Source organism: Pseudomonas sp. 50_B (genome assembly GCF_017491625.1).
GTDB classification, from domain to species: domain Bacteria; phylum Pseudomonadota; class Gammaproteobacteria; order Pseudomonadales; family Pseudomonadaceae; genus Aquipseudomonas; species Aquipseudomonas danubii.
The window spans coordinates 1-57671 of record NZ_JAFGYX010000017.1 but is presented as its reverse complement, the minus strand read 5'-3'; the positions used below and the strand labels follow the sequence as shown (position 1 = coordinate 57671).

The 57671-nt window shown below is 64.9% G+C and carries 47 protein-coding genes (1 of these 47 running past the window's edge); 23 read left to right on the top strand and 24 right to left on the bottom strand.

What is annotated here, in order from left to right:
• From J5M73_RS22200 to J5M73_RS22155, 10 genes are all read left to right on the top strand, one after another.
• Positions 1–2265 carry the 3' portion of a malto-oligosyltrehalose synthase gene (locus J5M73_RS22200; RefSeq protein ID WP_207816128.1) on the top strand. The gene continues 522 nt to the left of window position 1, outside the view, so only the last 2265 of its 2787 coding nucleotides appear in the window; the start codon falls outside the window, past its left edge; it ends in the stop codon at positions 2263–2265.
• A gap of 21 nt (positions 2266–2286) precedes the next feature.
• Positions 2287–2586: a DUF2934 domain-containing protein gene (locus J5M73_RS22195; RefSeq protein ID WP_102863449.1), complete on the top strand. Its 300-nt coding sequence runs from the start codon at positions 2287–2289 to the stop codon at positions 2584–2586.
• A gap of 115 nt (positions 2587–2701) precedes the next feature.
• On the top strand, positions 2702–4861 hold the full coding sequence (glgX, locus tag J5M73_RS22190; RefSeq protein WP_207816126.1) for a glycogen debranching protein GlgX: 2160 nt from the start codon (positions 2702–2704) through the stop codon (positions 4859–4861).
• A gap of 1 nt (position 4862) precedes the next feature.
• Positions 4863–5876, top strand: coding sequence for an acyl-CoA dehydrogenase family protein (locus J5M73_RS22185; protein WP_207816183.1), 1014 nt, complete (start codon positions 4863–4865; stop codon positions 5874–5876).
• A complete protein-coding gene (locus tag J5M73_RS22180) occupies positions 5873–6631 on the top strand; it encodes a PIG-L family deacetylase (RefSeq protein ID WP_207816124.1) in 759 nt (252 codons plus the stop codon). Before J5M73_RS22185 ends, J5M73_RS22180 begins: the two co-directional genes overlap by 4 nt.
• The gene (locus tag J5M73_RS22175) at positions 6628–7227 is read left to right on the top strand and encodes a class I SAM-dependent methyltransferase (protein WP_115580133.1); all 600 of its coding nucleotides are present in this window, start codon (positions 6628–6630) and stop codon (positions 7225–7227) included. The genes J5M73_RS22180 and J5M73_RS22175 overlap by 4 nt, the downstream gene beginning before the upstream one ends.
• Entirely contained in the window at positions 7224–7877 is a 654-nt protein-coding gene (locus J5M73_RS22170; protein ID WP_207165927.1) for a glycosyltransferase, read from the top strand. The genes J5M73_RS22175 and J5M73_RS22170 overlap by 4 nt, the downstream gene beginning before the upstream one ends.
• A 291-nt stretch (positions 7878–8168) precedes the next feature.
• Positions 8169–8927 carry a PIG-L family deacetylase gene (locus J5M73_RS22165; RefSeq protein WP_102863443.1) on the top strand — a complete coding sequence of 253 codons (759 nt, stop codon included), beginning with the start codon at positions 8169–8171 and terminating at the stop codon, positions 8925–8927.
• Between the two features lie 84 nt (positions 8928–9011).
• Positions 9012–9830 carry an endonuclease/exonuclease/phosphatase family protein gene (locus J5M73_RS22160; protein WP_207816123.1) on the top strand — a complete coding sequence of 273 codons (819 nt, stop codon included), beginning with the start codon at positions 9012–9014 and terminating at the stop codon, positions 9828–9830.
• Between the two features lie 402 nt (positions 9831–10232).
• The gene (locus J5M73_RS22155; RefSeq protein ID WP_207816122.1) at positions 10233–11210 is read left to right on the top strand and encodes an autotransporter outer membrane beta-barrel domain-containing protein; all 978 of its coding nucleotides are present in this window, start codon (positions 10233–10235) and stop codon (positions 11208–11210) included.
• Positions 11211–11267: 57 nt separating this feature from the next.
• Here the strand turns inward: J5M73_RS22155 and glgB are convergent, their stop codons facing one another.
• The 3 genes from glgB to J5M73_RS22140 all read right to left on the bottom strand — a co-directional run bounded on the left by glgB (position 11268) and on the right by J5M73_RS22140 (position 19000).
• Positions 11268–13502, bottom strand: coding sequence for a 1,4-alpha-glucan branching protein GlgB (glgB, locus tag J5M73_RS22150; protein WP_102863440.1), 2235 nt, complete (start codon positions 13500–13502; stop codon positions 11268–11270).
• On the bottom strand, positions 13499–16849 hold the full coding sequence (gene treS, locus J5M73_RS22145; protein WP_207816120.1) for a maltose alpha-D-glucosyltransferase: 3351 nt from the start codon (positions 16847–16849) through the stop codon (positions 13499–13501). Before treS ends, glgB begins: the two co-directional genes overlap by 4 nt.
• A gap of 156 nt (positions 16850–17005) precedes the next feature.
• Entirely contained in the window at positions 17006–19000 is a 1995-nt protein-coding gene (locus J5M73_RS22140) for an alpha-1,4-glucan--maltose-1-phosphate maltosyltransferase (protein WP_102863438.1), read from the bottom strand.
• Between the two features lie 204 nt (positions 19001–19204).
• On the opposite strand from J5M73_RS22140, the gene J5M73_RS22135 reads away from it, so the two are divergent.
• From J5M73_RS22135 to J5M73_RS22105, 7 genes are all read left to right on the top strand, one after another.
• A complete protein-coding gene (locus tag J5M73_RS22135) occupies positions 19205–19384 on the top strand; it encodes a hypothetical protein (RefSeq protein WP_102863437.1) in 180 nt (59 codons plus the stop codon).
• 172 nt (positions 19385–19556) lie between these two features.
• Positions 19557–19790: a DUF3203 family protein gene (locus tag J5M73_RS22130; protein ID WP_102863436.1), complete on the top strand. Its 234-nt coding sequence runs from the start codon at positions 19557–19559 to the stop codon at positions 19788–19790.
• 208 nt (positions 19791–19998) lie between these two features.
• Positions 19999–21414: a cytochrome c oxidase accessory protein CcoG gene (gene ccoG, locus J5M73_RS22125; protein ID WP_102863435.1), complete on the top strand. Its 1416-nt coding sequence runs from the start codon at positions 19999–20001 to the stop codon at positions 21412–21414.
• 155 nt (positions 21415–21569) lie between these two features.
• The gene (gene mapR / locus J5M73_RS22120) at positions 21570–22979 is read left to right on the top strand and encodes a GntR family transcriptional regulator MpaR (RefSeq protein ID WP_053151441.1); all 1410 of its coding nucleotides are present in this window, start codon (positions 21570–21572) and stop codon (positions 22977–22979) included.
• Positions 22980–23522: 543 nt separating this feature from the next.
• Complete coding sequence (locus tag J5M73_RS22115) at positions 23523–24578, top strand: hypothetical protein (protein WP_207816116.1); 1056 nt, start codon at positions 23523–23525, stop codon at positions 24576–24578.
• A gap of 14 nt (positions 24579–24592) precedes the next feature.
• Entirely contained in the window at positions 24593–25387 is a 795-nt protein-coding gene (locus tag J5M73_RS22110) for a PoNe immunity protein domain-containing protein (protein WP_207816114.1), read from the top strand.
• A gap of 46 nt (positions 25388–25433) precedes the next feature.
• The gene (locus J5M73_RS22105; protein WP_207165935.1) at positions 25434–25988 is read left to right on the top strand and encodes a hypothetical protein; all 555 of its coding nucleotides are present in this window, start codon (positions 25434–25436) and stop codon (positions 25986–25988) included.
• A gap of 109 nt (positions 25989–26097) precedes the next feature.
• On the opposite strand, the gene J5M73_RS22100 is transcribed toward J5M73_RS22105, so the two are convergent.
• From J5M73_RS22100 to J5M73_RS22060, 9 genes are all read right to left on the bottom strand, one after another.
• Positions 26098–26844, bottom strand: coding sequence for an SDR family oxidoreductase (locus J5M73_RS22100; protein ID WP_207816112.1), 747 nt, complete (start codon positions 26842–26844; stop codon positions 26098–26100).
• A gap of 126 nt (positions 26845–26970) precedes the next feature.
• The gene (locus tag J5M73_RS22095) at positions 26971–29046 is read right to left on the bottom strand and encodes an EAL domain-containing protein (protein ID WP_102863430.1); all 2076 of its coding nucleotides are present in this window, start codon (positions 29044–29046) and stop codon (positions 26971–26973) included.
• Between the two features lie 221 nt (positions 29047–29267).
• Complete coding sequence (locus J5M73_RS22090; RefSeq protein WP_102863429.1) at positions 29268–30761, bottom strand: efflux transporter outer membrane subunit; 1494 nt, start codon at positions 30759–30761, stop codon at positions 29268–29270.
• Positions 30758–33865, bottom strand: a complete 3108-nt coding sequence (locus J5M73_RS22085) for an efflux RND transporter permease subunit (protein ID WP_102863428.1) — start codon at positions 33863–33865, stop codon at positions 30758–30760. Before J5M73_RS22085 ends, J5M73_RS22090 begins: the two co-directional genes overlap by 4 nt.
• A 37-nt stretch (positions 33866–33902) precedes the next feature.
• Entirely contained in the window at positions 33903–37001 is a 3099-nt protein-coding gene (locus J5M73_RS22080) for an MdtB/MuxB family multidrug efflux RND transporter permease subunit (protein WP_102863427.1), read from the bottom strand.
• Positions 36998–38320: an MdtA/MuxA family multidrug efflux RND transporter periplasmic adaptor subunit gene (locus J5M73_RS22075; RefSeq protein WP_115580141.1), complete on the bottom strand. Its 1323-nt coding sequence runs from the start codon at positions 38318–38320 to the stop codon at positions 36998–37000. Before J5M73_RS22075 ends, J5M73_RS22080 begins: the two co-directional genes overlap by 4 nt.
• A gap of 178 nt (positions 38321–38498) precedes the next feature.
• Positions 38499–38999, bottom strand: a complete 501-nt coding sequence (gene tpx, locus J5M73_RS22070) for a thiol peroxidase (protein WP_102863425.1) — start codon at positions 38997–38999, stop codon at positions 38499–38501.
• A 221-nt stretch (positions 39000–39220) separates the two neighbouring features.
• Positions 39221–39904, bottom strand: coding sequence for a type 1 glutamine amidotransferase domain-containing protein (locus tag J5M73_RS22065; RefSeq protein ID WP_102863424.1), 684 nt, complete (start codon positions 39902–39904; stop codon positions 39221–39223).
• Positions 39905–39965: 61 nt separating this feature from the next.
• The gene (locus J5M73_RS22060) at positions 39966–40409 is read right to left on the bottom strand and encodes an SRPBCC family protein (RefSeq protein WP_207165936.1); all 444 of its coding nucleotides are present in this window, start codon (positions 40407–40409) and stop codon (positions 39966–39968) included.
• Positions 40410–40799: 390 nt separating this feature from the next.
• Here J5M73_RS22060 and J5M73_RS22055 point away from each other — a divergent pair, with 390 nt between their 5' ends.
• Complete coding sequence (locus J5M73_RS22055) at positions 40800–42422, top strand: J domain-containing protein (protein ID WP_207165937.1); 1623 nt, start codon at positions 40800–40802, stop codon at positions 42420–42422.
• Complete coding sequence (locus J5M73_RS22050) at positions 42419–43399, top strand: DUF3829 domain-containing protein (protein WP_207165938.1); 981 nt, start codon at positions 42419–42421, stop codon at positions 43397–43399. Before J5M73_RS22055 ends, J5M73_RS22050 begins: the two co-directional genes overlap by 4 nt.
• 41 nt (positions 43400–43440) lie before the next feature.
• Here the strand turns inward: J5M73_RS22050 and J5M73_RS22045 are convergent, their stop codons facing one another.
• The 3 genes from J5M73_RS22045 to J5M73_RS22035 form a co-directional block, all read right to left on the bottom strand.
• Positions 43441–44112, bottom strand: coding sequence for a DUF3313 domain-containing protein (locus J5M73_RS22045; protein ID WP_207165939.1), 672 nt, complete (start codon positions 44110–44112; stop codon positions 43441–43443).
• A gap of 155 nt (positions 44113–44267) precedes the next feature.
• Positions 44268–44762 (bottom strand): DUF934 domain-containing protein, encoded by a 495-nt coding sequence (locus J5M73_RS22040; RefSeq protein WP_102863419.1) that lies wholly within the window; start codon positions 44760–44762, stop codon positions 44268–44270.
• Positions 44759–46432: a nitrite/sulfite reductase gene (locus J5M73_RS22035; RefSeq protein ID WP_207165940.1), complete on the bottom strand. Its 1674-nt coding sequence runs from the start codon at positions 46430–46432 to the stop codon at positions 44759–44761. Before J5M73_RS22035 ends, J5M73_RS22040 begins: the two co-directional genes overlap by 4 nt.
• 273 nt (positions 46433–46705) lie before the next feature.
• Here J5M73_RS22035 and ccoN point away from each other — a divergent pair, with 273 nt between their 5' ends.
• Positions 46706–48133 (top strand): cytochrome-c oxidase, cbb3-type subunit I, encoded by a 1428-nt coding sequence (gene ccoN / locus J5M73_RS22030; RefSeq protein WP_102863417.1) that lies wholly within the window; start codon positions 46706–46708, stop codon positions 48131–48133.
• A gap of 59 nt (positions 48134–48192) precedes the next feature.
• A complete protein-coding gene (locus J5M73_RS22025; protein WP_102863416.1) occupies positions 48193–48411 on the top strand; it encodes a CcoQ/FixQ family Cbb3-type cytochrome c oxidase assembly chaperone in 219 nt (72 codons plus the stop codon).
• Positions 48412–48609: 198 nt separating this feature from the next.
• On the opposite strand, the gene J5M73_RS22020 is transcribed toward J5M73_RS22025, so the two are convergent.
• A complete protein-coding gene (locus tag J5M73_RS22020) occupies positions 48610–49101 on the bottom strand; it encodes a hypothetical protein (RefSeq protein ID WP_102863415.1) in 492 nt (163 codons plus the stop codon).
• Between the two features lie 156 nt (positions 49102–49257).
• On the bottom strand, positions 49258–50064 hold the full coding sequence (locus tag J5M73_RS22015) for an AraC family transcriptional regulator (RefSeq protein ID WP_207816110.1): 807 nt from the start codon (positions 50062–50064) through the stop codon (positions 49258–49260).
• A gap of 78 nt (positions 50065–50142) precedes the next feature.
• Between J5M73_RS22015 and J5M73_RS22010 the strand changes: the two genes are divergently transcribed.
• Positions 50143–50835: an aspartate/glutamate racemase family protein gene (locus J5M73_RS22010; RefSeq protein ID WP_207816108.1), complete on the top strand. Its 693-nt coding sequence runs from the start codon at positions 50143–50145 to the stop codon at positions 50833–50835.
• A gap of 304 nt (positions 50836–51139) precedes the next feature.
• Here J5M73_RS22010 and J5M73_RS22005 read toward each other — a convergent pair whose 3' ends face one another.
• Entirely contained in the window at positions 51140–51652 is a 513-nt protein-coding gene (locus J5M73_RS22005; RefSeq protein WP_102863412.1) for a GNAT family N-acetyltransferase, read from the bottom strand.
• Positions 51653–51814: 162 nt separating this feature from the next.
• Between J5M73_RS22005 and J5M73_RS22000 the strand changes: the two genes are divergently transcribed.
• On the top strand, positions 51815–52153 hold the full coding sequence (locus tag J5M73_RS22000) for a hypothetical protein (RefSeq protein WP_102863411.1): 339 nt from the start codon (positions 51815–51817) through the stop codon (positions 52151–52153).
• A 66-nt stretch (positions 52154–52219) separates the two neighbouring features.
• Here J5M73_RS22000 and J5M73_RS21995 read toward each other — a convergent pair whose 3' ends face one another.
• The 6 genes from J5M73_RS21995 to J5M73_RS21970 all read right to left on the bottom strand — a co-directional run.
• Positions 52220–53197: a LysR family transcriptional regulator gene (locus J5M73_RS21995; protein ID WP_207165945.1), complete on the bottom strand. Its 978-nt coding sequence runs from the start codon at positions 53195–53197 to the stop codon at positions 52220–52222.
• A gap of 171 nt (positions 53198–53368) precedes the next feature.
• Entirely contained in the window at positions 53369–54322 is a 954-nt protein-coding gene (locus tag J5M73_RS21990; RefSeq protein WP_207165946.1) for a peptidylprolyl isomerase, read from the bottom strand.
• The gene (locus tag J5M73_RS21985) at positions 54319–54804 is read right to left on the bottom strand and encodes a YbjN domain-containing protein (protein WP_102863584.1); all 486 of its coding nucleotides are present in this window, start codon (positions 54802–54804) and stop codon (positions 54319–54321) included. The genes J5M73_RS21990 and J5M73_RS21985 overlap by 4 nt, the downstream gene beginning before the upstream one ends.
• 20 nt (positions 54805–54824) lie before the next feature.
• Positions 54825–55472 (bottom strand): DNA repair protein, encoded by a 648-nt coding sequence (locus tag J5M73_RS21980; protein WP_207165947.1) that lies wholly within the window; start codon positions 55470–55472, stop codon positions 54825–54827.
• 17 nt (positions 55473–55489) lie between these two features.
• Positions 55490–57181 carry a putative porin gene (locus J5M73_RS21975; RefSeq protein WP_102863407.1) on the bottom strand — a complete coding sequence of 564 codons (1692 nt, stop codon included), beginning with the start codon at positions 57179–57181 and terminating at the stop codon, positions 55490–55492.
• 39 nt (positions 57182–57220) lie between these two features.
• A partial coding sequence (locus J5M73_RS21970) for an energy transducer TonB (RefSeq protein ID WP_207816106.1) occupies positions 57221–57671 on the bottom strand: 451 nt, incomplete at its 5' end.

The following is a 57671-nucleotide window of genomic DNA, read 5'->3' as shown; positions in this document are numbered from 1 at the left end:
CATTGCTTTCCCATCTGCCCCTGGGACTACGCACCACTGCTGCGACTTGCGGAGCCGCTGGACGCCGAGTCCAGCGGCGCCCTGAAATCCCTGGCCGACGGTTTTGCGGCGTTGCGCTTCAACGGCGCCGCCCATGCCCAGGCCCGGCCCCTGCAACAGGCACTGGCACAGCAACTGCGCCAGCCGTCAGTGCGCCAGGCCATCGACGCCCACTTGCAAGGCTACGACTCGCGCCAGGCCGACGGCTTCACGCGATTGCATCAGTTGCTGGAACAACAGAGCTACCGTCTGGCCAGCTGGCGCACCGCGGCCGATGACATCAATTGGCGGCGTTTCTTCGACGTCAATGAACTGGGGGCCCTGCGGGTCGAACGCCCGGCCGTGTTCGAAGCCACCCACGCCAAGGTCTTCCAGCTGATCGAAGAAAACCTGGTGGATGGCCTGCGCATCGACCACATCGATGGCCTGGCCGATCCCCGGGGTTACTGCCGCAAGCTGCGGCGCCGGGTCGACCGCCTGCGTCCGGGCCAGCACCTGCCGATCTACGTCGAGAAGATCCTCGGTGCGGGCGAGACCCTGCATCGCGACTGGGGCGTGGACGGCAGCACCGGCTACGAATTCATGAACCAGCTGTCGCTGTTGCAACAGGCCCCCGCCGGCCAGGCGCTGCTGGCAGAGCTGTGGAGCCGGCACAGCCAGCGGTCGCCGCAGTTCGGCGAGGAAGCCCTGCAGGCACGCCAGCAGATCCTCAACGGTTCCCTGGCCGGTGACTTTGAAAACGTGGCCCAGGCGCTGCTGCAAGTGGCGCGGCTGGACCTGATGAGCCGCGACCTGACCCTGGGGGCCATCCGCCGGGCGCTGCAGGAGCTGATCGTGCACTTTCCGGTGTACCGCACCTACATCGGTGCCCAGGGCCGCGGCCCCCAGGACCAGCGGTTTTTCCAACAGGCCATGGCCGGCGCCCGAGGCCGCCTGAGCGAGATCGACTGGCCGGTACTCGATTGCCTGGAGCGCTGGCTCGGCGGCCAGGGCTGGCGCCGGCAACCACCGGGCCGGGCGCGCAAGCTGCTGCGCCACGCCTGCGTGCGCTTCCAGCAACTGACCTCGCCGGCCGCGGCCAAGGCCGTGGAGGACACCGCCTTCTACCGCTCGGCGGTGCTCCTGGCGCGCAATGACGTGGGCTTCAACAGCGAACAGTTCAGCGCGCCGATCTCGGCCTTCCACAGCGCTTGCCAGCAGCGCCTGGACAGCTTCCCCGACAACCTGCTGACCAGCGCCACCCATGACCACAAGCGTGGCGAAGACAGCCGCGCGCGCCTGGCCCTGCTCAGTGAGCGGGCCCCCTGGTATGCCTGCCAAGTGGCCAGCTGGCGGCTGTTGGCTGCCCCCTTGCACCAGCACCCCGACGTCCCTTCGGCAGGCGATGAACTGATCCTCTATCAAACCCTGCTGGGCAGTTGGCCCCTGGATTTGCGGGCCGAGGATCAGCCGGGCCTGGAGCGCTATGCCCGGCGCATCTGGCAATGGCAACTCAAGGCCCTGCGTGAAGCCAAGCTGCACAGCAGTTGGGCAGCCCCCAATCCTGATTACGAAGAGGGCGTTCAGGCGTTTGTCAGCGCCGTGCTGGTCTCGCCGCAAGGCCTGGCCCTGCGCCAGTCGCTTGCGGCGGCAGCCAACAGCATCGCCCCTGGCGGCGCCCTCAACAGCCTGGCGCAAACTTTGCTGCGCATGACCGTACCAGGGGTGCCGGACCTGTATCAGGGCAACGACTTCTGGGACTTCAGCCTGGTGGACCCGGACAACCGCCGACTGCCGGACTACCCGGCCCGGCAACGGGCCCTGGACAGCCCGCGCGATCCTCGGCAGTGGCTGGCCCAGTGGCGTGACGGACGCATCAAGCAGGGCCTGATCGCCCGCGTCCTGGGCCTGCGCGGTCAATACCCGGAGCTGTTCCAGCGCGGCAGCTACCAGCCTCTGACGGTGCTGGGGCAGGAAGCCGGCCGGGTGCTGGCGTTCATGCGTGAATACCAGGAACAACGAGCCGTGGTGATAGTGCCGATCCAGGTCGCCGGCCTGCTGGATGACAGTGCAATCCCCAAGGTGGATGCGCAGCGATGGGGCGATACCCGGGTGCAACTACCGTTCACCGCTTCGGGCCGCAACCTGAATGGACTTTTTTCAACCGGAGCAGTCACACCCCACAAGGAATTGCTGATCAGCGCCGTATTGCAAGACTTTCCACTCAACCTTTTGATTCAACATTGAGTTCAGTCCAGGAGCATTGCGATGAGTACCGACGACAAACGCATACGTGAATTCGCCTATCAGATCTGGGAGTCGGAAGGGAAACCGGAGGGCCACGAAGCCCGACACTGGGAAATGGCCCGCAAGCTCGCCGAGGCCGAGGCCCTGGCCCCGAGCCAGCCGCCCAAGGGCGCCAAGAGCAAATCTGCCGCCGCCAGTGCGCCCAGCAAGAGCGCCAGCAAACCCAAGGCCAAGTCGGCCGCCGCGGTGGTAGTGCCGCCGGGAGAGAAGCCTGCGGCGCCGAAGAAACCCCGGGCACCGCGCAAGCCGCCAGCCCACTGACGACACTCCCGCCTCTCTATCGCCCTGAACCGGTGGCGCGCCCGCACGCCACCCTGGATGGCTTCGCCCTGAAAAACCCACGGCCGGCCCCCTGATCCTTTTTGCAGGAGCAACCATGAGCAGATCCAAGCAGACTCCGCCGACTCCCGAGAACGAACCCTCGCGCATCCGTGAAGGCCTGCCCTTCCCTCTGGGCGCCACCTGGGATGGCCTGGGCGTCAACTTCGCGCTGTTCTCGGCCAATGCCACCAAGGTCGAACTGTGCCTGTTCGACGCCGCCGGCGACGTGGAGCTCGAACGTATCGAACTGCCCGAGTACACCGACGAAATCTTCCACGGCTACCTGCCCGACGCTCACCCCGGGCTGATCTACGGCTACCGGGTGCACGGCCCCTATGAGCCGGCCAACGGTCACCGTTTCAACCCCAACAAACTGTTGATCGACCCCTATGCCAAGCAGCTGGTGGGCCAATTGAAATGGTCCGAGGCGCTGTTCGGCTATACCATCGGCCATCCTGACGCCGACCTCAGCTTTGATGAACGGGACAGCGCGCCCTTCGTGCCCAAGTGCAAAGTCATCGACCCGGCCCACACCTGGGGCCACGACCATCGGGTCAGCGTGCCCTGGGACAAGACCATCCTCTACGAGACCCACGTGCGCGGCTTCACCATGACCCATCCCGCAGTGCCGGAACACCTGCGGGGGACCTTTGCCGGGCTGATGGTGGACGACGTGCTGGAGCACATCCGCAAGCTTGGCGTCTCGTCGGTGGAGCTGCTGCCGATCCATGCCTTCGTCAACGACCAGCACCTGCTGCACAAGGGCATGACCAACTACTGGGGCTACAACAGCATCGCCTTCTTCGCCCCCGACCCGCGCTACCTGGCCAGCGGCAAGATCGCCGAATTCAAGGAAATGGTCGCGCACCTGCACGAGGCCGGACTGGAGGTGCTGCTGGACGTGGTCTACAACCACACCGCCGAAGGCAACGAACAAGGCCCGACCCTGTCCATGCGCGGCATCGACAACGCCTCCTACTACCGCCTGATGCCCGACGACAAGCGCTTCTACATCAACGATTCCGGCACCGGCAACACCCTGGACCTGAGCCATCCCTGCGTACTGCAGATGGTCACCGACTCCCTGCGCTACTGGGCCACGGAAATGCACGTGGACGGTTTCCGCTTCGACCTGGCGACCATCCTCGGCCGCTACCACGATGGTTTCGACGAGCGCCACAGCTTCCTCGTGGCCTGCCGCCAGGACCCGGTGCTGCGCCAGGTGAAGCTGATCGCCGAACCCTGGGACTGCGGCCCCGGCGGCTATCAGGTGGGGCGCTTTCCGCCGGGCTGGGTGGAATGGAACGACCGTTTCCGCGACACCGTGCGGGCCTTCTGGAAAGGCGACGACGGCCAGTTGGCGGACTTCGCCGGGCGCATGACCGCCTCCGGCGAGATGTTCAACCAGCGCGGCCGGCGGCCCTATGCGTCGGTCAATTTCGTCACCGCCCACGACGGCTTCACCCTGCGCGACCTGGTGTCCTACAACGACAAGCACAACCAGGCCAACGACGAGAACAACCAGGACGGCAGCGACAACAACCTGTCCTGGAACCATGGCGTCGAAGGCCCCACCGACGACCCCGAGATCAACGCCCTGCGCCTGCGCCAGATGCGCAACTTCTTCGCCACCCTGCTGCTGGCCCAGGGCACGCCGATGCTGGTGGCCGGCGACGAATTCGCCCGCACCCAGCACGGCAACAACAACGCCTACTGCCAGGACAGCGAGATCGGCTGGATCAACTGGGAGCTGGATGCCGACGGCAAGGCGCTGCTCAAGTTCGTCAAGCGCCTGATCAAGCTGCGCCTGAACTACCCGATCCTGCGCCGCGGGCGTTTCCTGGTGGGCAGCTACAACGAGGACCTCGGGGTCAAGGACGTCACCTGGCTGGCCCCGGACGGCAACGAGATGAGCACCGAACAATGGCAAGACCCCCACGGCCGTTGCCTGGGCATGCTGCTGGACGGCCGCGCCCAGGAAACCGGCATCCGCCGCCCCGGGGCCGACGCCACGGTGCTGCTGGTGGTCAATGCCCATCACGACATCGTCAATTTCCGCCTGCCCGAGGTGCCGGCCGGCGAGTTCTGGAGCTGCATGCTCGACACCAACCAGCCGGCGGTGCGCGGCCAGGAGCGCTTCGCCTTCGGCCACAGCTACTCGGTGACCGGGCGTTCACTGCTGCTGTTCGAGTTGCAGCATGAGGAAGAAGACTGAAATGGACCTGCAAGCCTTCCTGCGCCATTACCCCGACCTGGGGCACGCCGATGCCCCGGCGCTGGGCCTGTGCCTGGAGGCTCTGGTGGCCGCCGGCCTGGATCGCCTGCCGCGGCCGGCGGGCGGTGCCACCCTGCAGCGTTGGCAGGCCCTGGCCCGGGTCGCCGGACATGACCTGGGCCTGTGCAAGCTCTACGAGGGACACACCGATGCCCTGGCGATCATGCAGGAGCTGGACTGCGTCGTCGCCCCCGGCACCACCTGGGGCACCTGGGCCGCCGAACCGCCCCGGGCCCGGGTTCAGGCCGACGCCGACGGCCCGCACTGCCGCTTGCGCGGGACCAAGGCCTGGTGCTCGGGAGCCGCGGTGCTCAGCCATGCCCTGCTCACCGCCTGGGACAGCGCTGGGCGCCAGCGCCTGGTGGCGGTGGCCCTGGACCAGCCCGGGGTGCAGGTCGAGCGCGGCGGCTGGCAGGCGGTGGGCATGGCCAATACCGATAGCCGGCAGGTGCGGTTCGACCAGGCACGGGGCCATTGGGTCGGCGGGCCGGACGACTACCTGCAGCGCCCGGGTTTCTGGCAGGGCGCCATGGGCATCGCCGCCTGCTGGCTGGGCGCGGCGCAGGCCATCGCCCTGCCGCTGCGCGAACACTGCGCCAAGCACGACGAGCCCCACGCCCAAGCGCATCTGGGGGCGGTGGACAGCGCCCTGCATCAGGCCGCCTGCGTCCTGCGCCACAGTGCCCGGCAGCTGGACCAGGCCCCCGACGCCGATTGCCAACTGCTGGCCCGGCGCACCCGGGCCGTGACCGAAGCCAGCGTCGACAGCCTGCTGCGGCATGTCGGTCGGGCCCTGGGCGCGGGCCCCTACTGCCTGGACCGGCACTTCGCCCGGCTGCTGGCCGACCTGCCGGTATTTATCCGCCAGAGCCATGCCGAACGCGACCTGGCCCAACTCGGCCAACAGCTGGCCGGCGAAGCCGCTGCGGCGGACCGGGGAGGATGGTGCCTGTGAAAGCCAATCCGATTGTCGGCCGCGGCACTTCACTGAAGGCCTGGCAGGCCTCCTCGCACCTGCGGGCGATGGCCTGCGTGGATATCCAGACCCTGGTTGCGCCCGGTTCGCGGGCGGTGATCGTGGCCCCGCACCCGGACGACGAAATCCTCGGCTGCGGCGGCCTCCTGCAATTGCTGGCGGCCGCGGGACGGGAACTGTTGCTGATTTCAGTCACCGATGGCAGCGCCAGCCATCCCGGCTCACCGCGCTGGCCCATCGAGCGCCTGAGCCTGGTGCGGCCCCAGGAGTCCGCCGAAGGCCTGCGCCGCCTGGACCTGCCACTGGCGCGGATCACATGGCTGCGCGGCGGCTTCCAGGACAGCCGCGTGGCCCGGGACGAAGCGGCCCTGGCGCGCTACATCCAGGCGCGCCTGCGGCCGGACGATGTGCTGTTCAGCACCTGGTGCGAGGACGGCCACTGCGACCACGAGGCCGTGGGCCGGGCCAGCGCCCTGGCCGCCCGGGCCGCGGGTGCGCGCCTCAGGGAGTTGCCCATCTGGGGCTGGCACTGGGCCGATCCCGAGGGCCGCCAGTTGCCCTGGGAGCGCGCCCGCAAGGTGCTGCTCAGCCCCGCCCAGGTGGTACGCAAGCGTCACGCCATCCAGGCCTTCGCCAGCCAGCTGGAGGGCGACCCGGACATTGGCCTGGCACCGGTGCTGGCGCCACACATCATCGAGCGCCTGCTGCAACCCTTCGAGGTGGTATTCCTATGAGCGTCGACAGTCACTATTTCGAAGGGCTGTTCGCCCGGGACCAGGACCCCTGGGCCTTTCGCCGACGCTGGTACGAACAGCGCAAGCGCGCCATCACCCTGGCCAGCCTGCCGCGGCGCCATTACCGGAGCATTTTCGAACCCGGATGCGCCAACGGCGAACTCAGCGCCGAACTGGCGACCCGCTGCGACAGCCTGCTGTGCTGCGACACCGCACAGACTGCGGTCGGCCTGGCCCGGCAACGCCTGCGCTCGATGCCCCAGGCCCGGGTGGAATGCGCGCGCCTGCCCGAGGACTGGCCCGACGGCCCCTTCGAGCTGATTGTCATCAGCGAGCTTGGCTACTACCTGGACCCCGGCGATCTGGCGCGCCTGGTGACTCGGGCCCTGGGCTCCCTGGCCGCCGACGGTCAGTTGCTGGCCTGTCATTGGCGTCCGCCCATCGCCGGCTGTCCCCTGGAGGGCGGGCAAGTGCATGCAATGCTCCACCGGCAGTTGCAGCTGCCACGCCTGCTGGAACATCAGGACGCGGATTTTCTCCTCGACCTCTGGGGTCGCGACGCGGATTCGGTCGCGACCCTGGAGGGCCTGCGATGATTGGTGTGGTGATTCCCGCCCATAACGAAGAGCAACTGCTGGCCGACTGCCTGCAATGCGCCCTGACAGCCGCCAGCCACCCCGACCTGAAGGAGGACGTGCTGATCCTGGTGGTGCTCGACAGCTGTTCCGACCGCTCCCTGAGCATCGCCCGCCAGTACCCCGTGCAGCACCTGCAATTGCAGGTGCGCAATGTCGGACGGGCGCGCGCCGCCGGCGCGCAATGGCTGCTGCAGGCCGGGGCACGCTGGCTGTCGTGCACCGACGCCGACAGCCGGGTGCCCGCGGACTGGCTGGTGGCCCAGCTGGCCCAGGGCACCGACGCCGTCTGCGGCACGGTCACCGTCGACTGCTGGAGCGAAGGCTTCGCGCCCCAGGCCCAGGCCCGCTACCACGATGCCTACCAGAGCGCCGATGAGCATCGGCATGTTCATGGCGCCAACCTGGGCATCAGCGCCGCGGCCTATGTTCGCGCCGGCGGTTTCGAAGCCCTGGCGTGTCACGAGGACGTGCAACTGGTGCGACAGCTGCAGCGCAGCGGCGCCAGCATCGCCTGGAGCCGGCACCCGCAGGTGATTACCAGCGGGCGCCTGGACAGCCGGGCCCGGGGCGGCTTTGGCGATTACCTGCAAAGCCTGGTCGAACCTTGAAGGGCGAGGAAGTTGCGCACGACTTTCGTCTTGTGGCCTCCCCCGGGGAGCAATTGCCGTCTACCCTGTGACAGGGTTCGTAATGCTCGAACAAAGCTTGGGCCGCCCCTACGTGGACGGTTCCAGGCTGTGTATGATGAGCCCCGCATCGCGGCGCCCCAAAGGGATGGAGCGCCGGTACTTCACGCTGAGGCGGATGCCAGAATCAGCGTACGTGCAAACCCAGGGTCGCCACTGAACGGATGTTCAGGCCTCATTGCCGTGACCCGGAAAACAGGGATGTGACACCTCATGAAAGCCATAACCGCAATAGACAACAGCTGGCCCAGCCAGATCTGGAACGGCGCCCGCCACCTGGCCGACGTTCCCCCCATCAACCTCGGCAATCTGGTTCCCCCCGGCTCTCGGGCCGTGATCATCGCCCCTCACCCCGGCGATGAAGTGGTAGCCAGCGGCGGCCTGCTGCAAGTGCTGGCCCACCATGGCCACCCCCTGCAACTGATCTCCATCAGCGACGGCAGCGCCAGTCACCCAGGCTCCGAACTGTGGCCCAAGCGCCGCCTCAGCGTGTTCCGGCCCCAGGAAAGCGCCGAGGCCCTGCGCCGCCTGGGGCTGCCCCTGCACAGCCTGAAGTGGATTCGTGGTGGCTTTGCCGACAGTGCCCTGAGCGAGCGCGAACAGCAATTGGCGCCATTCATCAGCCGTTACCTGCGCGACAGCGATGTGGTGTTCAGCACCTGGCGCGGCGACGGCAACCTCGATCACGAAGCCGTGGGCCGGGCCGCGGCCAAGGCGGCCGGCCAGGTGGGCGCACGCTTCTACGAGATTCCGATCTGGGCCTGGCACTGGTCCTCGCGCGAGGAGCACCAGATTCCCTGGCAGCGGGCACGCAAGCTGCGCCTGGACACCTGGACCGTGGCCCGCAAGCGCCACGCGGCCCACGCCTACGCCAGCCAGCTGCAGGGCGAACCGGAAATCGGCCTGGAACCGTCGCTGTCGCCGATTCTGCTGGAGCGCCTGCGCCTGCCCTACGAAATCATCCTGATGTAGGCCGGGCCCGGGCGGAAAATAACCTGAACGCGAGTGCCGGCCATCAGTCCCATGAGAAACCGTCACTGATTCACAGGAGTGAGCGTGAGCAGCGAGTCCACCCGCCAGCCCCAGCCGGGAAGCATCCAGCGTCTGCAGATCCTGACCGTCAACACCCACAAGGGTTTCACCGCCCTCAACCGACGCTTCATTCTCCCGGAGCTGCGCGAAGCGGTACGCAGCACCCAGGCCGACCTGGTGTTTCTCCAGGAAGTGCTGGGCGAGCATGAACGCCATGCGTCGCGCCTGGACAACTGGCCGCAGCAATCGCAGTACGAGTTTCTCGCCGACAGCATGTGGAGCGATTACGCCTACGGCCGCAATGCGGTGTACCCCGACGGTCATCACGGCAACGCCCTGTTGTCCAAGTACCCGATCCGCCAGTACCGCAATCTGGATGTCTCCATCACCGGCCCTGAGCGCCGCGGCTTGCTGCACTGCGTCCTGGATGTACCCGGATATGCCGAGGTCCACGCCATCTGCGTGCACCTCAGCCTGTTGGAAAGCCACCGGCAACTGCAGCTGGCACTGCTCTGCCAACTGCTCGAATCCCTGCCCGAGGAGGCACCGGTGATCATTGCCGGCGACTTCAACGACTGGCAGATGCACGGCAATGTCGCCCTGGGCCGGCGCGACGACCTGCACGAAGCCTTCGAACGCCATCACGGCCGCCCGGCCAAGACCTACCCCGCGCGCTGGCCCTTGCTGCGCCTGGACCGGGTCTACCTGCGCAATGCCAGCAGCCACCGGCCACAGATCCTCGGCAACAAGCCCTGGACCCACCTCTCCGATCACCTGCCCCTGGCGGTGGAGGTGCAACTGCCGCCCGTGACCGCACCGCGAGCATCGAGCGATGAACGCTAAAACCGCGATCGTCCCGGCTCACGGATTGCGGGGCGGTGCCGCCCAGTGGCAGCAGGTCTGGTCGACCTGCTGAACCCTGGCGACGAGCAGATCCACGCGCTGGAGTCGCCCCTGATCCCCCCGCCCGCCGCACATCCCTGGCATTCGGACAAAGTGCCATTTTTCAGTGATTTGGCCGCCCAAAAATAACCCTTCCGTTTGTCAGTCATTTTCTTGACGAGCCCCCTGCTCTCTCCTTAGCTACCAATGACCACCCCTGGAAAAAGTAACCGGGAAAAGGCCGAAAACACCTGCTGCAGAGCGGGTCGGCGGACTTTACCCGATTGAATCCGGCTGCCTCTCGAACGGGGGTGGGAGAGGCGCCCCAACGAGATAAAGCATGCATTTGCAAGGTAGACCTCCATGAATACCTCACTCACCTCAAGCCCTCTGCCATTCGCCTTGTGCAGCCTGTACACATCCTTGCTGTTGTGCTCCATGGAGGTCGCGGCGTCCCCGGGGGAGGACACCGACAACACCGGATACCCCCCAACCCTGAGCAGCCTGCCGATCAGCGCCTCCCCCCTGGGCAGCCCGCGCCCGAGCGACTTCGCGGTTCTGGACCGGCCCGGACTGCCGACGCACCTTGAAGTCGGCTACCTGGCGCTGCCCGGCGCTGGCGGCGAACCGCGCAAAGGCCCCCTGCTCTACAGCATCCAGAACAACGGCACCACCCAACAGATCGGCCTGCTGAGTACCCCCAACACCTACACCCTCACCCAAGGCGGCGCCCCGAGCACCGTCAACGACCCACGCAATGCCGGGCTCAGCGTCCAGGGACAAGGCCTGGGCGCCTTCTGGCGCCTGCAGGGTGCCGAGGGCTGGCACCTGGACATGTCCGCCAGCGGCGGCCGGGTCAGCGGTTTCAGTCGCAATGAGCAGGGCCGGGGCATGACCACCGAAGGCAACGCCATGACCTTTTCCGTGCAGGGCGGCGTAGCCATAGGCCTGAGCGACAACTGGGTGATCGAACCCCAGGCCCAGGTGATCAACCAACGCATTCGCCTGGACGGTGGCAATAGCAGTAACGACCTCAACGCCTGGAGCGGCCGGGTCGGCGCGCGCCTGCAAGGGCGCTATGACGTCCATGGCCTGCCCCTGGAACCCTATGTGCGCACCAATCTCTGGCATACGGTCTACAGCGGCGAGACCCTGAGCCTGGACCAGGTGGACAAGATCAGCAGCAGCCGCAAATCCTCCACCGTAGAGGTTGGCCTGGGGCTGGTGGCCAGGGTCACCCCCGCCGTGAGCCTGTACGTCAGTGCCGACTACAGCAGCGATGTGGATGACAACGACCTCAACGGCCTGATCGGCAGCCTGGGCGTGCGCATGCGTTGGTGATGCGCCCCTGAAGGTGCCGGTAATGGCCTGATGTTGACCATTACCGGCCACCCGCGGCTATAGGCTGTCGGGGCGCAGGATCAACACCGCCAGGGGCGGCAGGTTGAGCACCAGGGACAGGGCCTGGCCATGGCTGCCCTGTTCTTCACTGAAGGCTTCGCCGCCATTGCCATAGTTGGAACCGGCATAGAGTTGCGAATCGCTGTTGAGCAGCTCGCTCCAGCGTCCCGCCAGCGGCACGCCGACGCGGTAGGCCTGGCGCGGTACCGGGGTGAAGTTGGCCACCACCAGCAAGGGCTCGCCGGTTTTGCTCCAGCGCAACCAGGCATAGACGCTGTTGATCGCATCGTCGCCGATCAGCCACTGGAAACCCTGGGGCACGTCGTCCTGGTCATGCAACGCCGGGTACTGGCGATACAGCCGGTTGAGGTCGCCCACCAATTGCTGCACGCCCCGGTGCTCCGGGTACTGCAGCAGGTACCAGTCCAGTTGCTGGTCGTGGTTCCACTCACGCCACTGGCCGAACTCGCAGCCCATGAACAGCAGTTTCTTGCCCGGATGGGCCCACATGAAGCTCAGGTACGCCCGCAGGTTGGCGAACTTCTGCCAACGATCGCCCGGCATCTTGTCGATCAGCGAATGCTTGCCGTGCACCACCTCATCATGGGAGATCGGCAGGATGAAACGCTCGGACCAGGCGTACACCAGGCCGAAGCTCAGTTCGTTGTGGTGATGGGCGCGGTACACCGGGTCCTGCTGGATGTAATGCAGGGAGTCGTGCATCCAGCCCATGTTCCATTTGTAGGCAAAGCCCAGGCCGCCCTGGTCGGTGCGCTGGCTGACCCCGGGCCAGGCGGTGGATTCCTCGGCGATCACCAGGGCGCCCGGCGCTTCCAGGGCCACCACATCGTTGAGGTGGCGCAGAAAGTCGATGGCTTCGAGGTTCTCGCGGCCGCCGTGGCGGTTCGGCACCCATTCACCGGCCTTGCGCGAATAGTCGCGATAGAGCATCGAGGCCACCGCATCCACCCGCAGACCGTCGACATGGAAATGCTTGAGCCAGTGCAGCGCCGAGGCCAGCATGAAACCGTGCACTTCCGTGCGCCCGAGGTTGTAGATCAGGGTATCCCAGTCCTGGTGAAAGCCTTCCAGGGGGTTGCCGTACTCATAGAGCGCGGTGCCGTCGAACTGGGCCAAGCCATGGGTATCGGTGGGAAAGTGCGCCGGCACCCAGTCGAGGATCACGCCGATATCCGCCTGGTGGCAGGCGTCGACAAAAGCGGCGAAATCCTGGGGCGAGCCATAGCGGGCACTGGGGGCGAACTGTGACAGCGGTTGATACCCCCAGGAGCCGCCGAAGGGGTGTTCCATGATCGGCATCAGCTCGATATGGGTGAAGCCCAGGTCCTTGACGTAGGGGATCAGGCGTTCGGCCAGCTCGGCCCAGCGGTACTGGCGGGCCACCTCCCCCAGGTCATCCACTTCGCACTGCCAGGAGCCGGCGTGCAACTCGTAGATGGACAAGGGCGCATCGGTTCGCTGATGTTCGCCCCTGGCCTGCATCCATGCCTGGTCCTGCCAGTGGAATTGCAAGGGCTCGGCGACCCTGGACGCGGTGTCCGGCGGCAACTGGGTGGCCAGGGCCATGGGGTCGGCCTTGAGCGGCAGGATGCCCTGGGGCCCGAGAATCTCGTACTTGTAGGCCTCTCCAGGTTGCAGGCGCGGAACGAACAGTTCCCAGACCCCGGAGGGATGCCGCAGGCGCATGGGGTGGCGCCGCCCGTCCCAGATATTGAAGTCCCCCACCACCGAGACCCGCCGGGCGTTGGGCGCCCAGACCGCAAAGCGCACGCCCTGGACGCCGTCCACGGTGGTCGGTTGCGCCCCCAGGCAGGAGCCGAGGTCACGATGATTGCCTTCGGCGAACAGATACAGATCCATCTCCCCCAGCAACGGGCCGAAGCTGTAGGGGTCTTCACTGACCTGCTCGCCACCGGCCCACTGCACCCGCAGCAGATAGGGCCGGCTCTGGCTGAAATGCCCGGCAAACAGCCCGGGCACTTCGGCGGCGTGGAGGCTGCCGAGCACTTGCTGCTGCTCCCGGTCCAGCACCTGCACGCTCAGGGCGCCAGGCAGATAGGCCCGGATGAATTGCCCGCCGGCACCGTCTCCGTGGGGCCCGAGCACAGCGAACGGATCAGGATGCTCGGCCCGCACCAGTGCATCGATGACCTCGGCTGACGGGAGCAATGCCGGTTGGTTCTTTCCCTGTTCCTTGTTCGAGACACTCATGACTGCTCTCCATCACGCTCAAGATCGGAAAAGGGTTCCAGTTCACGCAACAGCCCCACCAGGCCGTGCAAGGGCACAGGCAGCCAGGTGGGCCGGTTTTCCGCTTCATAGGCCAGCTCATAGGCGGCCTTCTCCAGACTGAACAGGGCCAGTGCGGCATCCGCAGCCGCCGGGTCCTGCCACTCATGGGCAAGACTAGCCGTCGCCAGCCGATACGCCTGGACAAAGGCTTGCCGCGCCTCCTGCAGATAACGACGGACCACCCGTTGCCGGGCCTGCTCGGCCATCTGCGGGCCCTCCACCGCTGGCGTCTCCAGGGCCATGGCGGCAGCGTAGTCGAAGGAGCGCAACACCCCGCTGACATCCTTGTATGGGCTGTGCTTGCCCCGACGCTCTGCCAGAGGCCGCGCCGGCTCACCCTCGAAGTCGATCAGGTAGGCATCGCCCTTGACCACCAGCACCTGCCCCAGATGCAGGTCACCATGCACCCGGATCCGCAGCCCACCCACCAACTGCCTGGCCAGTTGCTGGATGTGACCGAGGATTTTCGTCTTGTGCTGCAACAATCGGCTCACCCGTTTCTGGTCGCCGGGGCTCAGCTCGCCCTGACGCTGCTGGAGCAACTGCAACCCCCGTTCCACTTGTGCCGCCACCTGACGATTCCAGGCCTGGGTGTCCTTGAGGGTGCTCACTTGTGGTGCAAAGTCCGGGGGGCTGTCGGGGGCCGCCAGCAACAGGTGCATTTCTCCCAGGCGCTGCCCCAGCAGGCCGGCGAAATCCTCAAGCTCCCCCAGGGCGTTGTAGTGTTGTTCCTGCTCGGACATGGCCTGCGCCCACTCATCGCGGATGGCCCGCTCCAGGTTGTTCTGGGTCCATTCCCAGGCATCCCCCTGATTGCTCAGGTAGCCCTGGGCGATCATCAGCAGATGATCCTCGCCCTGCTCATCGCGGCGCACCACCGAGCCCAGCAAGGGCGAGATATGGCGGAATCCGGCGGCAGTGAGGAAGGCGCCCATTTCCAGTTCCGGGTGAATGCCTGCTTCCACTCTGCGAATCAGCTTGAGCACCAGACTGCCCCCCACCACCACCGAGCTGTTGGACTGTTGCGCCGAGAGGTAGCGCACCTCGGAGTCAGCGCTGAGCCCCGACTCGGCCAGTAACCCGGTGCCGTCGAATCGGATCTGCCCGGCAGCGCTGTCCAGCCGGGTCTGCGCCTGCAGGGCCAGCAGCACGTTGCGCACGAAACTGTCCAGGGCGAAAGCATCGGTGATCAGCCCGACCTGGCGTCCGCGCCGCACCCGGGCCATGGCCAGTTGCTGAGGCAAGGCGCTGCCGAGCGGCTCTTCCCCGAGCAGGCCGAAGGGCAGTTGATAGCGCTGGCGCTGCCCATCGCTGGTGACCTCGATCTCGCTGAGCAGCACGGGATGCTGGGGATCGCCAAAACCTACACCGTAGGCGATCTGTGCCTGCTCGATGGCGCTGTCCTTGCCAGCGAACCAGCGGCGCTTGGGCAGCCAGTGGGGCAAGACGCTGTGCTCCAGCGTGGTGCGCGATGGCGCTTCGAGCAATTCTTCGAGGCGTTTTTTCAGCACCAGGGTGGTGAAGTCCGGCAGGCTCTGGGCCGGTTCCACATGCCAGCTGGGCATCTGGTTTTCTGCCGCCAGAACGAACCAGTAGAAACCGTAAGGCGCCAGGGTCAGGAGGAAATGCATCTGGCCGATAGGGGGAAAGGCATTTCCGCCGAGCATCTCCACCGGCACCATGCCGGCGAAGGCCGACAGGTCCAGTTCCGCCGCCTGGGCACTGCGCGAGACGTTGGCCACGCAGAGGATGATTTCCTGCTTGCCGTCAGGCCCCGTGTATTCCCGGGTATAGGCCAGAATCCGCCGGTTGCTCGGCGACAGCATCTTCAGCGTGCCCCGGCCAAAGGCCTTGGACTGCTTGCGCACCGCCAGCATGCGCCGGGTCCAGTTGAGCAACGAGTGGGGATCGCCGGACTGGGTCTCGACGTTGACCGACTGATAGCCATACAGCGGGTCCATGATCGGCGGCAGCACCAGGCTCGCCGGGTCGGCGCGGGAAAAGCCGCCATTGCGGTCGATGGACCACTGCATCGGCGTGCGCACGCCGTCGCGGTCCCCCAGGTAGATGTTGTCGCCCATGCCGATCTCGTCGCCGTAATACAGGGTCGGGGTGCCGGGCATCGACAGCAGCAGGCTGTTGAGCAGTTCGATGCGCCGCCGATCGCGTTCCATCAGCGGTGCCAGGCGCCGGCGAATCCCCAGGTTGATCCGCGCCCGGCGGTCGGCGGCGTAGTAGTTCCACAGGTAGTCGCGCTCCTTGTCGGTGACCATTTCCAGGGTCAGCTCATCGTGGTTGCGCAGAAAGATCGCCCACTGGCAGTGGGCCGGAATCTCCGGGGTCTGGCGCAGGATATCGGTAATGGGGAAGCGGTCTTCCTGGGCCAGGGCCATGTACATGCGCGGCATGAGTGGAAAGTGGAACGCCATGTGGCATTCGTCGCCGTCGTCGCCATTGGTTGATTGGCCAAAGTACAGCTGGGTGTCCTCCGGCCACTGGTTGGCCTCGGCCAGGAGCATGCGGTCCGGGTAGTGGGCGTCGATCTCGGCGCGGATCTGCTTGAGCACCTCGTGGGTCTCGGGCAGGTTCTCGTTGTGGGTGCCATCGCGCTCGATCAGGTAGGGAATGGCGTCCAGGCGCAGGCCGTCGATGCCCATGTCCAGCCAGTAGCGCATCACCGAGAGCACCGCCTTCATCACCTGGGGATTGTCGAAATTGAGGTCCGGCTGGTGGGAATAGAAGCGGTGCCAGAAGTACTGCCCGGCCACCGGGTCCCAGGTCCAGTTGGACGTTTCGGTATCCAGGAAGATGATCCGCGTGCCGGCGTATTTCTGCTCGTCGTCGGACCACACATAGAAATTGCGCGCCGCCGAGCCCGGTTTGGCCTTGCGCGCCCGCTGGAACCAGGGGTGCTGGTCCGAGGTGTGATTGATCACCAGCTCGGTGATCACCCGCAGCTCGCGCTTGTGGGCCTCGGCGATAAAGCGCCGGACGTCGGCCAGGGTGCCGTAGTCGGGGCTGACCCCGCGGTACTCGGCGATGTCGTAGCCGTCATCACGGCGTGGCGAGGGGTAGAACGGCAATAGCCAGAGGGTGTTGACCCCCAGTTCCTTGATGTAGTCGAGCTTGGCGATCAACCCGGGAAAGTCGCCGATCCCATCGTTATTGGAATCGAAATAGGACTTCACATGCACCTGGTAGATCACCGCGTCCTTGTACCAGAACGGGTCCTTGATAAAGGTCGCTGAGCGGGGTTTCTTGGCCATGTCGGTCTCCTGAAAAAATGAATTCGCAGCCGCCACACAGCACGCCCTTGGTTGGGGTTGGCTGGCCAGCGAAGGCGTCGCCCGGCCTGCACAAGGCTCGCGGGCCGATTCGCCGGCAAGCCGGCGCCTATGAGGAAAAACGCGGCAAGCCGCCGTCTACGTGGGGGTGATGCGCCAGATGCCGAAGGGCTGCGCCGGTTCCAGGCGCATGAATTGGGTCTTGCCGTACCAGGTCCAGCGATGGCCGTTCATCAGGTCCTCCCCCTGGGTGGCGGCATCGTCGGCCAGCCCCAGCTCCCACAGCGGCAGTTCGAAATGGGCCTCCTGGGCATTGAAGGGATCGAGGCTGACCGCCACCAGGACGAAGTTGTCGCCCTCGGCGTTGCGCTTGCCGAAGTACAGGATCTGATCGTTCCAGGCGTTGTACAGCTTGAGCCCCAGGTGACTGTGCAGCGCCGGGTTCTGCCGGCGGATGCGGTTGAGCTGGGCGATCTCGGCAATGATGTTGCCGGCGGCGTTGAAATCCCGGGGCCGGATCTCGTACTTCTCCGAATCCAGGTACTCCTCCTTGCCCGGCACCGGTGCCGATTCACACAGCTCAAACCCGGAGTACATGCCCCACAGTCCCGAGCCCATGCTGGCCAGCACCGCGCGGATCAGAAACCCCGGGCGCCCCGAGTCATGCAGAAACGCCGGATTGATGTCCGGGGTGTTGACGAAGAAGTTCGGCCGGAAGCACTCGCGCCACGGCGACTGATTGAGCTCGCTGAAATAGCTGGCCAGCTCGCTCTTGGTGTTGCGCCAGGTGAAGTAGGTGTAGCTCTGGGTGTAACCGACCTTGCCCAGGCGCGCCATCATCGCCGGGGTGGTAAAAGCCTCGGCGAGGAAGATCACCTCCGGGTACTGGCGGCGCACGTCGCCGATCAGCCATTGCCAGAACGGCAGCGGCTTGGTGTGGGGGTTGTCCACGCGAAAGGTCTTGACCCCCTCCTCGACCCAGCCGATGACGAGGTCCCGCAGCTCCAGCCACAGGCTGGGTATGGCATCAGCGGCATAGAAGTCGAGGTTGACGATGTCCTGATACTTCTTCGGTGGGTTCTCGGCGTACTTGATGGTGCCGTCCGGGCGCCAGTTGAACCAGCCAGGGTGCTGCTTGAGCCAGGGATGGTCCTGGGAACACTGGATGGCGAAATCCAGGGCGATCTCCAGGCCGTGGTCGGCAGCGGCGGCTACCAGACGACGGAAGTCATCCAGGCTGCCCAACTGCGGATGGATCGCCTCGTGGCCGCCCTCCTCGCTACCAATCGCGTAGGGACTGCCGGGGTCGTCCGGGGCCGCCGTCAACGCGTTGTTGCGCCCCTTGCGGTGGCTGCGGCCAATGGGATGGATGGGTGGGAAATACAGCACGTCGAAGCCCATGTCATGGATCATCGACAGTCGCGAGTGGACGTCGTTGAACGTGCCATGGCGAGACGGATGCTCGGTGATCGAGCGGGGAAACAGCTCGTACCAACTGGCGAACTGCGCCTGTACCCGCTCCACATCCAGGGGGTATTCGGGGCTCAGGCTCAGGTAGGGCCGGTGGTCAGCCTCGGCCATCAGCCGGGCACTGGAATCCTTGAGAAACAGGGCGACCTGCTCGGTCTCCAGCAAGCCGGCAAGCTGTTGTTGCAGCGCCAGCAACCGCTCGCGCAACGGCCCTTCGCTACGCTCGGCGGCTTGCTGCACCGAAGCCCGCCCCTCTTGCAACTCCAGGCTCACCGGCACCCCGGCCCGGTGTTTTTTCTCCAGTTCGTAACAGAAGCTGGCGAACTGATCGATCCAGGCTTCGATACAAAAGCGATAGCGGCCCACGGTGGGCACGGGAAAGCGCCCCAGCCAGCCATCGTTGCCCTGGTCCTCAAGGGCCTGGCTGCTCCAGGCGTCCTGCTGCTCCTCGCGCCAGCGCACCCGCACGGCCAGTTTGTCGTGGCCGTCGGCGAACACCTTGCACGTCACCTCGACCTGTTGGCCGGCCACCGCCTTGACCGCGAACTGCCCGCCGTCGAGGACCGGGCGGGTGTTCTCGATGGCAATGCGCGGCAGCAACAAGGCCTGAGACAAGGGCAACTGCGCCTGGTATTGCTGTTCAGTCGGTTTTTCTGCAGTCATTGAGCATCACCCCTTTAACGCGCCATGGACGCTCTGGTCGCAGGGCGCCCAGCGCCCCGATGAATCAATGCACCTTGTTTCCGAGCCACCAGCATCGGCGAAAGTTCACCGCGATCGCTGGCCAAATCGACGGGAATCAATTCCCTGCTCCCAGGGTCCACCCAGAGAGCCCGTGCATCGACAAGCACAAAGGAGGCCACAGCGATGAATATCCCGATCCCGGCAGAAACTCCCGATCCGAACATCGACCAACCGACCCTGCCCCCCAGCGAGCCGCAACCGGTTCCCGAGCAGGAACCACCAGAGACCACCCCACCGCCCAAGGGCGATCCTCCCAATACCATGCCGCCGGTGGTGGTCACGCATGGAGCGTCGACCCGCTGACACCACAGCAGCCAGCTTGCCGGCCAGAACGCCCGCCCTCTTGACGGGCCTGTTCGCCGGCAGCCGGCTCCTGCACCCGCCGGCCTGCAACGACCACCGTTGATCGCCGCGACCGAACCCTGGCCAGGCCCTGCAGCCCAATCTGTACGCCCATTGCCAAGAGGTACGCATCATGAGCCTGCGCATCGAAAACCAGACCTGCTACATCGACACCGACACCCTCCACCAACGCCTTCCCGCCAGCGCCCTGACCGTCATCACCGACGCTGCCAAATCCATGTCGGCGGTGGAGCTGGCGGGAGAACGCCTCTACATCACCGAAGCAGAAGCCGATGCTTTGACCGTAGCAGGCGCCACCGACGGTCGGCGCCATCTGAAGGCCACCGACGGTGATTCGGTGATTTGACTGATCTGGATCAGGGCTCGCCGCGAAGGCCTGTGCCAGAGGCCCCTGCGGCCTTCCCTGGTGGCTCTTGAGGGGGTGCAGCAAGTTGTCGCAGGGGCACCGTAAAGGCTCATCTGATACGGTTTTTTATCAAATACCTGAGTCTGTTATGCAAACAGATCCGTGGTCATAGTTGCGCGGCCTGATGGAGGCTGATGAGCGAACGACCATGAGCGAAAGAATCCCCGTCCGATTAGTAGAGACCTTCGAACCTTCACCCCCTAAACAGATGAAGTCGAAGACCACCGACAAACACGTTTACACCCGCAGCTTCACCGGTTTGTTCCGTACCCTGCGCATGACCGGCGCAGGTTTCCTGTTCCTGCTGTTCTTCGGCACGGTCTGGTTGAACTGGGGCGGCCGCCAGGCGGTGCTCTGGGACCTGGCCGAAAGCAAGTTCCACATCTTCGGCGCGACCTTCTGGCCTCAGGACTTCATCCTCCTCTCGGCGCTGCTGATCATCTGCGCCTTCGGCCTGTTCGCTATCACGGTGTTCGCCGGCCGGGTCTGGTGCGGCTACACCTGCCCGCAAAGTTCGTGGACCTGGCTGTTCATGTGGTGCGAGAAGGTCACTGAAGGTGAACGCAACCAGCGCATCAAGCTGCAAGCTGCGCCCTGGGGCCTGAACAAGCTGGCCCGCCGGGCCATGAAGCACACCTTGTGGCTGGGCATCAGCCTGCTCACCGGCCTGACCTTCGTTGGCTACTTCACCCCGATCCGCCCTCTGGCCCAGGAACTGCTGACCCTGCAGATCGGTGGCCTGAGTCTGTTCTGGGTGCTGTTTTTCGCCGCGGCCACCTACATCAACGCCGGCTGGCTGCGCGAGGCGGTGTGCATGCACATGTGCCCTTATGCGCGCTTCCAGAGCGTGATGTTCGACAAGGACACCCTGACCATTTCCTACAACCCGGTACGTGGTGAAAGCCGCGGCCCGCGCAAGCGTGACGTCAAGCCCGCCGACGTCGGCCTGGGCGACTGCATCGACTGCCAGGTGTGCGTGCAGGTCTGCCCTACCGGCATCGACATTCGCGACGGCCTGCAGATGGAATGCATCGGCTGCGCCGCCTGCATCGACGCCTGCGACTCGATCATGGACAAGATGGGCTACGCCCGGGGCCTGATCGCCTACACCTCGGAACACCAACTGCAAGGGGGCAAGACTCACCTGCTGCGGCCGCGCCTGGTGGGCTACAGCGCGGTGCTGCTGGTGATGATCGGCGCCCTGGCCCTGGCCCTGGTGCAACGGCCGATGGTGTCCCTGGACGTGAGCAAGGACCGTGGCCTGTTCCGCGAAAACGCCCTGGGGCAGATCGAGAACATCTACAGCCTGAAGATCATCAACAAGACCCAGGAGCGCCAGAACTACCGCCTGGCCCTGGTGGATGGCGACGGCTTCGAACTGCAGGGCAAGACCGAACTGAGCCTGGCCCCGGGCGAAATCACCGACCTGCCGGTCTCGGTGGCGATGACCCAGGACCGCCCACAAAGCAGCTCCCAGGCCATCAGCTTCAAGGTCGCCGACAGCGATGAGCCAAGCGTTTACGCCATCGCCAAAAGCCGTTTTGTTGCGCCGATGAACCGCTGAGCCTCTAGAATGCCGTGGCCAGGGAGCCTGCTGCCGTCCCTCGGCCACGGGAACCCTGTACTCGACGCCGCCATGGGCCCCACCCTGGCCGTCGAGCCTTCCCTTGCGAATCTGAACACCTAGACCCGATGACCAGACTGGATCTTGCACCGCAGATGAAACGCTACGAAAAATTCGCCGACGACATCGCCGAACTGATCCGCTCCGGGGTACTGGGCCCTGGCCAGCGCGTGCCTTCGGTGCGCTACGCCAGCCAGACCTACGGGGTCAGCCCGTCAACGGTGTTCCAGGCCTATTACCTGCTGGAGCGTCGCGGCCTGATCCGTGCCCGCCCGCGCTCCGGCTACTTCGTCAATGCTCACGCACCGAGCCCGTTCTCCGAGCCGGTGATCAGCAGCGAAGTCAACGAATCCACCGAAGTCGATGTCAGCGAACTGGTGTTCTCGGTGCTCGACTCGATCAAGGACCCGAGCACCGTGCCCTTCGGCTCGGCCTTCCCCAGCCCGACCCTGTTCCCCTTGCAACGCCTGTCCCGCTCCCTGGCCAGCGCCAGCCGCGAGATGGACCCGCGGGTGGTGGTCACCGACATGTCCCCGGGCAACCCGCAACTGCGCCGCCAGATCGCCCTACGCTACATGGTGGCCGGGCTGATGCTGCCCATGGAGGAACTGCTGATCACCAACGGCGCCCTGGAGGCCCTGAACCTGTGCCTGCAGGCCGTGACCGAGCCCGGCGACCTGGTGGCCATCGAGGCCCCGGCCTTCTATGCCAGCCTGCAAGTGCTGGAACGGCTCAAGCTCAAGGCGGTGGAAATACCCGTGCACCCGCGAGATGGCATCGACCTTGGGGTCCTGGCCCAGACCCTGGAGCGGCACCCGATCAAGGCCTGCTGGTGCATGACCAACTTCCAGAACCCCATGGGCGCGAGCATGCCCGAGGCCAAGAAGCAGGAATTGGTGGAACTGCTGCGCCAGCATCAAGTGCCACTGATCGAAGACGACGTCTACGCCGAGCTGTACTACGGCCAGCAAGCGCCAAAACCGGCCAAGGCCTTCGACACCGAAGGCCTGGTGATGCACTGCGGCTCCTTCGCCAAGAGCCTGGCCCCCGGCTACCGCATCGGCTGGGTGGCCGCCGGGCGTTACGCGCAGAAAATCGAACGGCTGAAACTCATGACCTCGCTGTGCGCCTCGATGCCGGCCCAGGCGGCGATTGCCGACTACCTGCAGCACGGCGGCTACGACCGCCACCTGCGCAAACTGCGCTACGCCCTGGAAGAACAGCAGAGCGCCATGCTGGCGGCAATTGCCCGCTACTTCCCGGCGCAGACCCGGGTCAGCCAGCCGGCGGGCGGCTACTTCCTGTGGCTGGAACTGCCACCGCAGATGGACTCGTTGAAACTGTTCCAGATGGCCCTGGCCCAGGGCATCAGCATCGCCCCCGGGCCGATCTTTTCCCCGACCCAGCGCTTTCGCAACTGCATCCGCCTGAACTACGGCAGCCCCTGGAACGAAGCGGCGGAACAGGCCATGGAAACCCTGGGGCGGATCATCCGCTCCTTTTGAGTGGTGCAGGCGCACGGGGAGTCGGGCGATGGGGTGTATCAGGTGCATCGGGGTGGCAGGTTTAGCGCCTGCTGCGTCGGCCGTTCGCAGCCTGCGGCAGCGGCTACAGAGCCCTATATTGTTCTGTAGCCGCTGCTGAGCCTGCGAAGCTGCGAAAAGGTCCGCAGGACCTTGCCTGACGATCGCCCGCCGATCTTGGGCAGCCTCAAGATCCCTGCGTCTCCTGCGGAGCCGTTCGCAGCCTGCGGCAGCGGCTACAGGGCCCTATGTTGTTCTGTAGCCGCTGCTGAGCCTGCGAAGCTGCGAAAAGGTCCGCAGGACCTTCGGCCCTGTCAAGCGCAACGTCGCCCTGTAAAGGACAAATGAAACCAGGCCGGTAGGCCGCCGTCTTGCTTAGGCTTTTGATCTGCCTGCCCCTTTAGACACGATGGTCGTTTGTCTGGGTCGGCATTCCAGCCCCTGTAAAGAACCAAAACTCCCTTGCCCCACCCCCTCGTTTCCTTCAGCATCCGCACTCCAATTTTCCAGGGAAAGGAACACGTCATGGTCGAAGACCTGTATTACGACGACTACCCAGAGGCCAAGGCCGAACTGCTCAAGGCCATCGAACGCGGCCGCCTGCCCCTGCTGACCCAGGAACTCAACGCCTACGACTGCATCCAGGCGATCTTCGAACTGGACGCCATCAACAACCCCAAGGACGAGGAAGACGCCTTCTTCGACCTGGCCCTGGCCCTGATCGGCTGGATCCCCGGCCCGGGACAAGGCCTGAAGATCCTCCTGCGCCTGATCAACCGCGCGCCCCAGCGCCACGCCGAAAAGCTCTTCGACATGATCCGCTACGCCCTGATGGCCTGCCGCCTGAAAACCAGCCCCGAACAGCTGCTGGAAAAGTGCCTGGACCCAATGCGCCTGGCCGAAGAACTGCCCGAGATCATCCGCGGCGTGAGCGCCTCCAGCACCTTCAACGGCCTGACGCCCCAGCAGCAGCGCCTGGTGCTGCACAACCTCAACGAAGCCTGCGAACACACCGAATTCCTCATGGCCTCGGTGCAAGAGCGCATCGCCCCGTGGATCGCCGAGCAGCGCAACAACTCGGCCGCCGCCCACAGCCGCGGCCCGGCCCTGGTGCCCAAGCCGCAGTCTTCCCTGGAGCCGCGCGCAACCACCCTCACCCCCGCGCCGCAGCCGGCAAGCCAGGACGCCGCGAGCCTTGCCCAGGACATCAACCAGGGCCTGGAACACCTCACCGGCGAAGGTCACTGGCTGGAGCTGAACCTGCACTACCCCAACCTGGAACCGGTGTCCGGCGCCGCTTACCGAGCGGTGTTCAGTGACGGCTCGCAAGCCGAGGGCAGCCTCGACGAAGAGGGTTTTGCCCGCCTGGAAGGCATCCCTGAGGGCCCGGTGAAGATCTACTACGGCGAAGACCCGCGCCCCTACCTGCGCCAGCCGATCAAGGCCCTGACGGCCGATGCGCAGCAACTGGAAGAAGAGCTGGAAGCGCTCGACCTGGAGCCCGCCGAAGTCGACCTGGCGACCCTGCTGCTGGAAACCTCGCAGCGCAAGGCGCCCTTCACCCTGATTCCCGTGTACTGAGACAAGGCACCGACATGAACCGCAGACAAGTGTTTCTCAGCCACAAGCAGTACCACGACTTTCTCGAAAACCTGGCCGGCGAAGAGGCCCATTGGCAGACCCATTCGATGATGGCCGACAGCCCCGAGCAGGAAGCCTCCCTCAAGGCCTCCACGGTGCGAAGCGCGCGCCTGCACCATTTGATCCTGGGCTACACCGGCGGTGCCCCCATGGAGCAACTGGCCCGGGAGCTGGACGGGGTGATCGAAGGCTACGAGGACTACCAGCGCAAGCTGGAGGTTTATGAAGAACGGCCGGATATCGCGCCACTGAACATCGAAGACTACCCCGACGAGTACGAGGAATATGTCCAGGTGATCAGCCTGTGCATCCTCCTGCAACGCAGCGACCTGCTACCGCGTCTGGTGCTGCTGCAGGACCGCGCCGGCTTTGGCGGCCAGGACACCCTGATCGAGGACCTGCTCAAGCCCTACCTGCCGGATCGCGCCGAGCTCGATGAGTGGTACCACAGCCTCTACTCGCCCCTGATCTGGGCGATCTACAGCGAAGACCCGGACGAGCCGCGGCAACTGCTGGTGGAGTACTGCAACCAGTGGTACGAGGCGTTCGAACAGGCTCCCTGGCACGACTCCCACCTGCAAGGCGACGAGGGTTCCTACTTCGGCTACTGGGCCTTTGAAGCCGCTGCCGTGGCCTACCTGTTCGGTCTGGACGACAGCGCGGTCAAGCACATGATCTTCCCCCGGGAGATGCTCGAATACGCCCGACGCTTTACCCCGCCAATTTCCCAAGGGGTGATACCGGACTGATACGCCCCGTTGACCTCCCCTGCTTAAAAAAGGTGATGCACTGCCCATGAAATCCTGGATCAAGACCCTGCTGATCACTCTGCTTGCCGCGGCCTTGTGCCTGCTGTTTGCCCGCGTTGTCCTGCCACTGCTGCTGTCGTTCCTGGTACCGCCAAGCTTGGAAGGCGCCCCCTGGTACTGGATCAATCTGCTGTTGGCCGGTTTCTTCGCCGGGCTGCTGGTGGCGCCCCTGCTGCGCACCCGGCGCTACTACCCGGTGCCTCTGCTGCTGTTGTTGTCGACCCTGGTGGTGGTGGGCAGTTGGGCGCAGAGCCGCTGCAACGACGCCCAGTTGCAGGCCATCGAACAGTTGGAAAGGCGCAGCGCGAGCCATTCGAACCTGGGGTTCTCCGAGGAGCAGCCCGAGCCTTCGGCACCCGTGGACCTGGGCGCCACACCGGACGTCTGGGCCCATGAACAAGGCTACGGATATGGCTACAGCTGCACCCGTCCGGGGGAAACCCTGGGGTACCTGGCGCCGTTGTTGATGGGCTTTGCCATCAACGTGCTGGGGCTGTTGCTGGCGTTGCTGATCGGCCCCGGCCGCCGCCGCGCCAACTGAAGGAACCCGCAGGAACTGGCTTGCCAGCGACGAACCCTGCAAGGTCGGCACAAGGCTCAAGGGCCTCTTCGCCGGCCAGCTGGCTCCTGCAGGGAAGCGCGGTCGGAGCTCAGCGGCCGCCGCCCAGGTCGACGAAGGTGCCGGTGACGTAGGAAGCCTTGTCCGACAGCAGCCAGAGAATGGCTTCGGCCACTTCGTCGGGACGTCCGCCACGCCCCATGGGAATCGCCGTTTCCAGTTTGCTGACCCGGTCGGCATCGCCGCTCAGGGCATGAAAATCGGTGTAGATGTAACCCGGGCGCACCGCATTGACGCGGATACCCTCGCCCGCCACTTCCTTGGACAGGCCGATGGTAAAGGTGTCCAGCGCGCCCTTGGAGGCGGCGTAGTCGACGTACTCGCCCGGAGACCCCAGGCGCGCGGCCACCGACGACACGTTGACGATGCTGCCACCCTGCCCGCCATGGCGCGGCGACATGCGCAGCACCGCGTGCTTGGCGCAGAGGATCGGCCCCATGACATTGGTCTTCATGATCTTCTGGATACGGAATTCGGACATTTCGTCGAGACGGGACTTGTGCCCCACGGTGCCAGCGTTGTTGACCAGTGCAGTGACCCGGCCCAGTTCGTTGTCGACCCGGTGAAACAGGCCAATGACCTCGTCCTCGATGCTGACATCGGCCCGCACCGCAATGGCCTGGGCGCCCAGAGCGCGGACCTGCTCCAGAACCTGCTGAGCCGACTGTTCATCGGCCTGATAGTTGATGCACACCTTGAAACCCTGCTGAGCAGCCAGCAACGCCGTGGCTGCGCCGATTCCCCGCCCGCCACCGGTGATGACGATGACTTTGTCCATGCTGCCGACTCCCTGACTGATCGTTTCAACGCCCGTCATTAAACACTGCACCGGCAGCGATGAAAACCGCAGTGACATCAATCAGCCCTCATCCAAAGGTCGCAGGAACTGCAGCCAGGGATTCGCTCAGGACTTGTGTTCAGCCAGCTGAATGCCCTGCATGAAGCCTTCGGGCGGCAATGGCTGGCCCAGGTAATAGCCCTGCAACGAATCGCAGCCCAGTTGGGTGAGGAAGGTCTGCTGCACCCCGGTTTCAACCCCCTCGGCGACGATGCGCAGGCCCAGGGCCTGCCCCAGGGCGACAATCGCCGAGACGATGGCGGCGTCGTCGCTGTCGTGCTCCAGGTCGCGGACAAAGCCACGGTCGATCTTCAGCTCGTTGGCCGGCAGGCGCTTGAGGTACATCAGGCTCGAATAGCCGGTGCCGAAGTCGTCGATGGACAGGTCCACCCCCATGTCCGCCAACTGCTGCAGGACGATCATGCTGACGTCGGCGTCGTTCATCGCCGTGGTCTCGGTGATCTCCAGGGTCAGGTTATTGGCCGGCAACTGGTAGCGCTGCAAGGCCTCCTGCACGCTCTTGACCAGCCCCACGTGACAGAACTGCAGGGCCGAGAGGTTCACCGCGATCCGCCAGTGGGTATAACCCAGGACATACCACTCGCGCATCTGTCGGCAGGCTTCCTGCAGCACCCAGTCGCCGATGGCGATGATCAGCCCGCTCTTCTCCGCCAGTTCGATGAACTTGTCCGGCAGCAGCAGGCCGTGCTGCGGATGTTCCCAGCGCAACAGGGCCTCGGCCCCCACCGGACGACCATTGCTGGCATCGAACTTGGGTTGGTAATACAGGCGGAACTGCTGATGTTCCAGGGCATTGCGCAGGTCCTGAAGCAACTGCAGTTGACGCCGGGCATTGGTGTTCATCGATGCGTCGAAAAAACTGTAGCCGTTCTTGCCGGTGGCCTTGGCGTGATACATGGCCGCGTCGGCGTTCATCAACAGTTCCTGGGCGGTCAGGCCATTGCCCGGATACACCGCGATGCCGATGCTGGCGGAAATCTGCAAATCGTGGTCGGCCACGCGGAACGAACGGGACACCAGGCCCACCTGGCGTGCCGCCAGCCGCAGGGCATCTTCCGGCTCGCCGAGCTGTACCAGCAGCACGAACTCGTCGCCACCGATCCGCGCCAGGGTGTCCTCAGTGCGCAGGTCCTCGCGCAGGCGCTGGGCCACTTCTCGCAGCAACTGGTCGCCCATGTGGTGACCGAAGGCGTCATTGACCGGCTTGAAGCCGTCCAGATCGATGAACATCAGCGCAAAGCAGCCACCATGGGCGGTGACCCGGTGCATGGCCTGATCGATGCGGTCCGCCAGCAGGATGCGATTGGGCAGCCCGGTCAGGGTGTCGTGCAGGGCCAGCTGGGTCAGCTCTTTGTTGGCCTCGGTCAAGGACTGCGCCAGCACCGCGGTGCGGGCTTCCAGCCGCGCATCCAGCACCGAGGTCAGCAAGGCAATGATCAGCACCGCCAGGGTGGTGATCAGCACCAGATTGTCCAGGCCGTTGCCGCTCAAGCCATTGCCCAGCGCACCGCAGAAGCTGCCATCGGCGAAACGCGCCGCGGCCATGCCGGTGTAGTGCATACCGACAATGGCAAAGCCCATCACAATCGCCGCGCCGGTACGGGCAAGACGCACATGGGGCGTGTTCTGGCGCAGGTGAAAGGCGATCCACAGCGCCGCCAGCGAAGCACCAAAGGCAATCAGCAACGAGGCGCTGAACAGGCTCGGGTCGTAGTCGATACCCGGCTGCATGCGCATGGCCGCCATGCCGGTGTAGTGCATGCCGCTGATGCCGGTGCCCATGATCAAGGCACCGAACAGCAATTGCCCCAGCGGCAGGCGCGGCTGGCTCACCAGCCACAGGGCAAAACCACAGGACAGGATGGAAATCAGCAACGACAAGGCGGTCAGCACGATGTCGTAGCCCAGGTCGATGGGCAGCGAGAACGCGAGCATGCCGATAAAGTGCATCGACCACACACCAACGCCCATGGCCAGGGCTCCGCCGCACATCCATAGATAGGCTGCACGGCCTTTGGTGGTGGCAATGCGACCGGTGAGATCAAGGGCGGTATAGGAAGCGAGGATCGCCACGAAAATGGAAATCACGACCAGTGCGGGGGAGTAACTACCGATGAGCATGGGGCATCTCTTGGTCGTTGTGCCGACAGTTTGCTCGGCGGGAAAAAGCGCAGATTGTACTGATTGCGTAGAAGAACGCATCTACAAAGTGAGCAAAAAGCCAGTAGCCAGACAGAACGTCTGGCACGGGCCCTTAATACCCCTACAGCCCTTGTGGCCAAAGGCTTTGCCCATGTCGCAGGGGGCATGCATCTGCCCCTGCGCAAAGCCCTGGCGGCGGCCTATTTCTGCCCTTCGCCCTGCACCTGACCATCCCAGCCACCCCCCAGCGCGGCGATCAATTGCACGCTGGCAATCAACCGGCTCTGCAGCAAGCTTAGGACGCTGCGCTCGTTGCTCAGGGCAGTGGCCTGGCTGGTGACCACGTCCAGGTAGGCGATCAATCCGGCCTTGTACTGGTTCTCGGTCAGGCGCAGGGCCTCACGCGCCGAATCCAGGGCCTGCTGGCGCACCTGGGCTTCGTCTTCCAGAACCTTGAGCTGGATCATGTAGTTCTCCACCTCGCGGAAACCGTCGAGCACAGTCTGTCGGTACTTGGCCACAGTCTGGTCGTAGGCGGCTTCAGTGCGATCCACTTCCGCCGAGCGCTGGCCACCATCGAACAGGGTCATGGCCAGTTTCGGCCCCACCGACCAGAACCGGTTCGGCACGCTGATCCAGTCGGCGTAGGTACTGCTGCTGTAGCCTCCGGCCAGGCTCAGGGTCAGGTCCGGGTAATAGGCGGCCTTGGCCACGCCGATATTGGCGTTGGCCGCGATCACCGAACGCTCCGCCGAGGCGATGTCCGGACGCCGCTCCAGCAACTGCGAGGGCAGCGCCAGGGGCACCTGGGGCAGCGCCGGAATCTGCGGGGTTTCTGCCAGATTGAACTGCGCCGGCGGCACGCCGATCAACACCGCGATGGCGTTCTCGAACTGCGCCCGCTGCCAGATCAGGTCGATCAGGTCGGCCTGGGTGCTTTTGAGCTGGGTCTGGGCCTGGGCCACCGCATCCTTGCCGGATACCCCGGCCTGATACTGGTTCTGCGTCATGGTCAGGGAGCGCTGGTAAGCCGCCACCGTGGCTTCCAGCAAGCGCTTCTGCTCATCGATCACCCGCAGTTGCAGGTAGTTCTGCACCAGCTCCGACTGCTGGCTCAGGCGCATGGCCGCCAGATCGGCGAAGCTCGCCTCGGCACTGGCCTGGTTGGCCTCCAGGCCGCGGCGCAGCTTGCCCCAGATGTCCGCCTCCCAGCTCACCCCCAATTGGGTGTTGTAGGTGTCTCGAATGCCGCTGCTGGAACTGCTCAGCCCCGAGTTGCTGCTGCCGGTGCCCTGGCTGGCCCGGGTCTTGCCGGCGCTCAAGTCGACACTGGGAAAGAACGCTCCCCGGGAGCTGCGCACCAGGGCCTGGGCCTGACGGTATTGCGCTTCCGATTGGGCGACGCTCTGGTTGGAGTTGTTGAGCTTCTCGATCAGGCCATTGAGCTGCGTGTCACCGTACAGCTCCCACCAGGCGCCACGGGCCAGGGCATCGCTGGGGTTGGCCTGACGCCAGCCCTGGGCCTCCTTGTACTGCACCGGTTCGGCCACCTGGGGGCGCTGATAGTCGGGACCGATGGCGCAGGCACTGAGCAGCGCCACGCACAGGCCCAGGCTCAAGGCCCGCGAACCCCGGGCCATGGCCAGGCGCTGGGCGGACAGCGGAGAAACAGGACGGGACGATTGGTCGGTCATAGCGGCGTTTCCAGAGCAGCATCGGTACGGACCCCACGCCAGTGGTTGAACTTGTGGCGCAGGCGATCGAGGTAGAGGTAGACCACCGGGGTGGTGTAAAGGGTCAGGATCTGACTGAAGACCAGGCCGCCAATGATGGTCAGGCCCAGGGGCTGGCGCATTTCCGAGCCTTCGGCGTTGCCCAGCAACAGGGGCAAGGCACCCAGGATCGCCGCCAGGGTGGTCATCAGGATCGGCCGCAGGCGTTGCAGGCAGGCGCTGCGGATCGATTGCAGCGGGTCCAGGCCCTGGTGGCGCTCCAGTTGCAGCGCCAGGTCGATCATCAGGATCGCGTTCTTCTTCACCACCCCGATCAGCAGGAACAGCCCCAGCAGCGAGATCAGGCTGAACTCGCCGCCCAGCACGTAGATCGAGAGCAAGGCGCCGACCCCGGCCGACGGCAGCGTGGAGAGGATGGTCAGCGGGTGAATGTAGCTTTCATAGAGCACCCCAAGCACCAGGTACACCGCCAGCAATGCCCCGAGAATCATGAACGGCTGGCTCTTCTGGGTGGCGGCGAAGGCGTCGGCGGTGCCGGCCATCTTGACGATCACGTCCTCGGGCATGCCCAGCTTGGCAATCGCCCGCTCGATGGCCGCGGTGCCCTGCTCCACCGTCACGCCTTCGGCCATGTCGAAGGAAATGCTTTCCGAGGCGAACTGCCCTTCGTGGCTGACCCGGTCGTCTTCCAGGCTGTTTTCATAATGGGCGATGGTCGACAAGGGAATCCGCGCGCCCTCGCTGGTGATCACCTGCACCTGATTCAGGGTAATCGGGTCCCGGGCGTATTTCGGGTTGACCTCCATCACCACCTGATACTGGTTGAGGCTGTCGTAGATGGTGGAGATCTGCCGCTGGCTGTAGGCGTTGTTGAGCACGGCGGTGACCATGTCCATGTCCACCCCCAGGCGCTTGGCCTGGTCACGGTCGACGATCAGAGTCACTTGCTGGGCGCCGTGGCCTTCGCGGGCGTCGATGGCGGTCAGCTCAGGCAAGGCGCGCAGCGCGGTCACCACTTTCGGGTACCACTGGCGCAGCTCGCCCAGGTCGCCGCTTTGCAGGATGTAGGAATACTGCGAGGTGGTCTGCTCGCGGCCGCCGCCGAACTGCAGGTCCTGGTCGGCCATCAGCATCAGTTGCGCGCCGGGCACCTTGGGCATTTCCTTGCGCAAACGCTCGATGACCTTCTGCGCCGAGATGTCGCGCTCCTTGATCGGCTTGAGGCGCACCAGCATGAAGGCGTTGTTGGTGCCGTTGCTGCCGCCGATAAAGCCGGCCACGCTTTCCACCGCGGCGTCCTTGAGCACCGCGCGGCGGAAGATCTCCATCTTCGGCTGCATCACGCTGAAGGACAGGCCGTCGTCGCCGCGCACGAAGCCGATCAACTGGCCGGTGTCCTGCTGCGGCATGAAGGTCTTGGGCACCACCACGTACAGGGCCACGTTGACGCCGATGGTGACCAGCAGGCTGAGCAGGGTCAGGCGCTTGTGCCGCAGCACCCAGTCCAGGCTGGTGGCGTACTTGCCCACCATCCACTCGTTGCTGCGCCGGCTCCAGCGTTGCAAGGCGTTTTCCTGGCCCGGGGTGTGGGGCTTGAGCCAGCGCGCGCAGAGCATCGGGGTCAGGGTCAGGGACACCACCAGGGACACCACGATGGCCGCTGCCAGGGTGATGGAGAACTCACGAAACAGGCTCTCGATGATCCCGCCCATGAACAGGATCGACAGGAACACCGCCACCAGCGACACGTTCATCGACAGCAGGGTGAAGCCCACCTCCTTGGCCCCCAGGTATGCCGCCTTCATCGGCGCGATACCTTCGTCGATGTGCCGGGAAATGTTCTCCAGGACCACGATGGCGTCGTCCACCACCAGCCCGGTGGCGAGGATCAGCGCCATCAGCGACAGGTTGTTCAGCGAAAAACCGTACAGGTACATGATGGCGAACGTGCCCACCAGGGACACCGGCACCGCCAGGGTCGGGATCACCGACGCGCGGAAATTGCCAAGGAACAGGAACACCACCAGGATCACCAGGGCCACGGCGATCAACAGGGTCATCTCCGCCTCGTGCAGGGTGGCCTTGATCACCGGCGAGCGGTCCATGGCCAGGTTGAGCTTGACGCTGGCCGGCAGCACCGCCTGCAACGCCGGCAGCTGGGCCTTGATCTCGTTCACCGTCTCGATGATGTTGGCCCCGGCCTGGCGGTTGATCACCAGCAGCACCGCCGCATCGTCGTTGAAGAAACCGCTGTTGTAGCGGTCTTCCACGCCGTCGCTGACCTTGGCCACGTCTTTCAGACGCAGGGCCGCACCGTCCTTGTAGTGGATGATCAGCGGCTCGTAGTCGCGGGCCTTTTCCAGCTGATCGTTGGCCTGGATCTGCCACAGCCGCTGGTCATCCTCCACCGAGCCCTTGGGCCGACGCTGGTTGGCGTTGGCAATGGCGTTGCGCACGTCGTCCAGGGCCACGCCGTACTGGTTGAGCAGTTGCGGCTCCAGCTCGATGCGCACCGCCGGCAAGGAGCTGCCGCCGATCTGCACTTCGCCCACGCCCTGCACCTGGGACAGGCTCTGGGACAGGATGGTCGAGGCCAGGTCGTAGAGCTGGCCCTTCTCCAGCACATCGGAGGTCAGCGACAGCACCATGATCGGCGCCTGGGACGGGTTGACCTTCTTGTAGGTGGGCATGCTGCGCATGCCGCTGGGCAGCAGGTTGCGCGAGGCGTTGATGGCCGCCTGCACTTCCCGGGCCGCACCGTTGATGTCGCGGTCCAGGTCGAACTGCAGGATCACCCGGGTCGAGCCCTGGCTGGAGCGGCTGCTCATGGTGTTGACCCCGGCAATCGCGCCGAACGAGCGCTCAAGCGGCGTGGCCACGGTGGACGCCATGACCTCGGGGCTGGCTCCGGGCAGGCTGGCCTGGACCACGATCACCGGGAAATCCATCTGCGGCAGCGGCGACACCGGCAGCAGGCCGAAGCTGACCCCGCCCAGCAGCATGATCGCCAACGACAGCAGCATGGTCGCCACCGGGCGTTTGATGAAAGGTCCGGACAGGTTCATGGCTGAACGCCCCGGGCTGGAGGCTGGCTGCGGCCCTTCATGCCTCCACCTCTTGGGCGTCTTCACCTTTGCCGAAGCGCCGACCCAGGCGGTCGAAGTACAGGTAGATCACCGGCGTGGTGAACAGGGTCAGCACCTGGCTCACCAGCAGGCCGCCGACCATCACCAGGCCCAGGGGCTGGCGCAGCTCGGCACCTGAACCCGTGGCCAGCATCAGCGGCACGGCGCCGAACAGCGCCGCCAGGGTGGTCATCAGGATCGGCCGGAACCGCAGCAGCGCCGCCTGGTAGATCGCCTGCTCCGGGGCCATGCCCTGGTGGCGTTCGGCGTCGAGGGCGAAGTCGATCATCATGATCGCGTTCTTCTTGACGATGCCGATCAGCAGGATGATGCCGATGATCGCGATCATGCCCAGGTCATTGCCGCTGAGGATCAGCGCCAGCAAGGCCCCCACCGCCGCCGAAGGCAGGGTGGAGAGAATGGTGATCGGGTGGATGTAGCTCTCGTAGAGCACCCCCAGGACGATGTACATGGTCACCACCGCCGCCAGGATCAGCAGCAAGGTGCTCGACAGCGACGCCTGGAAGGCCTCGGCGGCGCCCTGGAAGCGGGTCTGCACCCCCACTGGCATGCCAATGTCCTGCTGCACCTGCTCGATGACGTTAACCGCCTCCCCCAGGGCCACACCGGGCGCCAGGTTGAAGGACATCATCACCGCCGGGAACTGGCCGATATGGGCGATGGCCAGTTGCGCCTGGCGCTCCTCGACATGGGCCAGGCTCGACAGCCGCACCTGCCCGCCGTCGGTGGTCTTGACGTGGATCTGCTCCAGGGCCTGGGGTCCGATACGCTCGCCAGCCTGGGCCTGGAGCACCACCCGGTACTGGCTGGCCTGGGTGTAGATGGTGGAAATCTGCCGCTGGCCGAAGGCGTCATACAGGGCGTCGGTGATGTTGGCCACCGAAACCCCGACCCGGGACGCCGCATCGCGGTCGATCACCAGGTACACCTGCAGGCCCTTGTCCTGCAGGTCGCTGGCCACGTCGGTGAGTTCCGGGCGCTGGGCCAGGGCTTCGCTCAGGCGCCCGCTCCACAGGGCCAGCAGCTCGGCGTCCGGCGAAGACAGGCTGAACTGATACTGGGTACGACTGACCCGGTCCTCGATGGTCAGATCCTGCACCGGCTGCATGAACAGGCGGATGCCCAGCAGTTTGTCCACCTCGGGCTGAATCCGTGCAATCACCTGGGCCGCGCTCAGGTCACGCTGGTTGTGGGGCTTGAGGTTGATCAGCAGACGGCCACTGTTGAGGGTCGCGTTGTCGCCGTCGACGCCGATGTAGGACGACAGGCTTTCCACGGCCGGGTCCTGCAGGATGATCTTCGCCAGGTCTTGCTGGCGTTGGCTCATGGCGGCGAAGGACACCGACTGCGGCGCCTCGGAAATGCCCTGGATGACCCCGGTGTCCTGCACCGGGAAGAAGCCCTTGGGCACCACCAGGTACAGGAACACGGTCAGGCCCAGGGTGCCGACGGCCACCATCAGGGTCAGGAACTGGTGCTTGAGCACCCATTGCAGCTTGCGCCCGTAGCTTTCGATCAACCAGTCGATCCAGGCGCCACTGGCGCGGTAGAAGCGCCCCTGCTCCTCAGGCTTGGGCTCACGCTTGAGCAACCGCGCGCACATCATCGGCGTCAGGGTCAGGGACACCACCAGGGAAATCAGGATCGCCACCGCCAGGGTGATGGCGAACTCGCGGAACAGCCGGCCCACCACGTCCGCCATGAACAGCAGCGGGATCAGCACCGCGATCAGCGACAGGGTCAGGGAGATCAGGGTGAAGCCGATCTGCTTGGCGCCCTTGAGCGCCGCCTGCATCGGGCTGTCGCCCTCCTCGATAAAGCGCGAGATGTTCTCCAGCATGACGATGGCATCGTCCACCACGAAACCGGTGGCGATGGTCAGGGCCATCAGGGTCAGGTTGTTCACCGAAAAACCGGCCAGGTACATCACCCCGAAGGTGCCGATCAGCGACAGCGGCACGGCAATCGAAGGAATGAGGGTGGCGCTGGCCCGACGCAGAAAGAGGAAGGTCACCATCACCACCAGGGCGATGGCGATGAACAGCTCGTGCTGCACATCCTTGACCGAGGCGCGGATGGTCTGGGTGCGGTCGGTGAGCACCGTGACGTCCAGGCCCGCCGGCAGGTTGTCGGTGATGCTCGGCAGCAGCGCCTTGATCCGGTCCACCACCTCGATCACGTTGGCCCCGGGCTGGCGCTGGATATTGAGCAGCACTGCCTGGTTTTCGTTGGCCCAGGCCGCCAGGCGCTCGTTCTCGGCGCCGTCGACGATCTCGGCGACATCCTTCAGGCGCAGCGGTGCACCATTTTTGTAGGCCAGGATCAGCTCGGCGTAATCCTTGGGCGAGGTCAGCTGGTCGTTGGCATCGAGCATCGAGACCCGGGTCGGGCCGTCAAAGTTGCCCTTGGGCTGATTGACATTGGACGCGGCAATCAAGGTGCGCACGTCCGCCAGGTTCAGGCCGTTGGCCGCCAGGGCCTCGGGATTGACCTTGATCCGCACCGCCTGGCGCTGGCCGCCGGCAATGCTGACCATGCCGACGCCGCTGATCTGGGCGATCTTCTGTGCCATGCGGGTGTCCACCAGGTCATTGAGCTTGGGCAGCAGCATGGTCTTGGAGGTGATGGCCAGGGTCAGCACCGGGGTGTCCGCCGGGTTGACCTTGTTGTACACCGGCGGCGCCGGCAGGTCCTTGGGCAGCAGGTTGGTGGCGGCGTTGATGGCCGCCTGCACCTGTTGCTCGGCCACGTCCATATTGATGTCGAGGCTGAAACGCAGGGTCAGCACCGAGGCGCCACCGGAGCTGGTGGAGGCCATCTGGGTCAGGCCGGGCATCTGCCCGAACTGGCGCTCCAGGGGCGCGGTGACCGCGCTGGTCATCACGTCCGGGCTGGCCCCGGGGTACAGGGTCATGACCCGGATGGTCGGGTAGTCCACCTGGGGCAAGGCCGAGACCGGCAACAGGCGATAGGCGATCAGGCCGGCCAGGACAATGGCCAGCATGCTCAGGGTGGTGGCTACCGGACGCAGGATGAACAGTCGCGAGAAATTCATGCGCCGACCTTTTGCGCCTTGCCATCAACCGGCTTGCCATCCGCGGCCGGCGCAGCGGCGGGCTTGCCCTGCAGGTGTTCGGTGGGGCTGGTGGGCACTTCACTGCTGTCGTTGACCACTTCCACCTCGCTGCCGTCCTTGAGGCGGTCGGTGCCTTCCATCACCACCCGGTCGCCGGCCTTGAGGCCGTCCTTGATCACCGTCAGGTCGCCGTTGCTGTCGCTCACCTGCAGTTGGCGGATCTTCACCTTGTTATCACCATCCAGGGCGTAGACGAAGGTGCCGTTGGTGCCGAACTGGATCGCGGCCGAAGGTGCCAGCACCACATTCTTCAGGGTGTCGGCCAGCAGCCGCACATTGACGAACTGATTGGGAAACAGGCCCTGGTCGCGGTTATCGAAGCGCGCCTTGAACTTCAGGGTGCCGGTGGTGGTGTCGATCTGGTTGTCCAGGCTCTGCAGCATGCCGCTGGCCTGCAGCTTCACATCGCCCCGGTCCCAGGCTTCCACCGGCAGTTTGGCGCCGCTGTGGTAGCGCTTGAGCACGGTGTCCAGGCTGTTCTCCGGCAGGGTGAAGGCCACGCTGATGGGCTGGGTCTGGGTGATGATCACCAGTGCCGTGGTGTCATTGGCCGACACCAGGTTGCCTACGTCCAGTTGACGCAGGCCCACGCGCCCGGCAATCGGCGCGCGGATATTGGTGAATTCGAGGTTGAGCTTGGCGTCGTTGACCGCCGCCTGATTGGTCTTGACCGTGCCCTGGTACTGGCCCACCAGCGCCGCGGCGGTGTCCAGGGTCTGTTTGGCGATGCTGTCCTGGGCATACAGGCCGCGATAACGCTCAAGGTCGACCTGGGCGTTCTTCAGCTGGGCCTGGTTCTGCAGCAGGGTGCCCTCGGCCTGGAGCAAGGCATTCTGATAAGGACGCGGATCGATCTGCGCCAGCAAGTCGCCGGCCTTGACCATCTGCCCTTCCTCGAAGTTGACCTTGACCAACTCCCCCGCCACCCGGCTGCGCACATTGATGGTGTTGAGTGCCGTCACCGTGCCCAGGGCCTTGTAGTACAGCGGGAAGTCGCCCTGAGTCACCGGCGCCACCCGCACCGGGATCGGCCCGCTGGCACCGCCGAAGCCGGGGCGCAGGCTGCCGCTGCGTCCGGTATGCCCGGCCGCGGCCTTCGCCTGTGCACCCTCTTTGGGGGCGCTGCCGGCGGGCCAGAATTTCCAGCACAGGCCGATCACCAGCAGCAGGACAAACAGGCCGAACAGCCAGCGACGAGAGTTGCGGGGAGCAGAGGATTGCATGGAGTGATCAACCATTGGGCGCGTGGGAGTCTTCTTTGGGGAAGGCTGAAAGATAAGCACTAGAGCGGTTTTAGCAAAGCGCCTTTACCGGCAATTTACCTTTGACTGACGTTTCAAGGTGCGGCGCTAAGCCACTGAAGCACAAATAAAAACGGCCTGGACAGAGCCAGGCCGTGAATAATTGTAAAACCTGTTACTTGAGCACGGCCAGGGCAGCGTCGTAGTTCGGCTCTTCGGCGATTTCCTTGACCAGTTCGCTGTGCAGCACGGTGTCGTTTTCATCCAGCACCACCACGGCGCGGGCGGTCAGGCCGGCCAGCGGGCCGTCGGCGATGGCCACGCCGTAGTTCTCGATGAACTCGCGACCGCGCAGGGTCGACAGGTTCTGCACGTTTTCCAGGCCTTCGGCGCCACAGAAACGGGCCTGGGCGAACGGCAGGTCAGCGGAGATGCACAGCACCACGGTGTTGGCCAGCTCGTTGGCCTGAGCGTTGAACTTGCGTACCGAGGTGGCGCAGGTTGGGGTGTCGACGCTTGGGAAGATGTTCAGCACCTTGCGCTTGCCGGCGAGGCTGCTCAGGGAGACATCGGCCAGACCGGCGCCTACCAGGGAGAACGCAGGGGCTTTGGAACCCACTTGCGGCAGCTGGCCGTTGACCTGAACCGGGTTGCCTTTGAGAGTGACTTGAGCCATGAACGGAGTCCTTTATTGAACAGTGATGATGGAACAGCAATGAGAAATTCTTGAGAGGCCGAAGTTAAGCATGAAACGGCGCGAGCACCTATTGCCCCAAGGATAAATTGTCCAGCAACCTGGCCGACTGCAGGGGGCGGCGTGCAGGCGAAGGCGGTTTCCAAGCTTAGGTCCGGCTCGCGGGCCTCTTGGCCGGCAAGCCGGTTCCTGCAAGGCGGTGCTCAGGCGTGCAGGTGCGCCAGCAGCAGGTCCGCCACGGGGCCTCCGGAGGCCGGGTTCTGCCCGCTGATCACCCGCTGGTCTTGCACGGCAAACGGCGCCCAGGGCTCGGCGGCCTTCTGGTACAGGGCGCCGCGCTTGAGCAGTTCGGTCTCGGTCAGGTACGGCACGTACGAGTCCAGCTCGGCGAGCCGCTCTTCTTCATTGGAGAAACCGCTGACCTGTTTGCCGGCGATCAGCAACGAGCCATCGCTGAGCCTGATGTTCAGCAGGCCCACCGCGCCATGGCAGACCGAGCTGACGTAGCCGCCCTGCTCGTAGATGTCGCGACTCAGGGCCTGCAACTCGGGGTTGTCGGGAAAATCCCAGAGCACGCCATGACCACCGGCGTAATAGATGGCCACATAGTCCCGGGCCTGGACCTGCGACGGTTGCAAGGTCGCTCCCAGGCGGCTCATGAAGGCGCTGTCCTGGTACCACTGCCAGTCGGTGTCGTCGGCCATGGCCAGACTGTGGGGGTCGATGGGTACGTAGCCGCCCTTGGGACTGACGTAATCCACCTCGAACCCGGCCGCTTGCACCTTCTTCACAAAATGCACCGCCTCCCCCAGCCACAGACCGGTGGCACGGTTCAGGTTGGGGTATTTGGCCACGCTGGTCAGGACCACCAGTATCTTCTTGCTCATGGGCATGCTCCTTGAACTTGAACTTGGAATAGAAATGGGCAAACACGGCATCGCGGCGCCGTCACCCCAGCAAGCGCAACATGTTGCGGTGCCGGGCATCGAAAATCCGCGCCATGTAGGCGTTGACCACCAAGCGTTCCAAAGGTGCGCCACCGATGGCCCGATAAGTCACGCGGTCGGTGTACAGGGTGCCCCCTTCGGCGGCCTCGACCCGATGTTCGTGACGAAAGGCGCGCAGTGGCCCCTTGAGCATCTCGTCGACAAAATGCCGATCGCTGACCTCACGTATAACCACCGTCCATTTCGCCGGTATGACACCGAACATCCAGTGCAGGAAGCTGAACTGGCGTCCGACACTGATGCGCAGGTCATTGATGTCGATGCCCCCCAAGGGGGTCACGCGCTCGGGAAATATCTTGGGAAAGTTGGTCCCTTCGAGGCAGAAATCCAACACCTGGGCCGGGCTGCGGCCCGGCAGAAAAGTCGTGCGTTCCAGTACAGGCATAGCTGACAGCTCCTTGCTCAGCCAACAAAATAATTACAATCAACATCACATAAACATCATAAACAATTGTTTTTATTCATTTTTTCATAATCTAGAAACAACATTAACTAAACCATGCAAAGAGCATGGAAATAATCACAAATCGCTTTAACAGCCCTTTTCCACTGACGGCCATCCGCTCGGACCTGCCCCACGCCCGCCCGGCGCAACAGAGCGCGGCACAGCAGAACCCGCGCGCCCCTGCCACCCGGACTGAATCGCCAGACGCCTGCCGCTGTTGCTTAGACGGATTCGAGTCGAGGGACTTTTACCCGGGAAACCGGTAGGGTGCGCCATTTCCTCCAGTCATGTCTGGATGTTGCCAAGGGTTGCATGGAGTTCTATCGCCCAATGAGTTGCTGGACCCTACTCGGCCTGCCGGTCACCGCTGATACCCGGACCATCAAGCGCCACTACGCCAAGCTGCTGAAACAGACCCGCCCGGATGAAGATCCGCAAGCTTTCCAGCGCTTGCGCGACGCCTATGAAGAGGCGCTGGCCCATAAGGATTGGGAGCAACAGAACGAGCCCCTGGAAACGCCCGAGACCTGGGCCGGCAACGAGCCGGTAACGCTGGCGCTGTCACCGGTGCAGCGGGTGGCCATGTTGCTCAAGGAGCTGCCTGTCGATCAGCTCGACCAGCGCTATCAGCAGGCCCAGGAGCAGGCGTGCGCCTATGAGTTCGAACTGGCCCTGCTGCGCTATTGCGTCGAACACCCGGCGCAAGCCGACACGGTGTTGCACTGGGGGTTCGAGCGTCTGCGCTGGATGAGTGCCTGGCAACGCCTGGATCTGCCGGAGTATCTGGTGCAGGAGTTGCAGCAGCAGCTCTATCAGCGAGTACAAGAGCCACTGGCCGCAGCCCTGGAGGCCAAGGATGAAGCGGCGTTCCTGGAGGCCTACGCCCAGCGTTCAGCCCACGCCTGGCTGCTGCACCTGCAGCACCGACAATGGTTCAACCAATGGCTGGCACAGACACTGGCCAACAGCCCTTATTGGTCGGTGGCGGTGTTCCAGGCGGTCTGCGCCGGCCAAGGCTGGCACACCAATAGTGCAGACAACTGCCCGGAACAGCTCTGGCCGCGGCTGTTGAAACGCCATCAGGCACCGCTGTACCTGGCCCACCAGCAACAACTGGCGAGCGAACCGCCGAGCACCCCGGAACACCGTGCGGCACGCTTGTTGCTCGCGCCCCTGAGCTTCAGTCAGCGCCGCGCCTGGGCCCGACACCTGGGCAACCTGGACTGGCAGGCCTGTCACAAGCTGGCTGCGAGCCTGGCGGCAGACTACCCGCAAGTCGCCGCCGGCATGCCCGCCAGCAATCCCTACTTCTGGCGGGACTGGGAACACGCGATCAACAGCTGGCCGATGCTCCTGGGGGTGGTTCTGGCCTGCCTCACCGGCGTAATGGCCGATTACGCCGGGCAAGACAGCAGCCCCTGGGAGATTATCGGCGTCACGCTGGTCTGGGCTCTGTGCTTCTGCGCCGCGGGCGAAGGGCTGCAGCGACTTTGGCGCCCCCTGAGCCAACGCCTGTTCCAGTGGGACGAGCGCCTCAGCCAACACCTGCCTCGGCACCAGACGCCCTATCACGACGTGCAACTGATCCGCGACCTGCTGCCCGCGGCGCTGCTGGGCGCACTGCTGGGCGTGGTGGTCCACCCAGTGGCCACTATCACTTATCTCGGGGTCCTGCTGCTGGTGGCCCTGGCCCGTCAGCGCCAGATCGACCCGCTGAACGCCTGGCAACGCATCAATCCCTGGCCGCGTCGCCTGCTGCTGAGCACCGCACTGGTGCTGCTGGTGGCCGTAATCGCCACCCTCAAGTGGTTCGACGGGCGCCACACCGCCGGGCGTTATCAGGGCCTGCAGCCCTGGACCGAACGGCTGTGCGCGCGCATGCCGGCCGATACCCCCGAGTGTGCAGCACCGGCCACCCAGGAGCAGTGGTACCCCAAGGAGGAGCGGCCATGAGCCAACGCCCCTTGTTGCTTTTCGGTTGCACGCTGATTTTCGGCCTGTTTGCGCTCCTGGCTGCCGGAGCGCCGATCGCCCGCTTCGAACTGTGGCTGGCCGGCCTGGACAGCCCCGCCAGCGCCCAGGCCGCGGCCAGGGCGCCGCTGATCGACTGCGTCAACCAATACGATGTGCCTTGGCGCCTGGGCTACTACACCTACGGCACTCAAGCGGCCTGGCGCGCGGCGTTCACCGACCTGCTGAACAATGCCAAGGACTTCGCAGACAGCGCGAAGACCGACATGGATACCCTGCCCGCCCGCGACTGCGAACCGCGCATGCTCTATCGGCTACGCCACCTGCAACCCGACGCCCCGCTGATCGACCTGGCCGAGCGCTACATCGACGCACTGCACCAGGCCAACCTGGCCCGTCGCGCTCATTCCAGCGCCGTACCCGGTGCTTACATGCCGGCTGAGGAAGACGCGGCCACTGTTGCCCTGCTCAAGCCCAAGTTCGACCACTACCTGCAAGCCTCCGCCGACCTGCGCGCTGCCCTGGCGAGCGCAGACATCGGCGCCCGACGGGAGCAACAGCGGCTGCTTGAGCAACGCCTGGGGCAGGACATCCACTGGCACCTGCTGGACTACATGATCCAGGCGCGGCTCACAGTGGAGCAGATCAGCCAGGGAATGCGCGAGAAAACCCTGACCCCGGCGCAACTGGCACAGGCCAGCCAGGACCTGCAACGGACCTGGGATGCCGGGCAGCCCTTGCGCAACCGACCACAGAGCAGCCGCACGCAACCGGCCTATTACCTGTGGAGCCAGATCACGCGACCGGCGCAGCGCTATCAGCAAGCCTTGCTCGCCCTGCATCAGGACTGGCAGAAACAGGCTGAGCCACAGCATCTGAGCGAGGACTATCACGCCATCATGCGGGCCTACGACTCGCTGCTCAGCTACTACAACAAGCAGGCCCAAGTGGACTATTGAAGCGGCAGCGGCCCTGTTGGCCGCCGCCGGACAGTCAGGCCCTAACGCCCCTTGAACTTGACGAAAGACTGGTGGAAGTCCGCCGCCCAACCGTCGATGACGTTCTTCACGTCATCGGCCTTCATCACTTGCGTGTCGTTTTCCAGGGGCTTGCCAGTGCCCTTGCGCACCACCTGGGCAATGACCTTGCCGCTGCTGCCATCGAGAAACACGGCCTCGGTGCCCAGCGTGGTTTGCTGGTCGCGAATTCCGCTGGCGGTGCTGACCGCCGCTGCCACCAGGGCCACAGGAATGATTTCATAAGGCTTCAGGCCTTCGGTTTTACTGCTGACCGCCGTGATTGCCGCCCGCACCACCAGAACCCCCGGCCCGGGGCCTTGAGCCAGGGGCAGGCTGCGCGCCGCCTCACGCCTGAGGGCCTGGTCGTAGTACTGATTGATACCATCGAGGGTGCTCTGGGGAATCTTCGCCGTGGCTTGTGGCTGCGGATAGAACTGGGTGGGTTCGATGTAGATCGACCGGTACCGGCCTACATCCAGCTTGGGATCGATCCAGCGCATCACCTCCACCCCGGAGGGCGACTTGGCCTCCTTGAGTCGGCTGTAATCCTGGAGAAACCCGGAGTATTCGTCGGGCTGGGTCACGTTGCTGGAGCAGCCGACCATGGCCAAAGAGGCAAGGCACGCCGTGCCGATCATCAATGCAAGTTTCATGGGTAACTCCTGTAGGTGAAACAGCCAGGAACTGGCCAGGGGAGTTACAGGTATAGCCAAAGGATGGTTGCCGAGCAGGGTGTTTTCAGGATGAAAGGCCACCAGGGACCCCGACAAACATCATCTTCGGGGTCCCGTTGCAGGCACGCCGGCGGTTACCTGCGGCGGAACAGCGGCCGGGGTTCGATCACTGAGCGGCCATAGAGCACGCTCATGCCCACCAGCCCCTTGAGGGCGTCCTGGGCGCATTTGTCTTCGCGCACGGCAAAGCTGTCGAAGCCGCACTGGCGCATATGGCTCAGTTGATCGCGCAGCACGTCGCCAATGGCCCGCAACTCGCCCATCCAGCCCAGGCGGGTACGCAGCAGGTAGGCCTGGCTGTAGCCCCGGCCATCACGAAAGCTCGGGAAGTCCACGGCAATCAGCGGGATCAGCTTGAGCCAGGGCTTGAGGCTTTCCACTTCGTCATCCGGGCCGATCCACACGCCGTCCCGGGCCGGGTGATGCTCGATGCGACGCATCAGCCACAGGGCCAGGGGCAGGATCAGCGGCCCGTCGGGCAGCGTATCGTCAACCCCGCGCACCAGGCTCCAGGCATCGTCCTCGACCAATTGGGCTTCGCCCTCGCACAGCCGCAGCAGATTGTTCATGCCAGCGCCTCCAGGGCCTTGGGATAGACCCGCTCCTTGAACGGCTCCAGGCCGATGCGCTGCAGGGTCTCGACGAAGGGTTCGTCGCTTTCCCGGTAGCGCACGAAGGTGGCGATGATGCGCTCGATCACTTCGGGGATTTCCTCGGCGCTGAAGGACGGCCCGATCACCTTGCCCAGGGCACTGTCACGGCCCTTGGCGCCACCCAGGGTGACCTGGAACCACTCGCTGCCGTTCTTGTCGACCCCGAGAATGCCGATATTGCCGATGTGGTGGTGGCCGCAAGCGTTCATGCAGCCGGAGATGTTCAGGCTGATATCCCCCAGGTCGTGAAGGTAGTCCAGGTCCTCGAAGCGCTGCTGGATGGCCAGGGTAATCGGCAGCGACCGGGCGTTGGCCAGGGCACAGAAGTCGCCGCCCGGGCAGGCGATGATGTCGGTCAGCAAGCCCGCGTTGGCGGTGCCCAGGCCGTGCTCAGAGGCACACTGCCAAAGCTCGAACAGCTGCGACTTGGGCACATCCGGCAGGACGATGTTCTGTTCATGGGCAATACGAATCTCGCCGAAGCCGAAACGCTCGGACCAGTCGGCCACCGCCTCCATCTGCTGACCGGTGACGTCCCCCGGCGGCGAGCTTGGCCCCGGCTTGGTGGACAGCACCACGCAGGTGTAACCCGGCACCTTGTGCGGGTGCACATTGCGCGCCACCCAGCGGGCGAAGGCCGGGGACTCGGCCAGGTGGCTGCCGTAATCCAGATCGGTGTCCGCCAGGCGCTCGTAGACCGGCGGCACAAAGGCACTGGCGACCCGTTGGTACTCCTCGTCGGTGAGTTGCGCCGGACCATCCTTGAGGTGCTGCCACTCCTCCTCCACTTCCTTGGCGAAGGCCTCGATGCCCAGGGCCTTGACCAGGATCTTGATCCGCGCCTTGTACTTGTTGTCACGCCGGCCATAGCGGTTGTAGACCCGCAGCACCGCCTCGACGTAGGACAGCAGGTGCTGCCAGGGCAGCCCGTCACGAATCTGCAGGCCAAGGATCGGCGTGCGCCCCAGGCCCCCGCCGACGATCACGCGCAAAAGCATTTCGCCGCTGCGGGCACGATAAAGATACAGGCCGATGTCATGCATCATGATCGCCGCGCGGTCCTGCCTGGCCGAGCAGATGGCGATCTTGAACTTGCGCGGCAGGAACAGGAATTCCGGGTTGATGGTGGACCACTGGCGCAGGATCTCCGCCAGGGGGCGCGGGTCCAGGTACTCATCGGCGGCGACCCCGGCAAAGGCCTCGGTGGTGATGTTGCGCACGCAGTTGCCGGAGGTCTGGATGGCGTGCATCTCCACCTCGGCCAGGCGCTGCAGGATGTCCGGCACCTGGGCCAGCTCGATCCAGTTGAACTGCAGGTTCTGCCGGGTGGTGAAGTGACCGTAGCCGCGGTCGAAGTCCCGGGCGATGCTGGCCAGGGTGCGCATCTGCCGGGCGCTCAGGGTGCCGTAGGGAATCGCCACCCGCAGCATGTAGGCGTGCTTCTGCATATACAGGCCGTTCTGCAGGCGCAGGGGCAGGAACTCCTCCTCGCTCAGTTGGCCGCCCATGAAGCGCTCGACCTGATCACGAAACTGCGCCACCCGCTCAAAGACCAGGGCCCGGTCATAGTCGTCGTACTGATACATGTGCCTACCTCATCCTCATCGGTGCTGGTCGTGCTCGAAACGGCGCGTATTGTGAGGGGGCGACTATGCGCGTACGGCGCAGAACGTTACAGATTCAGGTAAAAACTAAAAAACCATATCAGCCGCCACCATAGCGCCGTGGACATGAGATAAATCTGATCCGTATTAATGCAGTTTTTCTGAGCCTGTTTTGTTTCCCCGCTGATTCCTACAGTGCACCCCGTGCCAGACCGGGTGGCCTGGCAAGACTTTGCAACCGTGGAAGCATTGACCATGAACTCAGCAACAATCGGACAGGCTTACAACTACAAGGTGGTTCGCCAATTCGTCGTCGCAACCGTGGTATGGGGCGTGATCGGCATGGCCATGGGGGTGTGGATCGCCTCGCAACTGGTATGGCCGGAGATGAACCTCGATCTGCCCTGGAGCACCTTCGGCCGCCTGCGGCCGCTGCACACCAGCCTGGTGATCTTCGGCTTTGCCGGCAGCGCCCAGTTCGCCGCCAGCTATTACGCCGTACAGCGTACCTGCCAGGTGCGGCTGTACTCCGACACCCTGGCCGCCTTCACCTTCTGGGGCTGGCAGTCGGTGATCGTGATCATGCTGATCACCCTGCCCCTGGGCTACACCACCACCAAGGAATACGCCGAGATCGAATTCGCCGGCGCGGTGTGGATGGCGGTGGTCTGGGTGGCCTATGCCATCGTCTTCTTCACCACCGTGGTAAGGCGCAAGAGCCAGCACATCTATGTCGGCAACTGGTTCTTCGGTGCCTTCATCCTGGTGATCGCCATGCTTCATGTGGTCAACCACCTGTCGATCCCGGTGGACTGGTTCAAGTCCTACCCGGTGTATTCCGGGGCCACCGACGCCATGGTCCAGTGGTGGTACGGCCACAACGCCGTGGGCTTCTTCCTGACCACCGGCTTTCTCGGGATGATGTACTACTTCGTGCCCAAGCAAGTGGGACGCCCGGTGTATTCCTATCGCCTGTCCATCGTGCACTTCTGGGCGCTGATCACCCTGTACATCTGGGCCGGCCCGCACCACTTGCACTACACCGCCCTGCCAGACTGGGCGCAGTCCCTGGGCATGGCCATGTCGCTGATCCTCCTGGCCCCCAGCTGGGGCGGCATGATCAACGGCATGATGACCCTCTCGGGCGCCTGGCATAAGCTGCGCACCGACCCGATCCTGCGCTTTCTGGTGCTGTCCCTGGCGTTCTACGGCATGTCGACCTTCGAAGGCCCGATGATGGCGATCAAGACCGTCAACGCCCTGTCCCACTACACCGACTGGACCATCGGCCACGTGCACGCCGGGGCCCTGGGCTGGGTGGCCATGATCACCTTCGGTGCGATCTACCACATGGTGCCCAAGGTCTTCGGCCGCGAGCAGATGTACAGCGTGCCGCTGATCAACCTGCACTTCTGGCTGGCCACCATCGGCACCGTGCTCTACATCGCTTCGATGTGGGTCAACGGCATCACCCAGGGCCTGATGTGGCGCGCGGTCAACGAAGACGGCACCCTCACCTACTCCTTCGTCGAGGCCCTGGTGGCCAGCCATCCGGGGTTCGTGGTGCGTTTTGCCGGTGGTGTGTTCTTCCTCAGTGGCATGCTGCTGATGGCCTACAACACCTGGCGCACGGTACGCGTGGCCGATGAAGAACTGGCCCTGAGCGACGCACAGATCGCCTGAGCCAGGCATTGCCCGCCGGTCCCAGTGACCGGCGGCTTTTTTAGGGAGCCGGATGAGCGATGGATATTCTGTTCAATCTGCTGGGGGTGGCGTTTCTCTACCTCAGCATCGAGTACTGCCTGCGCCACCAGAGCGCCAAGAGCCTGGATGACGCCAGCCTGATTCCCTTTGCCGACGACCCCGACGTAGCGCATCGCGTGGAAGTGGCCACCGGCAAGAAGATCAATGCCGTGGCGCCGGAAGAGCCCAAGCCGGGGTGGATCAACCTGGACATGTAACGCACTCCGTAGGAGCCGGCTTGCCGGCAAAGAGGCCCGCAAGCCTTGTACATGGCCAGAGGCCGCTTTCGCTGGCAAGCCAGCGCCTACAGTCGCCGGTGCTGCGTGTTGCCCCATAAGAGCCGGCCTGCCGGCGAAGGGGCCCGCAAGACCTGCACATGGCCGGCGCTCGCTTTCGCCGGCAAGCCAGCGCCTACATCAGGCGCGCTCGCGGGGGATCAGGCTCTGCAATTGGGCCGCCAGGAAGTTGCCGTCGAAAACGAAGGTGTCGGGGTCCTTGAGGCCGTTGGTCTTGCGCCATTGCCAGGCGCCGCTGGCCTCGCCCACCAGGGAAACACTGCCCAGGCGCGCCGCCGTCAGGCCGATCACCGCCAGGGAAATCTGTCCATTGGGGCCCATCACATCCGGGACGAACTCCACGGGTTTGCCAGCGATGACAATGGTCAGCTTCTCGCTGTTAAAGGTGGAACTCTCCACCGGCAATGCCGGGCTGAAGGCCACATAAGGCTCACGGTGCAGCTCCAGCAGATCCGGCAGCAGCACCGGTGCCAGCCACTGTTCAATCTGCCCGAACAGCTCATGAATACGCCGGGCCCAAACCACCGACTGGCTGTCGAACAGCTGCTTCTTGTGGGCTTCGCTGGCGGCGTAGTGGCGGAGCATCTCGCCCAGTTGCTGGATATCGTCCATTGCGGTGTGTCCCTGGCATCGACCTTTGGGAACTGCAGGTCGCCGGACTTGATCATGGCAGATGCCGGTCCCCGGCGTTGGGGTGTTTACCCCAGGGCCAACCCATTCCTCTAGCCACTGGCTCCGGCCTTGCCCCGCCATGTCGCTGCGGACCGTTTACTGCCCGCGGCTGGGAGACCGGACAGGTACAGGGAGACAGGAGTGAAAACGCAGCCGGTACTGGCGCGGGGTCAGGCCGAGGCTTTTGCGCAAGGCGCTGCCCAGGTGCGATTGGTGGGCAAAGCCGCTGTCGTGGGCAATGGCCGCCAGGGGCAGGTCCGTGCGCTCCAGCAAGCGCCGGGCTGCCTGCAGCCGCACCTCGGTGATCCAGGCATGGGGCGTCATGCCGACGGCGCGGCGAAAGTCCCGCAGCAGTCGCAGTTCGTTGTGACCGTAAGTGAGTGCCAATTGCGCCAGGGACAAGGGCTGGGCGTACTGGTCGGCCACCTGCTCCAGCACCTGCCCCAGCTGTGGTAACGGCGCCGTGGCAATGTGGCGGGACTGGGACAGACCGACAAAGGCCAGGGCACAGTGCTCCAGGGCCAACTCATCGATGACCGGCGCCAACAGCAGGCGCCGGGCTTCACGCCCCAGGGCCAGGGCCTGGGCATGCCCCGAACGCTGCAGGCGGCGCTCGCCGGGGATCAGCGGCGTCTGCTCCTGCCAGCGCGCCAGCAGGTATTCGCCGCCACGGGCAGATTCGGAGAACACCTCAACGCCCTTGGGCGTCAAGGCCAGGGTGCCGGGCCAGGTGTCGAAATCCTCGCGCCGATCGGAATCGATGGCATGCACCCCGCGCTGGCGTTCCAGGGTCACACCCAGGGTCTGCCACTGCGCCGGATCGCGCGCACTGTAGGCGGCTGCGGGCAACAGTTGCAGAAGCAGCCGACCGCCCAGCAGACGGTGTTCGAGGACCTCGGGCATGTGAAATTTCCTGATAGATCGCCAGCTCAGGCGAGACGAAACTGAAGCTCACTCACCCACACCACAGAGGAGTTGCCCATGCGCACCATCGGCCTGATCGGCGGCATGAGCTGGGAGTCCAGCGCCGAATACTACCGCCTGATCAATCAGCAGGTTCGCGATCAATTGGGGCCGCTGCGCTCGGCGCGGTTGCTAATGTACAGCGTCGACTTCGGGCCTGTCGAACAGGCCCAGCACGCCGGGCGCTGGGATGAAGCGGCGCGGATTCTGATAGACGCCGCCCAGCGATTGCAGGCCGGCGGCGCCGAGTGCCTGGTGCTCTGTACCAACACCATGCACAAGGTGGCCGAGCAGATTCAGGCGGCCACGGCCGTGCCCTTCCTGCATATCGCCGCCCCCACGGCCCAGGCCGCTCTCGCGGCCGGCACCCTGAACGTCGGGCTGCTGGGCACCGCCTTCACCATGGAACAGGAGTTCCTCAAGAGCCGCCTGAGCCAACAAGGACTGAATGTGCTGGTGCCCGATGCGCAGGAGCGCCAGGCGGTGCACCGGATCATCTACGAGGAATTGTGCGTCGGGGTCATCAGCGACGCGTCGCGCCGGGTGTACCAGCAGGTGATCGAATCACTCAGGACCCGTGGTGCCCAAGCCATCATCCTCGGCTGCACGGAAATCGGCCTGCTGCTCAAGCCAGAGCACAGCCCCCTGCCCCTGCTCGACACCACCGAATTACATGCCCGGGCGGCGGTGGATTTTGCTTTGCTGGAGTGAACCTCAAGGCCCGCAGGGCCTTGCTTGGCGATCGCCTGTCAATCTTGGGCGATCTCAAGATCCCTGCGTCTCCTGCGTCGGAATGCCGCCCAAGCCGTTCGCAGCCTACGGCAGCGGCTACAAAATGGCTCGGCACTGACCTGTAGCCGCTGCCGAGCCCTGGCGAGGCTGCGCAAAGGCCCGCAGGGCCTTGCTTGGCGATCACCTGTCGAACCTCGAGCGGTCTCAAGATACCTGCGTCTCCTGCATCGGAATGCCGCCCAAGCCGTTCGCAGCCTGCGGCAGCGGCTACACAAGCCCGGCCTCAACGACGCAGCCGGGCCATGCTCAGCACGTCGACGTATTGCCCGCCACGGATGGCGTAGTCCCGCAGCTGGCCTTCGGTTTCAAAGCCGAACTTCTGGTACAGGCCAATGGCCGGCTGGTTATCGGCATACACCGTGAGTTCGACCCGGCGCAGGTTCATCCAGTTATCCGCCACCTCCAGCACCGCCGCCAGCAGACGGCTGCCGACGCCCTGGCGCTGCCAGGAGGGAGCAACCCCCATGCCAACCTCGGCGCAGTGGGCCCGGCGCACACGCCTCACCTGCATCAGGCTGCAATTGCCGATCACCATGCCCTGGTGCAGCGCCACCAAGGCAACCAGCCCCTCGTTGTCCTGCCCCTGCGTTACACGCTTGCGCCACAACTCGCGGGACTGATAAGGCAGTTGCAGGGTCTGGGCCGCCACGCTGGGTTCGCTATACAGCGCGGTCAGGCCGTCGATATGGGATTCGTTGCAACGCTCGATAACGATAGTGGGATTGGCGTTAGGCATGGCCGGTCTTCCTTGAAGTGGAAATGGCCATCGAGTGTAAGGGCATGAATGCGACTCTGGCGAGGCACTCAAGCGCAGAGCGGCACAGGCCTCAGAAACCCTTGCCCTACAGCTCGGGCGACTGACTGTGCTGGCGACGCAGATCCTCGGCAAAGCGACGCCATGGAACAGGCCCTGCTTGTAGCTCGTGGCACTCCCCGGGCTGAAGCGGCGGCGATCGTAGAAGCACGCAAACAACTGCAAGACGCCTACCGGGGCGATCCTGGTGTCAACCCGGCGCCAGGCGTATGGATCAACCCAGAGGGCGAGGACCTTGAGGGTGACGTGCCGGTAAACCGGCAGGAGGCCATCAAAGCCAACGCTATCGCCAAAGACCTGCTCGGCGACGAGTTCAGTCCCGACACCCAGTGGAACATCGCCCACTTCCCCGACAAGAAGACCAGCACCGCCGAAGTACAAGACGACTGGGAGGATCTGATGATCCCTGAAACCAAGGCATGAGCCTGAGTGCCCGGTCCGGACAGCGCCAAGCGTTCGGACCGGGCCACCCCTACGAGGCGGCGCGCCTCAAGCAAACCAATCCTCACGCTCGCTGAAGGTGTTGAGGATCAGCTCCACCAGTTGCTGCACCTGTTCCTCATGCTGCACCTGGGCATTCACCGCCAGCCAGGCCCGGCGCTGCATGGGCTCGCTGAACAACCCCGGCAAGGCAGTCAGGCCGCGGTCGAAATGGCTGATGTACTGAGGCAGCAAGCCGATGCAGGCGCTGCAGCGGATCATCTCCAGCATCAGTTCATAGACATGGACGTGCACCACCCCTGCCAGGCGTTGTTCCACCAGGCTGTTCCAGGGCCGGAACGGCTCTACCTGACAGTCGTGCTGCCACTGCACCAGCATGTAGTCGGCCAGGTCGTCGAGGCTGTCGGGACGGGCCGCCACCCGCGAGTAGCGCTTGGCGATATGTGGCAGGTAGTCGATGCGCGCCAGGGGCAGCGGCTCGCGGGTGGCGAAACTGGGCCCCGGCAGCGGTGAGTCTTCGGCCGCCAGCCACAGCACCAGATCGGCGCTCAGGGCTTGCAGGGACAGGTCGCTGTCGATGGAGATGATCTCCAGGCGGGCGCTGGCATTGCGCCGCAGCAAGGCGATCAGGTCGCGACCGAGAATGTCGTGAAGAAGGGTTTGCGCCACGGCAACCCGAATCAACGGCTGCTCGATCACCGGCAGCCGCCGCTGGTGGGCCAGGGCAATCAGTTGTGCCTGCAGTTGCAGGCCCTCGCGGCTCAGGCTCAAGGCACTCCCCTGATAACAGAACAGTGAACGGCGCAGGTGCTCTTCCAGCAAGGCCAGTTGCTTGCGCAACAGCGTGGCCTTGATGTTCAGGCTGCGGGCTGCCTGCATGAAGCAACCGCAGCGGGCACTGACCAGGAAATACTGGGCGACCTCAGGATCGACCCCGGCGGCCAGGGCCAGCCAGGCTTCCCGGGGTTCCTGGGGCGCAACGTAGGGTGCGACACCCTGGTGTGGAGCGGGTTCGAGAAATGACATTGGTGACTCCCTGTCTTGTTGAGTGTTGCTTCCTTGGCGGGCGGCGGGGACCGTGAGACCGCCTTCGCTGGCAAGCCAGCGCCTACGGTTGCCGGGCCTGCGTGTTGCCCCGTAGGAGACGGCTTGCCGGCGAAGGGGCCGGTGAGATCACCTTCGCTGGCAAGCCGGCGCCTACAACGTGTCCTCCAGGACCTGATTCAGTACGGCGCCGTCAATGCTCAGGGTCGCGGTGTTGAGCATGCCTTCCAAATAGGCCTTGGCGATCTGCTCCTGGCGCTGGGCGCGCAGAGCCTGGGTCAGGCGCTCGCGCAGCTCATCCAGGCTGGCGGTTCGCGCCGGCTGCTGTTCGGTGAGCTTGAGCACATGGAAACCCGCCGCGCTCTGCACCACCTCCGAAACGCCACCGACCTTGAGCCGGGCCACCGCGCTGCGCACTTCCGGCACCAGTTGCTGCAAGGGTTGCAGCCCCGCGTCGCCACCGCGCTGGGCGCTGCCCGAGTCCTGGGAATACTGCGCCGCCAAGGCGGCAAACTCCCCCGGCGCGGCCTGGGCCTTGCGGCTCAGCTCCTGGGCCTGGCGCCGAACCTGCTCGACAGCCTGCGGGTCGGCGACGGCGAGGAAGATCTGGCTGACCCGGTACAGCGGCGGGGTCAGCCACGCCGCCTTGCCGCTGTCATAGGCCTGCTGCAGTTCGGCGGCGCTGGGGTAGTCCGCCGGCACCTGGCTGACCGATTGCAGGTAGTCGCGAAACACGATCTGCTCGGTGGCGGCGCGGGTCTGCTGCTCCACCTCCGGGCGCTGGCGCCAGCCCTGGGCATCGGCCTGTTCCAGCACGGCCTTTTCCGCCAAGCGCGAACGTATCCAGGCTTCCAGGGCCGGGCGGTTGCCGCGCAATTGCCCCCGGGACTCCTCGGGCAGGCTGGCGAACAGCGCCTTGAGTTCCTCGGCCGCCACCTGCTGGTTGCCCAGGCGCGCCACCGCCGGCGTGCTCGCCGATTGCTGCAACACGGCCGGTGCCGGCTGCTGCGCCGCCACCGGGTCGTTGCCCGGGCGCAGGGCCAGCCCCAGCGCCAGGCCAAGCAGGGTCAGTGCCCCGGCACCGACCACCAGGGTCGGCTTTTTCACAGGCTGGCCACCTCTTCCTGGGGTTGGCTTTGTGGCGCCTGGGGCTGCTCGGCCTGGGCCTGCAACTGGGCCGCCTGCTGGCTGTATTCGCGCAGGTAGACGATGAACTCCTGCAGCAACCGGTCCCACAACTCCAGCTGGCTGCGCAGGTGAGTCTCGCCGACCCCGGCCACCACCACGTCCATCTCCATCACCAGGAACTCGCCCTGCAGCGACAGCCGGGCAAAGCGCCGCGAGGCGTTCCACAGCTCCGCCAGCCCCGCCGGCAATTCGCCCTGCACCCGCAGGGCGCAGCTGTAGGTGAAGTCCACATAGTGCCCGGCCTCGCTGCCCGGGTTGCCGAAACGCACGGCGTAGCCGATGCCCTGGCTGGCGCTGAGCAGTTGCACGATGCCGTTCTGTTCGGTCTGGTTGACCCGGTAGCCGGCGCCTTGCAGCAGGTCGGTGAGGCTGTCGGTGGTGACGCTGGTAATCAAAGTCATGGTCATCTCTTCCCTGGTGATCAGTGGGTGCTCGCCGCCTGCGGGGCGTCGAACTGGGTCTGGTAAAGCTCGTCGCCAAAGCCCTGGGCCAGTTCCTCGAACTTGACCCGGGCGCTGCCGGCGAAGGGCTGGCGGATTTTCACCAGCTCAGCCACATCGATCTTTTCGTAGGCCGCCAGGATCTGTTTGGCGATGCCGTACATCTGCTGATTCTTGACCGCGCATTGCTGCACTTGTGTGTCACGTTCGCTCAATTGCGCCTGCAATTTCGCCCGCTCGGCTTCCTTGCCCCGGGCCAGCACCAGCAAGTCCTCGTAGGCTTTCTTGAACTTGCCCAACTGCTCGCTGCTGGCCGCCGCCTGGGCTTGGGCCTGGCTTTGCAGGTTCTGCTGCTGGCCGGCCAGTTGCTCGGCCACGCCGCGGGTCTTGGCCAGCTCGGCGCTCAGTTGCTTGACCTCGGCCTGGGCTTGCTTGGCCGCGTTCTCGGCGGCGATCCGCGCCGCCGCGGCCTGGGCCTGCTCGCTTTGCAGCGCCTGCAACTGCTGGGTGGTGCTGCGCAACTGGGTGCGCAGGCGCTCCTCCATGCCTTCGGCGCTAGCGCTGGCGCTGGCCAGCACGCCCCAGGCCACTAACAGGCTGACCGCCCCTGCCCTCGCTCGGCTGTTCATAACCTTCCTCCTGATGCTTAGAAGCGCGTATTGAGTTCAAGCTGCATGACGTCGACTTCATAGCGCGGTCCGTAGACTTCCGAGGCGCTCATGTAGCGGGCCGTGGCGTAGATGTTCTTGTCGATGCCGTAATTGCCGCCGACGAAATAGCCCTTGGCGTTGGTGCCGCCCAGATGGAACGAGGAATCGTTGAAGCCGTCGGGCAAGGCGTCGGGCTGGATGTACTTGTAGCCAGCCAGCAGGTTCCAATCGCCGGACTTCTTCATCTCCAGGGCGTTGCCCAGGGTGAACTGCACCAGCAGCGCATTGCCGCCACTTTCGAACTGGCCGTTGCGGTTGATGTTGTTGACGATCTCGCCCTCGCTGCGCTTGAGCATCTCGCCCTTGTCGTAGGCCAGGTTGCGGATGAAGTTGGTCTGGCTGCGCAGGCGCAGGTCGTCCGGCAGCTCGGTGTCCCAGGCCAGGTTCAGGTCGAGCACGTCGAACTTGGAGGCCAGGCCGACGAACTGCGGCTGCGGGGTCAGGCCCGGGGTGGCCGGGTTGGGGGTGATGTCGCGCAGCAGGAACACGCTGTTGCCCTTCTGCATGAAGGCCACCCGCGAGCCGTCAGTGTCGCAGCCCGGAGCCCCGGCCCAAGGCGCGCATGGGCTGGAGCGCTGGCCTTCGATGTCGTCGAAGCGGTAGTAGGCCAAGGCGCCCTTGAGGCTGTTGCTGCGGTTGATCTTCCAGTTGGCGCCAATCTGCCCGCCGAACAGCCACTTGGTGTCGCTCTCGTTCTTGTCGAAGCCGTTGCTGGTGGCGGTGTCGTTGGTGTACTCCACCGGGAAGGCGCCGAGGGTGCCGAACAGGCCCCAGTCGCTGCCCAGCTTGTGGTTGAAGATCGCCGCCACGCCGTCGAAGTTCAGGTCGTTGGAATACAGCATGTCGGTGGAATAGAACGGGTTGGCGATCCGCCCGCCGGTCAGGGTCAGGTCCTGGGTGGCCTTCCAGGTCAGGTAGCCCTGGTCGAGCCAGATGTCCTTCTTGCCGAAGCCGCCGCCCAGGGTCTGGGTGGTGGACACCGGGTTGTTGTCCGAGCCGGTGCCGATGCGGATGCCGGCGGTCCATTCCGGCGAGATCACCGCCTTCATGCCCAGGCGCGCCCGCAGGCGGAACAGGTTGTCGCGGTCCTCGCGGCTGTTGAGCAGCGGCGGCAGCTTGCTGTTGGTGTCCTTGTTGACGTCGTAGGGGCCGTTGTCGTTGAGCTTGGCGTAGTCGACGAGCTCGTTGCTGTTGTTGTCGGCAAAGAACCGCGACTCCTGGCGCAGGCGGATGTCACCGTCAAAGCTGATGCGCGAGACCCAGTCCGGGAAGGTGTTGGGCTGGGCCCAGTTTTCCTGCTTGGCGGTGGCCATGACCTCGGCCTTGACCTGATCGCGGATCTGCTCGCGGACGATGGCCGGCACATATTGCACCCGCACATCACCGGGCGCCGCAGCGGGGCCGGTAGCGGCCACAGCGGTGGCGGCGCGGGCCTGCTGGGCCTCTTTCTCGGCCTGGGCGATCAGCCCGTCGGCCTGCTCCTGCTTCAATACCCCCTGCTGCACCAACAGACGGATCAGGTTGATCGTGGCGTTCTCCGAAGGCGCGGCGGCAGCCGCAGCCTGTCCGGCCAGGGTCAGGGCGACCATGCCGAGCGCCAGGGTCAATCGATTCACGGTGGAAATCATCTGCACACAACTCCTGTAGAAACTGCAAATAGGGTTCGCTCATTCCGGACGCCGGCCCTTGAGGGACAGGCGCACCGGCAAGGTCAGGGAGGCCGGCATGCGCTCTTTCAGGCGCGGCGTGGCCCGCAGCGCCGCCAGCACCTGCTGGTCGGTCTCGGGATTGCCGCTGGAGCCGGCCAGTTCGGCGCGGGTCACTTGGCCGTCGGCGCCCAGCCACAGGTCCACCTGCAGCGCATAGGCCTTCTTGCGCAGCTCCGGGTCCTCGCGCAGCGCGCGCTGGAAGGTCGCCGCCAGGTACTGCTTGTAGGTGCCGGTGCCCAGCCCGCCACCACCGGCGCCGGCCATGCCGCCGCCCTTGCCGGCGCCGACGTTGAAGCCGTCGTTGCCGGCCTGGGCATCGCCGTCGATCTGCATCGGGTTGGCCAGATCGTCCGCCGGCGATGGCGGTGCTTCTTCCTCGGGCTTGACCTCCTCGGGGGTGGGCGTGGGT

What these genes read in the sequence shown, in the direction of transcription:
- J5M73_RS22000 (WP_102863411.1), top strand. Translation starts at nt 51,815, where the DNA reads ATGGAACAGGCCCTGCTTGTAGCTCGTGGCACTCCCCGGGCTGAAGCG.
- J5M73_RS22040 (WP_102863419.1), bottom strand. Translation starts at nt 44,762, where the DNA reads ATGAACAATCTGCTGCGGCTGTGCGAGGGCGAAGCCCAATTGGTCGAG.
- J5M73_RS22015 (WP_207816110.1), bottom strand. Translation starts at nt 50,064, where the DNA reads ATGCCCGAGGTCCTCGAACACCGTCTGCTGGGCGGTCGGCTGCTTCTG.
- glgB (WP_102863440.1), bottom strand. Translation starts at nt 13,502, where the DNA reads ATGAGTGTCTCGAACAAGGAACAGGGAAAGAACCAACCGGCATTGCTC.
- J5M73_RS22135 (WP_102863437.1), top strand. Translation starts at nt 19,205, where the DNA reads ATGAATATCCCGATCCCGGCAGAAACTCCCGATCCGAACATCGACCAA.
- J5M73_RS22130 (WP_102863436.1), top strand. Translation starts at nt 19,557, where the DNA reads ATGAGCCTGCGCATCGAAAACCAGACCTGCTACATCGACACCGACACC.
- J5M73_RS22165 (WP_102863443.1), top strand. Translation starts at nt 8,169, where the DNA reads ATGAAAGCCATAACCGCAATAGACAACAGCTGGCCCAGCCAGATCTGG.
- J5M73_RS22060 (WP_207165936.1), bottom strand. Translation starts at nt 40,409, where the DNA reads ATGCCTGTACTGGAACGCACGACTTTTCTGCCGGGCCGCAGCCCGGCC.
- J5M73_RS21985 (WP_102863584.1), bottom strand. Translation starts at nt 54,804, where the DNA reads ATGACTTTGATTACCAGCGTCACCACCGACAGCCTCACCGACCTGCTG.
- J5M73_RS22080 (WP_102863427.1), bottom strand. Translation starts at nt 37,001, where the DNA reads ATGAATTTCTCGCGACTGTTCATCCTGCGTCCGGTAGCCACCACCCTG.
- J5M73_RS22005 (WP_102863412.1), bottom strand. Translation starts at nt 51,652, where the DNA reads ATGCCTAACGCCAATCCCACTATCGTTATCGAGCGTTGCAACGAATCC.
- J5M73_RS22020 (WP_102863415.1), bottom strand. Translation starts at nt 49,101, where the DNA reads ATGGACGATATCCAGCAACTGGGCGAGATGCTCCGCCACTACGCCGCC.
- J5M73_RS22140 (WP_102863438.1), bottom strand. Translation starts at nt 19,000, where the DNA reads ATGACTGCAGAAAAACCGACTGAACAGCAATACCAGGCGCAGTTGCCC.
- J5M73_RS21995 (WP_207165945.1), bottom strand. Translation starts at nt 53,197, where the DNA reads ATGTCATTTCTCGAACCCGCTCCACACCAGGGTGTCGCACCCTACGTT.
- J5M73_RS22045 (WP_207165939.1), bottom strand. Translation starts at nt 44,112, where the DNA reads ATGAAACTTGCATTGATGATCGGCACGGCGTGCCTTGCCTCTTTGGCC.
- J5M73_RS22170 (WP_207165927.1), top strand. Translation starts at nt 7,224, where the DNA reads ATGATTGGTGTGGTGATTCCCGCCCATAACGAAGAGCAACTGCTGGCC.
- J5M73_RS22085 (WP_102863428.1), bottom strand. Translation starts at nt 33,865, where the DNA reads ATGAACCTGTCCGGACCTTTCATCAAACGCCCGGTGGCGACCATGCTG.
- J5M73_RS22185 (WP_207816183.1), top strand. Translation starts at nt 4,863, where the DNA reads ATGGACCTGCAAGCCTTCCTGCGCCATTACCCCGACCTGGGGCACGCC.
- J5M73_RS22115 (WP_207816116.1), top strand. Translation starts at nt 23,523, where the DNA reads ATGGTCGAAGACCTGTATTACGACGACTACCCAGAGGCCAAGGCCGAA.
- J5M73_RS22090 (WP_102863429.1), bottom strand. Translation starts at nt 30,761, where the DNA reads ATGACCGACCAATCGTCCCGTCCTGTTTCTCCGCTGTCCGCCCAGCGC.
- J5M73_RS22095 (WP_102863430.1), bottom strand. Translation starts at nt 29,046, where the DNA reads ATGCTCATCGGTAGTTACTCCCCCGCACTGGTCGTGATTTCCATTTTC.
- J5M73_RS22035 (WP_207165940.1), bottom strand. Translation starts at nt 46,432, where the DNA reads ATGTATCAGTACGACGACTATGACCGGGCCCTGGTCTTTGAGCGGGTG.
- ccoN (WP_102863417.1), top strand. Translation starts at nt 46,706, where the DNA reads ATGAACTCAGCAACAATCGGACAGGCTTACAACTACAAGGTGGTTCGC.
- J5M73_RS22105 (WP_207165935.1), top strand. Translation starts at nt 25,434, where the DNA reads ATGAAATCCTGGATCAAGACCCTGCTGATCACTCTGCTTGCCGCGGCC.
- tpx (WP_102863425.1), bottom strand. Translation starts at nt 38,999, where the DNA reads ATGGCTCAAGTCACTCTCAAAGGCAACCCGGTTCAGGTCAACGGCCAG.
- J5M73_RS22075 (WP_115580141.1), bottom strand. Translation starts at nt 38,320, where the DNA reads ATGGTTGATCACTCCATGCAATCCTCTGCTCCCCGCAACTCTCGTCGC.
- J5M73_RS22065 (WP_102863424.1), bottom strand. Translation starts at nt 39,904, where the DNA reads ATGAGCAAGAAGATACTGGTGGTCCTGACCAGCGTGGCCAAATACCCC.
- J5M73_RS22110 (WP_207816114.1), top strand. Translation starts at nt 24,593, where the DNA reads ATGAACCGCAGACAAGTGTTTCTCAGCCACAAGCAGTACCACGACTTT.
- J5M73_RS22025 (WP_102863416.1), top strand. Translation starts at nt 48,193, where the DNA reads ATGGATATTCTGTTCAATCTGCTGGGGGTGGCGTTTCTCTACCTCAGC.
- ccoG (WP_102863435.1), top strand. Translation starts at nt 19,999, where the DNA reads ATGAGCGAAAGAATCCCCGTCCGATTAGTAGAGACCTTCGAACCTTCA.
- glgX (WP_207816126.1), top strand. Translation starts at nt 2,702, where the DNA reads ATGAGCAGATCCAAGCAGACTCCGCCGACTCCCGAGAACGAACCCTCG.
- J5M73_RS21980 (WP_207165947.1), bottom strand. Translation starts at nt 55,472, where the DNA reads ATGAACAGCCGAGCGAGGGCAGGGGCGGTCAGCCTGTTAGTGGCCTGG.
- J5M73_RS22155 (WP_207816122.1), top strand. Translation starts at nt 10,233, where the DNA reads ATGAATACCTCACTCACCTCAAGCCCTCTGCCATTCGCCTTGTGCAGC.
- J5M73_RS21975 (WP_102863407.1), bottom strand. Translation starts at nt 57,181, where the DNA reads ATGATTTCCACCGTGAATCGATTGACCCTGGCGCTCGGCATGGTCGCC.
- J5M73_RS22050 (WP_207165938.1), top strand. Translation starts at nt 42,419, where the DNA reads ATGAGCCAACGCCCCTTGTTGCTTTTCGGTTGCACGCTGATTTTCGGC.
- J5M73_RS22055 (WP_207165937.1), top strand. Translation starts at nt 40,800, where the DNA reads ATGAGTTGCTGGACCCTACTCGGCCTGCCGGTCACCGCTGATACCCGG.
- J5M73_RS22010 (WP_207816108.1), top strand. Translation starts at nt 50,143, where the DNA reads ATGCGCACCATCGGCCTGATCGGCGGCATGAGCTGGGAGTCCAGCGCC.
- treS (WP_207816120.1), bottom strand. Translation starts at nt 16,849, where the DNA reads ATGGCCAAGAAACCCCGCTCAGCGACCTTTATCAAGGACCCGTTCTGG.
- J5M73_RS22195 (WP_102863449.1), top strand. Translation starts at nt 2,287, where the DNA reads ATGAGTACCGACGACAAACGCATACGTGAATTCGCCTATCAGATCTGG.
- mapR (WP_053151441.1), top strand. Translation starts at nt 21,570, where the DNA reads ATGAAACGCTACGAAAAATTCGCCGACGACATCGCCGAACTGATCCGC.
- J5M73_RS22100 (WP_207816112.1), bottom strand. Translation starts at nt 26,844, where the DNA reads ATGGACAAAGTCATCGTCATCACCGGTGGCGGGCGGGGAATCGGCGCA.
- J5M73_RS22175 (WP_115580133.1), top strand. Translation starts at nt 6,628, where the DNA reads ATGAGCGTCGACAGTCACTATTTCGAAGGGCTGTTCGCCCGGGACCAG.